Raw genomic sequence first — 57,671 nt, forward strand, 5'->3', positions numbered from 1 at the left:
GAAATCGATGCCGACCAACTGGCATATCAAGCTATAGAGCGAGGAGTAGATGCAATCATTGCTTCCGGGGGGGATGGTACTCTCTCAATAGCGGCGGCGGCGGTAGTGGGAACTGATATCCCCTTTGGGATCGTTTCCAGAGGAACAGCGAACGCTTTTGCCACAGCTTTAGGAATTCCTGACACGATCGCAGGTGCGTGTCAGACAATTTTGCAGGGAGCAACCACCCATGTAGACGTAGCCTATTGCAACGATCGCCCAATGGTACTTTTGGCAGGTATTGGCTTTGAAGCTGAAACTGTAGAATTGGCAGATCGAGACGCCAAAAATCGCTTTGGGATGATGGCCTACGTTTTGGCAGGAATCCAGCAATTAAGAAATTTAAAAAACTTTGATGTTGAAATTGAAACTGAAGATAGGATAATTAAAACTAGTGCCAGTGCAGTAACGGTAGCAAATGCCGCGCCTCCCACTTCAGTTTTGGCTCAAGGCCCAGCAGGTCTGGTTTATGATGATGGGTTACTAGATTTAACAATTGTAGCTCCAACTAACAAAGCAGGAGCGATCGCTGCCACGTTTCATCTATTTCAAACGGCTTCCACAGGTAACGCCGTTGAACGAGATGATATAGGTTTCCTGCGAGCCAAACAATTTAAAATTACTACAGAGCCACCACAAAAAGTTGTTCTAGATGGTGAAATAGTAGGCACAACACCTGTAGAAATTAAGTGTGTACCAGCAGGCTTAAGAATTTTCGTGCCATTAGTAGAAGAAGTTGAGCCGACCGAAAAACTAGAGGGGCTCCCTAATCTGATTATTGAGATGAAAGATACAGCAGAAGAATGAGGGTATGGGGCATGGGGCATTGGGCATGGGGCATGGGGCATGGGGCATGGGGCATTGGGCATTGGGGACTGGGGATTAGGAATAATTTCTGCTCCTCTGCTCCCTTGCTCCCCTGCCCCTCTGCTCCCCTGCTCTCCCTGCTCCCCTTCAATTGAAACTCAGGAGAGGTTGCATTGAAACTTGTATCTGATCCAACGATCGCTAATAAAATTCGGAAAATGAATCAGCGGGTACGATGGCAAGATCCGTTAATTGTGGAACGGGATATTGACCAAACTCGGCTGGTTTTGGAAGATGGTCAAACAGACAATTCTGAGTTCTCATTTTTAGTTGTCGGTGATAGTGGTTCCGGCAGGCACCGGGGACACAATCCCCAACGACAAGTAGCTGAACTTATGCTGCCTCATCACCACGAATCCCGTTTTATGCTGCATACGGGGGATGTGATTTATTTAGTGGGATCGAGTGAATACTACCAGCAAAACTTCATTCAGCCTTACCGAGAGTTTATTTCCGGCATAGAGCATCGCAAACGGATTGCTTACGACCAGATGGTTTTTAAGCTGCCCATTTTACCAGTGCCGGGAAATCACGATTACTATAACTTGCCGATTTTATTGAGCTTGGCATCCCTAACAACATTACCCATTCGCCAGCTGTTGCGATCGCGGTTAGACCTAGATGTAGGTTTACATGGCTCAAGATGCGGTGACGCTTACGCAAAGGCATTTCTTGACTATCTAAAGGCGTTTCAGCTTCCAGGAGAGTTAGCCAGCCACTTAGATCGGTATTACACAGCCAAGACAGATACAGGTCGTTGTCTTTCCTATCAACCTGGGGAATTTACCCGCCTTCCTAATCGCTATTACACATTTCGTTACGGCGGTATTGATTTCTTTGCTTTAGATTCTAATACCTTTAACGATCCACCACCGCTACCGAAAACAAAAAAAGGTAACGCCGATCGCAAACTCTTAGAAAAACGTCGTGAAGATTTAGAGCAAGAAAAGCTGCAAATTATTGAAACCTCAGCCAAACTTCGACCGGAAGACCCCAGTGAAGCCGATCAATTAGATGATTTTCATGCCAAGATGTCACAAATTGAAGAAATTATTGTTGATATCGATAAGCAACTAGCCACTAATAAAACAACCCTGACTGACACTGAACAACTGGATTGGCTCAAGCAAAGATTAATTGAATCTTGGAATAATTCTGAAGTTCGAGGAAGGATAATTTATTTCCATCATCCTCCTTATGTAACTGAGGCGACGAAGTGGGAACAAGCACAAACTCTAATTGTTCGCGATCGCCTGCGTGGGGTACTGGATGCGGTAGCTAAAGAAATCGGTTCCTTAAATCAGGGTCGTCCTTTGGTAGATTTAGTAATAAATGGTCACGCACACTGCCTAGAACACCTAGAAACAATGGATACGGGACACGCTGATTCTCATATCCACTGGATTGTTTGTGGCGGTAGCGGGTTTAGTTTGCGACGCCAGCGAATTGAGGGAGCAGATTTGATGGAGGAGAATAGATTAGTAGCGCGATCGCATCTCTTCATCGGTCGCAACGGTCAAGGTTCTCAGAAGCGACGACCTTATTCAGGTTTACGTATTGATGTTAAAGGCGATAAACAGCCCAAGTTTATTGTCCGTCCTTTGGTTGCCGAATGGTATCAGCAGCAATGGCATAATCGCGAACTTGAGCCGTTGATTATCGAACCACACACAATCTAAAAAAAATTAGAGACGCAATAATTGCGTCTCTAGAAAACACCTATTTAGCCTTCTTACGTGTAATTGCACCCAGCAAAAGAGTTGTTAATTAAATTATTCCTGGGCCTCTACCGCGGCTGTCACCCTTATCTGTCAACTTGCCTTCCTCATCCTGATTAACTTCTCCAAGTTCTTCGATCCGCTGTTGCTTCTCTTCTGCGGCTTGCTGGCGTGCATCACCCGGTTCTTCGTAATACATTTCCGGTTCAATTGCATAGTTATTAGACAAACCTTCATTATCTATGGTATAGCCGTCAGTGGTACGTATACTTTCGGAATCGGTTTGATCGTCAGTAGGTGCTTCTGCTTCCCGTTCTTCCGTGGGAGTTTTTTTGAACTTATCTCCTTCTCTTTCCATTCTAGCGGCGGTTTCAGCAGGGATAATGCCGCGATCGTAATTATTGACTTCCGCTCTATCAGATGAATCTGTATCTCTCTTAACTGCTTCATTAGCCATAATTTATGTCCTCGTTAAAGAATCTATTAAATAACTTCAGAAACTAGATTAGGCTGTTTCTCATCTCCAAGCTACTATCTTGAGAAGTGACTTAAATTTAAAAATAATGTTATATTCTCTATCTTTTGATGTATCTAAAACACTAAGGTTGAGTCCGGTTAAATACTGTGAATTAATATTTCTTGGTAGAACAAGAGTTTTAGTTGAAGCCAACTTAACATAAAAAGGGCAATTAGAAACTTCAACTATACAAGGCTTTACCCAAGCCGGCAGAACCGGACGAGAGTTTGCGTAGCTGCAAATTCTATTTGCCCGTGTAAACTCTTGTTTAATAGACAAAAAATTTACTCGCCCACGAATTGGCTTTTCAGTGATTGAATTTCATCGGCTAATTCTTGGCGAGTTGAAGCCTTCAGTAGATAACGGAAAACAAACCAACTGGTGTAACTAATTCCAACTAACTCAAAAAGTGGTGATAGTAGGGGAATATCATTGATTGCAGCTAGTACCGTCAGTACTACTCTAGCTGTAATAATCGCTGCCAAAATTAAAGCAACGCTTATTAGAGGCTGCTTATAGTCTCGAAAAAAGTCACTTAAGTATTGGGGCAGTTGCTCTAAAAATTGAGAAATTTGTCTGCTAATTTGCTGCCATTGAGATTCAGGTTCGGATGCTGGGGGTAACTTTGGCAAGTTTGCAGTATCAGTACCTTCAAGTGCTAGCGTACCTTGTGATAAGGAAGCATCGATCGATTCACGTTGCTGTTGTTCGGTTTCCATAGTTTTTATGTTTGGTAACTACAAGACTTTGTATAACTGTGAGCATCAATAAATATAGTTATTAAGGTTGTCAGTTATCAATTATTAGTGGTCAGTTAAGCTTATTACTGACCACTCAGGTTTAGCAGGAGCAGTTAAATCGGTTTATCCTTACCTGCTCGCTTGGATTTATTAGTTAGTTGCCTTAGTTAGTTACTTTGGCAACAGTTGCTTTCACAACTACACTATTCACACCTTTAATTTCCTTAGCTAATTTTTCAATTTTAGCCAATTCTTGCTGATTGGTGACAGTTCCAGCCACAGTCACAACACCACCATCTGCGGCATTAACTGTTAGTTGACTCTTGGGGATATTAGCCTCTAATTTGGAGCGAACTTCACTTTCTAAGTCAGCTTTAGCTCTTTTTGTATCGCCACCAGTAGTATTATTGCGCTGTTCGCGAGCGCGAATATCCTCATTGAGTTGTCTTCTACGAACTTCACTTTGTGCATCTTTTTGAGAAGCTTCTGTTGTTTTCGCAGTTGGTGTTTGGGGAGCCTCATTAGGATTGTTGGGTGCAGATTCACTTGTTTTAGAAGCGTTATCACAAGCAGCAACACCAAACACTAAAAGGCAACTAATTACGAAAGGGGTTAGCTTTTTCATTGGTTTAATTCTGAATCCGAAAATGAAATCTATTGATCTTTACGGCAAAGATGAGGAGCAAGTTTTTTTAGTCAGGAGCAAATTTTTCAAATTATTGCTCCTGCAATTTTGTCTAATTAGTGTGAGTGAAAACTACTTTAGGTTAAAGTACTTCATCACGACGATCGACAATAACTACAGCAGGATCGTTTCTATGAGGCTCTGTTGAGTAATTGGGGCGAATCGGATCGACTACTGCTGCGTCATTATGCGTTACTCGGTCGGAACCTGGGCGATATTCACTAATCTCAGTAGCATCATAGATTGCAAATTCTTCAATACCTCGATGTTTGAGAATCGCTTCAGCTTGGTGGATTTCAGCTTCCGTACCATCAAGAATTACTAAGTAGTCGCCTCTTTGGAAGCGATCGCCATAAACTCGCGCCCTGTCTTCAGGAATTCCCAAGCCAACAAGTGCGCCTACAATACTACCGGCTGCTGCACCGATCGCACCACCAGCTAATGTTGTCGCCAAAGCTGTTGCAACTGCGCCACCAGCAATTACAGGCCCGATTCCAGGAATTGCTAGAGTTCCAAGTCCAACTAATAAGCCGGTCAAGCCACCCAGAACACCGCCTGTAGCTGCTCCAGTTTTTGCGCCATCGTCTGCTTTATTACCAGTACCAACGTTTCTGTCTACATCTACACCACCGATCCCATGACCGTCTGTATCTTTGGCAATGATGGAGACTTGATTCAAGGAAAAACCTGCATCTCGTAATTCTGTAATTGCTGCTTCAGCATCTCGACGATGAGAAAATACCCCGATCGCACGTTTGGAAACACCACTATAACCCGCAGTCGCAGCTGGAGTCACATAACCAGTGGCTGGATTTGTCGCATCTGGGTGGTCGTAAATGCCAAACTCTTCCACACCCTGATGATTTAAAATTGATTCTGCTCTAAGTATTTCTGAATCTGTACCATCAATAATGACTAAATAGTGTCCTCGTCTAACACGTTCGTCATAAACTCTAGCTCGTTCTTCAGGAATTCCTAGACCAATTAATGCACCAAGTAAACTACCAGCTACTGCACCAATACCAACGCCAGCGAGAGTTGTAGCTAGGGTAGTTGCTGCGGCTCCAGCCAACATGATTGGCCCGATTCCAGGAATTGCTAAAGTGCCAAGACCAACTAATAAGCCAGTCAATCCGCCCAAAGCACCGCCTGTAGCTGCTCCAACTTTAGCACCTTCGTCAGATTGATCGCCAACGCGATCGCTCACATCCGCACCAGCAATATCGTCTCTGTCACCATCTTGGGTAATAACAGAAACTCTGTTCATGTCAAACCCAACTTTTTTTAATTCATGTAGGGCGTGTTCAACATCTCGACGATGAGAAAATACACCTACAGCACGTTTATGTACACCGACTACCATTATTCTTTCTCCTCAGCAAACAAAAATCAATTATTTACTAATTCATAGCTCGTAGTAACCCTTATTAATGCATGTTTCTATTTAGTTTTCATCAATCGCTTGGAAGAATTTTTATCTCTATCATTAGATATAGGTAGTTTTATCTAAAGTTAGTAACTAAATCTCAACTAAAAAATATATTTTATTTTCTAAAGTTTTTATAACAATTATTCTCGGTTTTCAATATTTCAATAAAATTGATACTAAAATACATTATTTTCTCAGATTTGCTAGTGTAACCCACCCGCTCATAACCTTCTATATCAGTAGATACAGTTTAATGAGATTTATTTTTGCCTAATATTGACTCATAAATTATTAACTAAATTATAAGTTTTTTTGAAACAAAAAATAAACATTTATTTCTTTTAAATACGACTTTTGGCTAACCAACTTATTACTAAAGAAAGTGCCAGCTTAGATAAATGATAATTAAGCTGATAAATAAGCCTATGAATAGGTATTTAATTGAGTAAAAGTGAGAGAATATGATGTTTCCAGGTGTTCTAACTTTTTTTAAATGGAATTGGCTATCTTTTGGATCGGCGCCGATAACTTTAGCTCAGGAAGTACTAACTCCAGAAGAAGCATCAGTTGTTTTTTCTGGGCCTAAATTGTTGGTAGCACTGCTAGCTGGGGTTTTGATGGCATTTGCCTTTCAATTATTATTGACAAACTTTTCAGTCGCTGTCGGAATTTCATCTTGGGAAATAGGCTCAGATTCTGATGATGAGTCTGAAAGTTTGGGTAAGACAATTCGTAAAGGTCAAGCTAAAGTTGGTACTTGGGCATTAATAACCGTTAGCATTGCATTATTTATTGCTTGTTTTTTAGCAGTAAAACTTAGCCTAATCGAAAGCGCATTTTTAGGAGCAATTATTGGTGTAGTCATTTGGTCTACCTATTTTTCACTAGTAATTTGGTTGGGTTCATCAGCAGTAGGTTCTTTAATTGGTTCTATATCTAATACTGTTACTTCTGGTTTTCAAACTCTGATGGGCACGGCAACTGCTGGCATCGGTGCTAATACTGCAAAAAAACAGTTAGTTTCTACTGCTGAAGATATTACAGCCGCAGTCCGGCGGGAATTAACTTCAGGTTTTGATTCTGAAGGTATTAAAAATACCCTTCAAAGTTCTTTAGGTTCTCTGCAATTACCAAAGCTGGATATTAAAGAAATTCGCAGTCAATTTGACCAGCTTCTTAAAGATACAGATTTTCAATCTATTGATAACAGCGACCTTTTACAAAATATCGATCGCCAACAAATTGTTGATTTAATCAGTAGCCGTAGCGATTTATCTCAAGAAGATATCAATAGCATTGCCGATCAATTTGAAGGTGCATGGCAACAAGCTTTAAATCGCAAAAATCCCACCGAACAAGTAATTAATTTACTCAAGTCTGCTACACCTGAAGAACTTAATTCTGATCGATTAGGTGAACGGCTGCAAGAATTGGTTACAATCGGAGGCGGTAATGGCAATGGTATAATCAAGCAAGCTATTACGTATGGCTTAAGTGCAGCTGCGCCAGCAGTTCTGGAACGGGTAAACCTTTCTAATATCGATGTGAACAAAATTACAACTCAGTTGCAAAAACTGAAAGAAAAAGTTCAAGATGTCGATGTCGAGCAAGTCACAGAACAATTTCAAAAGTTTAGAGAGGAAGCAACTGAGCAAGTATCTGCAAAATTACCCATATCACTGGAAAATGCAATTAAGGCAGATATAGAAGACTACATATTGCATTCGTTTCCTTGGCACTTCAATCGAATTACCCTAATAGATGAATTTAAAGAAGTCATCTATGACGTAAATGCAGATCCAACAACTGTGAGACGAGAGTTGGAAGAAATCAATCAAGAATATTTCACCAACTTACTAAAGCAGCGCGGTGATATTAGCGAAGCTAGGGTAAAAGAAATTTCCGAACAAATGGAAAGCGATCGCCTGGAAGTTTTAGAAACTGTCAAACAGGTTCAAACAAGAGAAAAAGGGCAAGATTTCCGCAGCCGCATCGAAGATTATCTGCGTTCTACGGGTAAAGACGAACTTAATCCCGAAGGTATTGAACGAGACTTTGGCAACTTGCTAGACGATCCACAAGCTGGCTTTGAAGATTTAAATAGCCGCTTCGGACAATTTGACCGCGATACTTTTGTACAATTGCTCCAACAGCGTCAAGATATCAACGAAGAGGAAGCTAATAATATTGTTAGTCAACTCGAACGCAACCGCGATAATCTCTTGAATCGTGCTAGAGAATTGCAAGAACAAGCAAAAGCGAAAGCCGATGAACTGCGTCAAAGAGTTGAAGACTATCTGCAAAATACTAATAAAGACGAACTCAATCCCGAAGCTATCAAACGTGAGTTTAGAGTTTTACTAGACGATCCCCAAGCCGGAATTAGCCTTTTAACTTCGCGCCTATCGCAATTTGATCGGGATACATTGGTACAATTGCTCAGTCAGCGTCAAGATTTGAGCGAAGAACAGATAAATCAAACTCTCGATCAGCTAGAAGCAGTCCGAGATAGTATTTTGCAAGTACCGCAACAAGCGAAAGAACAGTACGAAAAAACTACAAAAGCGATCGCTGAATATCTCCGCAATACCAACTTGGAAGAACTTAATCCCGAAGGTATCAGAGCTGATTTGGAAAAATTACTCGACGATCCTCAAGCTGGAGCCTTAGCACTGCGCGATCGCTTGTCTAATGTCGATCGAGAAACCTTAGTAAAACTCGTGAGTCAACGCGGCGACTTGAGCCAAGAGCAAGTTAATCAAATCATCGATCGCGCTCAAGATGCCATTGGTGATATTCTGAGAGCGCCACGACGTTTAGCCAAGCGCACCACTCAACAAGCTTTAGATTTTGAAGCCAATCTCGAAGAATATCTGCGTAATACTAACAAAGATGAACTCAACCCCGAAGGAATCAAACGCGATTTACAATTGCTGCTGTCTTCTCCCCGCGCTGGACTTGGGAGTTTAAGCGATCGCGCCGCGAAATTTGACCGTTCGACAATTGTGGCGCTATTATCCCAACGTGAGGATATCTCAGAAGAGGAAGCTAACCGAATTGTCGATCAAATTGATTCTGTTCGCAGCTCGATTGTCGAACAATTCCAACAGATTCAGCAGAGAGTGCAATCAGTGCTAGACGGAGTTTTTGCCAAAGTTCGCAACTATCTCAACTCCCTGAATCTTCCTGAACTCAACTATGAAGGCATTAAGCAAGACTTTGCAAAAGTCTTCGACGATCCCCAAGCTGGATTTGAAGCATTGCGCGATCGCCTCAGTGAATTCGATCGTGACACCTTAGTTGCTGTATTGAGTTCTCGTGAAGATATTTCCGAAGCGGATGCTAACCGCATTATTAACCAAATAGAAGCGGCGCGGGATGGCGTATTGCATCGAGCCGAACGCATTCAGAAAGAAACTCAAAAACGCCTGAAAGCGATTCAAGAGCAAGCCAAAAAGCAAGCCGAAGAAACCAAGAAAACCGTTGCCAATGCTGCATGGTGGATATTTGGGACAGCGATTACTTCTCTTTGCGCCAGTGCGATCGCAGGTGCGATCGCTGTAACTGGCATAACTCTACCTGGATAAATAAAATATCTGCATAATCAGGAATTTTGAGAAATACAAAGTGGCATTCAGTCTTTATAAATGAATGCCACTTTTTTATTTATAAAAAAAGTATCGCGATCTCAAGTCCCATTAATTATTATTTCTTAAATATAGAAAAAAGTAAGCTTGAGGTAGTATCATACTTTTATTATTCTGAATACAGTAAAAATGTCCTAAAACCTATGCAATTCCGTAGAAGATAATCTGCTTATTTGCTAGCAGATTGCTGCTAGAAACTGTGAATTCATTAGGTACAAGGACATAACATGACTGTTGGCACAATCTATTTTGATGCCAATATCATCAATAGATCCAGTGTTTCTCAAATCTTTAGACTTAACAGCAAAGACCTGATTAAAACAGGTCTAATTTGTTATATCTTCCTACTCGTTATTTCTCCACTGGGGAAGTGGCAAATTAATTTTTTACCCTCTAAATTCAGGATAAATTCACTATGCCAACCATTAACGGTACTAATCAGCCTGACAATCTTGGTAATTCTTTTTCTGTTCTACCTGATATCATCAACGGATTTGACGGTAACGATACAATTAGGGGCGGAAGAGGCAACGATACGATTAATGGTGGTTCTGGCGACGATAGAATTAACGCCGGAAACGGTAATGATAGCCTTCTGGGCGGATCTGGCAGCGATACGATTGACGGGGGAAGAGGCAACGATATAATTGACGGCGGATCTGGCAACAATACGATTGACGGCGGATTTGACGGTGACGATAAGATTCAAGGTGGTAATGGCAACGATAGGATTCAAAGCGGATCTGGCAACGATACAATTAACGGCGTATCTGGCAACGATCGGATTGACGGCGGATCTGGCGACGATACAATTAACGCTGGTTCTGGCAACGATACGATTAACGCTGGTTCTGGCAACGATACGATTAACGCCGGAGTGGGGAACAATATAATTAACGGTGTTTCTGGCAACGATACGATTAACACCGGATCTGGCGACGACACGATTAACGGTGGATTTGGCAACGATACGATTAACGCTGGTGATGGCAATAATACGATTGATGGTGGATATGACAACGATATAATTAACACCGGATCTGGCAACGATAGGATTCAAGGCGGATCTGGCAACGACACGATTAACGGCGGATCTGGGAACAATAGGATTGACGGCGGATCTGGCGACGATAAGATTGACGGTGGATTTGGCAACGATACGATTAACGCTGGTTCTGGCAACGATACGATTAACGCCGGAGCGGGGAACAATATAATTAGCGGTGTATCTGGCAACGATCGCATTAACACCGGATCTGGTGATGATACAATTATTGGCGGATTTGGCAATGATACGATTAACGCCGGTGATGGTAAAAATACGATTGACGGCGGATCTGACGACGATATCATTAATACTGGATCTGGCAACGATAAGATTGACGGCGGATCTGGCAACGATAAGATTAACGGCGGATCTGGCAACGATAAGATTAACGGCGATTCTGGCGATGATAACCTGGTTGGCGGATTGGGCAACGATAGCCTAGTTGGCGGATCTGGCAATGATACGATTAGCGGTGATTTTGGTAACGGTGGTATCCTCACGGGTGTCAGTGGAACTGATGTTCTCACTGGAGGATTGGGTAACGATGTTTTCGATTTCAACTTCGTTTCAGAGACTCAACCTGGTTTGTTACAGGATGCGATCGCTGATTTTGTAGGAAACGGCATCCTTGCAGGGGATCAAATCGATCTATCTACTATCGACGCCAACTCCACTAAAGAGGGCAACCAAGCCTTCACTTTTATCGGGAGTCGTGCATTCTCTGCAATCGGTCAAATCCGTTATTCAGGAGGTATTCTCCAAGGTAGTACTGATGGCGATCTGTTGGCTGAGTTTGAAATTCGGCTTACAAGAGCGCCACAGCTAGTGGAAAGCGATATTATCCTTTAATTTAATATTATCTGCCTTAAAAATAAGGCAGAATGCAGAATTTTGATAATTGAATAGTCACAAAGAGAGATAAGTTTAGCTTGCCTTTCTAATAGTTTATAATTATTAAATTGCGCCACCTCTACATCAGAAAATTAGGTAATATAATCGCAACTGTTGCAATGATGCCACTGAATGAAGAAATGTCAGAGAATTTGAGAAGGCACATTGTAACGCAAGGGATGTAGCGATGTCTACGACGGGCTACGCCTACGCACTGGTTAACAAGGCTTTTAAGTTATTGGCAATTACTTCCTTATATATAACTAGATAAATAACCGAATAAATCTCAAAAAGTAAAACCAACCCTATCTGAACAAAGGTTTCAGATTTTGTTTTAGCGAGAGGAATAAAAAAGGGATAATTACTCTTTCTTATAGATAGAAAAAAGTAGGCTTGAAAGTAATAGTATAGTGTTGTGATTGTGGATAAAATCAAAACGTTCTAAAAGTTATGCGCTTTTGTAGGAGGAAATCAGCTTGTTTCATACCATCCTACTACTGCAATCAGTAAAGATATAAGAACATGACATTACTCTTGGCATAATTTTGATGCCAATATCATCAATACATCTAGTGCTTGTCAAATCTTCAAACTTAACACCAAAGACCTGTTCCAATCAGGTCTGGTTCAGTTATCTCTACCCACTCGTTATTTTTTTGCCTTGTCTTCTCGGCGTTGCTGAATGAAAGTGTGAAATTTAAAAATTCAATATTTGAAACTGTTTCCTTTACACCTTTGAGGGAAACCAAATTCATCCTCTTAATCAGCAACACCGTTTTCTGATGGGAAAGTGACGAGGTTATTTTTTACCCTCTAAGTTCAGGAGAAACTTACTAATGGCAATTATCGAAGGTAGCATTTTTAATGACAACAATACCATCAACGGTTCCCCACTAATCTTTCGTCCTGCCCTCAATGGGGGTGCTGGCAGCGATATCCTGAATGGCAATGCCGGCAACGATATCTTAAATGGGGGTGCTGGCAGCGATATCCTGAATGGCAATGCCGGCGATGATAGTCTAAATGGCGATGCTGGCAGCGATATCCTTAACGGTAATGTTGGCAGCGATACCCTTAACGGTAATGCTGGCAGCGATATCCTTAACGGTAATGCTGGCAGCGATCTTCTCACTGGCGGTGCTGGCAACGATACCCTAAATGGGGGTGCTGGCAGCGATATTCTTACTGGCGGTGCTGGGACTGATTCTCTTACTGGCGGTGCTGGCAACGATATTTTCGATTTCAATTCAGTTTCAGATAGTCCTACTGGTTTGTCACGAGATATTATCGCTGACTTCGTTGGAAACGGTATCTTTGCAGGCGATCAAATCGATCTATCTACCATTGACGCTAACTCCAGTGTAGCGGGCAACCAAGCCTTTAGTTTCATTGGTGCTGCCGCATTCTCAGCAGCCCGTCAGGTTCGTTATTCAGGAGGTACTCTTCAAGCTAACATTGATGGGGATCTCTCACCTGAGTTTGAGATTGGACTGACAGGAGCACCATCACTAGTGGCAAGCGACATCATCCTCTAATCTAATATACCTCTTGCAAAAGCGCTGAACACCCTACTTCTAAGAGCAAGCGTTTAGGAGTAGGGTTCTTATTTATGATTTATGCAAACAGTAATATTGAAGAATAATTTAGGTGCAAAGCCAAACATACTCCAACTGTGAGAAAATGCAGTAGGCTTTAACCTGTCAAAAATGATATCACTATAATCAAGCACAGTTAAATACTAACAAAGTTGCTCATATCAACTGCACCTAACAGAAGCACATCTAAAAAATAGAAAATTACCAATGCTGCGTATGTATGAGAAAATCTGTTAATACAATCAATCGCAAAACTTGTGATGATGCCACAATAGCTAAATTGTAACGTTAGGGAATGCAGCGATGTCTACGACGGGCTATTCGCGTCGCACTGGTCTAACAAGGGAATGGCACTAAGTTAAAATACAACCCTAATTACGATCTTGGGAGGCTCTGCCTCCAATGGCTTTAGCAGAGGCAGCAGCCCTCTCGAAATACATTTCCAGTCTTAAGACTGGGAACGAATTCAAGTTACACAAATCTTTAGGCTTTTCTTCGGGTCATGTGTCTAACAAAGCTTTTAACTTATTGGTAATTATTTGTTATCAAGTTACACAAATCTTAAGGCTTTTCTTTGTGTCATATGTCTAACAAAGCTTTTAACTTATTGGTAATTATTTGTTATATATAACTACAGAAACCACTAAAAAAATATCAATATGCAAAACCAACTCTATCTGGACAAAGGTTTTGTATTTTATTCTGGACAGAGAATAAAAAAGTTAATTATTATTTTTTTCTCAAAAAAAATCTGCTGAGGGTAATACTATAGTATTGTTATTATGAATACAGTATTAATGTCATTAAATCTATATAATCACGTAGAAAAAATCTACTGTTCCTGAGTAGTTTCCAACTGAAACAACTGAAAATAGAAGGTACAAGGGCATCAGATGATTTTTGGTACAAATATGAAATAAATATCATTAAATACATCTAGTACTTCTTAAATATTCTCAAATACTCTCGAATATTCAAACTTAATAGTAAAGGACTATTCCAATCAGGTTTGTTCAACAATATACTCCAATTATTGATATTTTGACCTGGTTTTGTCGGCATTGCTGAATGAAAGTATGGAATTCCCAAATTCCATGTTTTAAATTGCTTGCTTTATGCATTTGAAGGAAATCAAATTCATACTCTTAATCAGCAATGCCGTTTTATAATGGAGAAGTAAAGAGGTAATTTTTTTTTCCTCTAAGTTTAGGAGAAACTCATCAATGGCAACTTCAATATCAATCTCCTCCGGTAGCGGCAGTGTTAGCGCCAGCTCTAGTAGTTATAGCAGTAGCGGTGGCAGTAGCAGTAGCAGTAGCAGTAGCAATAATGGTCAGAGCGATGTCATTAACGCAAGTGGTGGCAACAGTACCCTTGTAGGTGGTAGTGGCAAGAGTATCCTTAACGCTGGTGGTGGCAATGATAGCCTCTTTGGTAACGCTGGCAACGATATTCTTAACGGTGGTGCTGGCAACGATACGCTCAATGGCGGTACTGGGGATGATGTCCTGGCTGGCGGTAGTGGAAAAGATATTCTCACTGGAGGATCGGGTAATGATGTTTTCAAGTACAACTCAATTTCTGATACTCCACTTTCGGGACGCGACATAATCACTGACTTTCGTGGAAATGGAACCTTGTCAGGCGATCGCATCGATCTATTTAATATTGATGCCAACTCCACTATTGGAGGCAACCAAGCTTTCGCTTTCATTGGAAGTGCCCAATTCTCCGCACCCGGCCAAATCCGTTATTCAGGAGGTATTCTCGAAGGTAGCACTGATGGGGATCGCTCGGCTGAGTTTCAAGTTCGGCTTATAGGAGCACCACAAGTAGTGTCAAGTGACTTCATTCTTTAATTTAATATTCCTGCCTTGAAAATAAGGCAGGAGGCAGAAGGTAGAAGGCATTAGAGAATGAAAATATCTCTTTCCCAGTCTTCAATCCCTAGTCACTATTTTCAAGGCAGATATAATTTTGAAGAAGAACTCTAGTGCAAAGTTAGAGTGTCTCCATCTGTGCACCGGAATCAATATCAATATACTAAGCTTATAAATGTGGAAAGTCAGTGCCTCACCTTGGGGCAATGACTTTTTTTCATATTTAAATTCGTGTATTTCCGGCACTCTAGATGCTATACACATAAGAATTATCCCTATTTAACACAAACGCTTAGATGAAGATTTATTCTAATTAGGGCTGACCAAAAGACACGGTGAAACATAGAGAATTACTCATATTCGATCGCACCGCCCAGGCATGAGAAAATCATCAGGTAATACAATCGCAACAGTTGCGATGATGGCACGGAAGGAAAAAAGATGTCGGAGAATTTGAAAAGCCAAGTTGTAACGCAAGGAGTGCAGCGATCGCCTAATCGAGCTATGCTGCGTGCAGTTGGTTTTAAAGATGAAGATTTCAATAAAGCTATTGTGGGCATTGCCAACGGCTACAGTACGATCACTCCCTGTAATATGGGGATAAATCAACTGGCACAAAGGGCAGAAGTTGGGATTAAAACCGCCGGAGCGATGCCGCAAGTATTCGGTACGATTACCATTAGCGATGGGATTTCGATGGGAACTGAAGGGATGAAATATTCCTTAGTATCGCGGGAAGTGATTGCCGATTCCATTGAAACCGCCTGTACTGGACAAAGTATGGATGGTGTGCTGGCTATTGGCGGTTGTGATAAAAATATGCCAGGGGCAATGCTGGCGATCGCTCGGATGAATATCCCTGCAATATTCGTTTACGGTGGTACAATTAAACCCGGTCACTATAATGGACGCGATTTAACTGTTGTCAGTTCTTTTGAAGCTGTTGGTCAATACAGTGCTGGAAAAATTGACGAAAAGGAATTATTAGAGGTTGAAGGTCGAGCTTGTCCTGGTGCTGGTTCCTGTGGAGGAATGTTCACAGCTAACACCATGTCTTCAGCATTTGAAGCGCTGGGGATGAGTTTACCCTATTCTTCAACAATGGCGGCAGAAGATGCCGAAAAAGCCGACAGCACCGAAAAATCAGCATTTGTGTTAGTCGAAGCCATTCGCAAACAAATCTTACCCCGGCAAATTATCACTCGCAAATCTATAGAGAATGCTATCTCTGTGATTATGGCAGTCGGTGGTTCGACCAATGCAGTACTGCACTTTTTGGCGATCGCCCGCGCCGCTAATGTAGAGTTAACTATAGACGACTTTGAAACTATCCGCGCTCGCGTTCCCGTTTTGTGCGATCTAAAACCAAGCGGTAAATATGTCGCTACAGATTTGCACAAAGCTGGTGGTATTCCCCAAGTCATGAAGATGTTACTTGTGCATGATTTATTACACGGTGATAGTCTCACCATTAGCGGTCAAACTATTGCAGAGATATTAGCAGACATCCCAGAAGAACCATCTGCCAATCAAGATGTGATTCGGACTTGGGATAACCCGATGTATCCTCAAGGACATTTAGCCATCCTCAGAGGTAATTTGGCAACGGAAGGAGCTGTCGCCAAAATTACTGGGGTGAAAAAACCAATAATTACCGGGCCTGCACGAGTATTTGAATCAGAAGAAGCTTCTTTAGATGCAATTTTAGCGGGTAAAATTCAAGCTGGTGATATTCTAGTCATCCGCTACGAAGGGCCTAAAGGCGGCCCTGGAATGCGTGAAATGTTGGCTCCCACTTCGGCAATTATCGGGGCTGGTTTGGGTGATGCTGTAGGATTAATTACCGACGGACGCTTTTCTGGCGGTACTTACGGCATGGTGGTTGGTCATGTTGCACCAGAAGCAGCAGTTGGTGGTGCGATCGCGCTTGTAGAAGAAGGCGATAGTATTACTATTGATGCACCCGCTCGTTTATTGCAGTTGAACGTATCTGAAGAAGAATTGGCTCGTCGTCGTGCTAATTGGCAACCTCCGGCTCCGCGTTACACTAAAGGCGTATTGGCGAAATATGCCAAATTGGTATCTTCTAGCAGTATTGGTGCTGTGACAGATTTGGACTTGTTTTAGTTAACCTGACAACTGTGGCGCAAGTTTGCCTACCTTTAACAAGGGGCTAAAGCCCCTTGTCTGCTTATTTGAGATAGTCACTGAATTTTCGCTGTTCTGTAATAGTTTGATCTAGCGATCGCTTCTAAAGAAGTTGCAAAGACAAACTCACTAACTTACTTTGCGATCGCAAGCGTGGTAAAACAAATTGCTGTATCGAAAGAAATACTGTTGATTGCCTCTAAGTTTTGAAGCTATTGAAAAGGCATGTTCTGTATTTATACCAGATTTATACCTGAATTTTATGAGTTTTTGGAAAAATCTTGAAAAAGTTTCAGGAAATTTACATAGAAGAAGTGATGTCAATCGATATACTACAGAAATACTATTGACCATCAACTGCTGAAAAACCTAAAAGGGTACAAAATGAGTTCTGAATCTAATGTCAAACTGACGCTCACTCTTGCTAATCCAGACTTAAATGCAGAGGAGCAAGACCGGGAAGCACGAAATCTGCTGCGAGAAATCAAAGACTTAGATGTAGAAAGTGCTGAATTAGTAGCAGTTACAGAAATACCTGAAGGAGCCAAATCTGTTGGCGGTTTTTTGGTGGGGGTGTTGCAAGCAGAGGTGAGCCTTGCCAATTTTAAGAAATTGTTGGGATATTTAGGCGATCGCTTGGGCAACAAAACCATTGAATTGGAAGTTGAAGCTAACGGCAAAAAACTGAAGGTGAAAGCTAGTAGTCAGGAAGAGTTAAACGCCGCCATTGAACAAGCTCAAAAGTTTATCGCAGATAGCTAAGAAATTCCAGCAGTAAAGAAGAATAACAAGATGGTGAAAGTAGCACTGCTAATAGGAGTTGGTGAGTATGAGCCTGGCCTTACTTCATTGCCAGCAGCGACAAAAGATGTCGAGGAAATGCAACGAGTTTTGCTGCACCCAGAAATTGGCAGTTTTGATGATGTGAAAGTGCTGGTAAATCCTCAACAACATGAGATGGCGGTTGCGATCGAGGCTTTGTTTGCCGATCGTCAAAAAGATGACCTTGTGCTGCTATTTTTCTCTGGTCATGGAATCAAAGATGAGAATGGCAAGCTTTACTTTGCATCTCGCAACACTAAAAAAAGTGACAAAGGAGAACTAGTTAAGGCCACAACAGTACCAGCTAACTCTGTACATGACGTCATGAGTTACAGCCGCTCCAAACGCGAGGTAGTAATTCTTGATTGTTGTTTTAGTGGCGCGTTTGCTGAAGGGATGTCAGCAAAAGATGACGGTTTTGTGGATGTCAAGAACCAATTGGGTAGTGAAGGACGAGCGGTTCTCACGTCTTCGACCTCTACTCAATATTCTTTTGCACAGCCAGGAGCAGATATTTCAACTTACACCCGCTATATAGTTGAGGGGCTTGAGACTGGAGCAGCAGACCGGGATCAAGATAGCTTCATCTCTGTTGATGAATTACATGAGTATGCTAAAAGGAAAGTACAAGAAGCTGCTCCAGCAATGAAACCGGAAATATATGCCATCAAAGAAGGCTATAAAATCAAGCTTGCCAAAGCACCTATTGATGAGCCAAAGCTCCAATATGGTAGAGAAGTTGAATATTGGGTAAGGGACGGTGAGATTTCTGATATTGGTCATACTGCTTTAACTAAGCTACAAAAAAAGTTAGGACTTACACCTGATGAAGCCGCCGCTAAGGAGGCTGAGGTTTTAAAACCTTATCAAGACTACAAAGAAAATTTACAGGAATATCAAAAAGTATTCTTTCAAGTAACTAAGGGTAAATTTCCTGTTAATGAAAATACTCGTGCCGATTTGAAACGTCTTCAGCAAAATTTAGGACTTAGGGATGAAGATACAGCCCTAATTGAAGCTTCTCAAAAAAGAAGGTTCAATGTAACTCCTAAATCTTTAGTAGTGTTGACTATGGGAGTTATTATTGGCGCTGGAATAGTAAAATTTATTATACCGGATATAAAACCTGAAGATCCAGTTATCTCACCTACGCCAATAGAAGTTACCAATCAGTTTGCAGAAGTTCGTAATGTACCTGAAGGAACATTTAAATACGGCGGTAGTACTTCTTGGGCTTTTATCCATCCAAAGCTGGAATCAGAAATTAAAAATACTTATCCTAAATTTGACATAAAAATAAGAAAGGACTTGGTACAAGGTTCTGGAATAGGTATTGAGAAGTTAATAGATGGTGGACAAGATGGACTGGATTTTGCTCTATCATCCCGTGATGTTTCCTCTGAAGAGGAATACAAAGCTAAAAGAAAGCAGTTTACTCTTAAAGCAATTCCAGTTCTTAAAAGCGGTTTAGCAGTAGCCGTTAACCGCAACTTAGCGATCAAAGCTCTGACCAAAGAACAATTAAGTAAAATCTACAGTGGTAAGATTGACAACTGGAGAGAGGCTGGCGCTCTCGTTGATATCCCAATTAAGTTTTATACACGTAGTGGTAATTCACAAAGCATTAACGAGTTTAGAACAAGTTTAGAAATTATAAATTTTGGTAGCAATATTAACTATGTTAATACGACTAGTGAAGGAATCCAAAAAATCGCTACAGAACCCGGAGGAATCTTTGTAGGCCCAATCTCAGATGTCGTACCACAGTATGGAGTTAAGACTTTACCTATTGTTAATACGGATGGTAAAACTTTCTATCCATATCAACAACAAAACTTTGTCTCACCTGCTCAATGTCGCCCTGGCAAGCGTAATCGAGTTAATATCGAAGCGATTTACAGTGGTGAATATCCATTACCTGCTATTTTCTACGTAGTAGTTAAGCAAAATGGTCAAAGAGAACAGCAAGCTGGTCAAGCCTACGCTAATTTACTTTTGACAAAACAAGGCCAAGAGATGATAAAAAGCCTTCAAGAAACTGGAAGTCTTGACGAAAATAAGTAGGTGCTAATACTTCGCTTTGCTGAATCTTTGTATAAAAGGTCTATTGCACAGTTCCAATTTTTCAGTTGGTGGCGTAGCGGAAAAAATTCAGTTTTTATCTGGCGATTGTAAAGCCAGTTTTATATTAATCAAAGTTCAGCAAAATACTGCAATAATAAATATAAATTTACACCGATTCAACCTTAGTTGTGAAGCTTTACTTAATAGCGATCGCACTTACTCATTCTGATATTTCAAAATAGCGATCGCACTTATTTGTTGTGAGATTTGGAAATAGCGATCGCATCTAGTTTTTAATTTATACTTCAAAAAAATATACCATTCCTAAATTATTTGTGAAAATTTAGATCCCCGACTTCTCAAAGAAGTCGGGCTAGGTATTGCCAAATAGCTTCTTTGCTAAAATCTCTCACAAAATATCTGGATTTTCACCCAACTCTCTCAATCTAGCTGCTAAACGAGCCGCTTTTGCAGCTGCGGCTTCTTCTCGTACACCAGCAGCTTGTGCTTGTGCAACAGCAATTTCCGCCTGCGTGACTGCGGCTTGTGCTTGTGCAGCAGCAGCTTCGTCTGGTAATAAAACCAAATTGCCAGCTACATCGTAAAACCGCAACCATACCGCCGTTTCTCTGTCTATTGTTCCTTCATAGGTTCCCAACCATAAATCTAACTTTTGACACCACAACCAACCACGCTCATCTGGTGTCAAAGATTGATATTGCTGATTATGATCTAAATGCCACCCTTGCAAAGAAGTGGGGTCAAAGGGGTCATAGACAAAATAATCTGAAGTATGAAAAGTTTGTTCGTAAAGGTCTTTCTTAACAGTCTGATCTATTTTGGCTGTAGATGGTGACATTAATTCTACAATTACATCAGGATAACGACCGTTTTCTTCCCACACTACCCAACCTTGACGAGAATTAGTCCCATCCACATTCAGGACAGCAAAGAAATCGGGGCCACGGAAATCCTGATTACGTACTTGGGCGCTGCTGTAATAAATAAACATATTGCCCCCAGTGAAGAAATCATTGCGATCAGCCCAAGCTTGCTGCAATGACCGAATCAACACATTCATGGCAATACGGTGGCGATTTGATTCCAAGGGTTCTCCGTCATCAAAAATTAAATCTGTCGGCGGTGTAGGGTGTTCCCAGTCTAGAATGGCTCTTGGGTTGTTTTCGGTAGTCATGAGCGATCGCCTTTCTCAGAAAGCCTTAGATTTTTATCATAAATTATTCTTTGCCCAATCTCTAAAATTACGCATAGCTTGACTTCTGCCAATTGTTAAACACTGCTGAACATATTCATTGACTAATTCAACAATTGGGATACCAGGAAAATTAGGGCTAGATTCAGATTTTATATATTTCCCTTCTTTTAGCAATAAAATTTCTAAACCTTGTTGTGTATGTCGCCAAAGTTCAGGAACTCCCAAAATTTCATAATTTTGAAATCGAGTGCGAGAAGTAATATCAATTTCGATTGCTAAATCTGGTGGTGGATCTATATTTAAATCTATACGTTTTTTGCCAATTACAGCAGCTTGATTTTGAATATAAAAACTGGTATCTGGTTCTACTGCTTGGCGCATTCGCTCATTTTTTAGTGTTGTGGAGCCGAAAGGTTCAAAATCAATTTGTAGTATTTCTAACAAGATTTTGACTAAATCACCAATAAGTTCTTTATCTTTTTCGTGTTCTGGTAAGGGAACCATAATTTCTAACCAACCATGACTATAAGAAATACGTGCAGCACGTCTTTCTCCCATTTCTTCTAAAATATCTTCTAACTGCTGCCAACTAATATCTTGAAGTAACATTTGTTGACCAGGTTTAACAATAATTTGTTGCAGTTTTAAAAGCATATTACCTCAGAGAGTTGATGTAGTAATAATTGTATGTGGCAGATGGAATTTACAAATCAACTTTCTTAAAGTATATCGCCTCTGACTATGAGTGTAGAAATTAGCCAAAAAAACTTATTGATATAATCTTTGACTGTTTCAATTTTGTCAGCAATTTTTAATTTTTACTTGTTAATGGAATACGGATGGTAAACTCTGTTCCATATCCTGGAGTTGAATCAACTTCAATAGTCCCTCGATGTTTATCTACAACAATTTGATAAGCGATCGCCATTCCTAATCCGATTCCTTTACCCACAGGTTTAGTAGTAAACATGTGGTCAAATACCCGTTGCTTGACATTCTCTGACATCCCAATACCGTTATCGTAAATCTGAACGATCGCGCAATGACTTGATTTGTCAATTTGGGTTTGGAGCTTAATTTGATTGGGGTTAGTTTTAAGCTCCTCAAAACTTCGTTTTTGGCTGGCTTCTTCTAGTGCATCGATCGCATTCACGAGAACATTCATAAACACTTGATTGAGTTGCCCTGCGTAGCATTCTACTAGCGGTAGATCGCTGTATTGCTTAACGATCTGAATTTCTGGTAGATTGGGCGTGGCTGTAAGGCGACGATTCAAAATCATCAGAGTGTTATCTAATCCTTCGTGAATATCTACAAATTTCATATCTGCTTCATCGAGGCGCGAGAAATTACGCAGCGACAGCACAATTTCACGAATGCGTTTGGTTCCCACTTGCATTGATGCCATTAATTTAGGTAAATCTTCTGCAAGAAACTCAATATCAAGGTCTTGAACGCGATCGCTAATTTCGGGGGTAGGATTTGGGTAGGTTTGTTGATAAAGCTTGAGTAAATCGAGGATGTCTTGGCTGTAAACGCTGGCATGGTTGAGATTGGCATGGATAAAATTGGCGGGATTATTGATTTCATGTGCCACTCCAGCCACTAATTGTCCCAGACTAGACATTTTTTCGGTGTGGATGAGTTGAGCTTGAGTATTTTGCAATTCTTTCAGGGTTTTGCTGAGTTGTTGCGTCTGCTGGCTAGAAATCAAGGCGCGATCGCGAATCTGTTCATATAGTTGCACCTGTCGCCACGCACTAATCAACCCAACCGCCAGCAATCCTCCCAAAACGGTAGCCAACAAATTCAACGCCTGTAATGGCGATTCAATATTTTCTTTTAGCACAATTAACGCTACTGACCAATTTGCCTCTCTGAGGGGAGTGTAAGCAACATAGCTCCATTTACCATCCAGTTGAGCTAATTCAATACTTGTGCGTTTAGCTACCATTTTTTGGGTAATTTCCGCTAACCTGGGATTGGGCGAATTAAGGAAACTCTGAGCGGCTTTTTCGGCTGTACCAATTAGTTCCGTGTTGGGATGGGCGATAGGAACTCCTTGAGAATTCAGCGCAAAGGCATAGCTGCCTTTACCTTGATGTAAATTGCCGATCGCCTCAACGACTCGGTTAATTGGAATTCCTCCCATTAAAACACCTGCTGGCTTTATGCCTGTTTCGGCAGGAATCGGCGAACTAATCTGAATCTGTAACTGTTTAGTTGTGCGTCCAATAATTGGATCGGTTGCTACTGTTTCACCCGCTATACTCCGCTGAAAAAATTCTCGGTCTTTAACATTGAGATGATCTCCGTGAGTATTGATTAATAGAGCATCCGGTGTGACCAACCCCATGAGCAAAAACGTTTGTAGCCGCTTCAATTCAGATTGCAAGTAAGGTTCCATTACAGACCAATCGAGCGATCGCACCACACCAGAATTTGCCAAAGTCTTAATTTCTGTTTTACGAATGGCTAACCAATTATCAATATCATCCTGGCCTTTGCGTGTTTTTAATAGTACTTGTTCTTTCAGACTATCGAGCAGCAATCCCTTAACAATTTTGTAACTAGTGATAGCTGTGGCGCTAATACTAATAGACAAAAATACCACAATTGATAATAATATAAAGTTACGCGATCGCCATTTAAATGAGTAGTATTTTTTGTTGATTTGGGCATTCCATTGGGGATTAATTTTCAACCATACTTTCCGCAATTGAAGCATCATTGTAGCTTGACTCCAAACTAAAAATTTAAAAAGCAAAAATGAAAAGTGCTGAGTAAAGTGGAAATTACTCAGCACGGGCTAAACACTCCGCTATCGCTAACAGTACTCAACACTCATTATTGTTGTTGAGTAGAGATTTGAATGACAAACTCTGTACCTTTTCCAAGTTCGGAAGTACAAGAGATCGAACCGCCATGTGCTTCTACCACAATTTGACGAGCGATCGCTAATCCTAATCCAGTGCCTTTTCCTACAGCCTTGGTAGTGAACAAATGGTCAAACACTTTTTGTTTAACCTCCGGTGGCATCCCCACCCCGTTATCAGCAATCTTAATCAAAACATTTTGACCTGAATCTACTACACGAGTTTGAATAGTGATGCAATTGGGGTTGGCAAGAATCGCTTCCAAACTGCGTTCTGTATTGTATTGTTCAAGCGCATCAATGGCATTTGCTAACAAGTTCATAAACACTTGATTAAGTTGTCCCGCAAAGCATTCCACTAGGGGTAGCTTGCCATAATTCTTCACTACCTCAATTGCTGGACGGTTTTCATTAGCTTTTAAACGGTGTCTGAGAATCAGAATAGTGCTATCAATCCCTTCGTGAATATCAAAAGGAACTTTATAATCCTTATCTGCTCTGGAGAAGGTTCGCAAACTGGTACTGATACTACGAATCCGGTTAACACCCAATTTCATCGAGTCTAATAATTTAGGCAAATCTTCGCGTAAATAATTCAAGTCTATGGCATCAATTTCATCTTGAATATCTAAACTGGGATTGGGAAACTTTTGTTGATAAAGATTAATTAGTCCAAACAAATCTTTAACATAATCTTTGGCAGGTTCAATATTACCAGCAATGAAGCCTACAGGATTGTTGATTTCATGGGCAACACCTGCTACCAGATTGCCAAGAGCAGACATTTTTTCATTTTGCACCACTTGCAATTGCATCGTTTTGAGTTCTTGCAACGCTTGTTCCAACTGTTGTTTTTGCTGCTGTAACAATTGTTGTGCTTGTTGGCGTTCAGTGATATCTTCAGATGTGCTTAGGATGCCAAAAACGTTTCCTTCTCTATCTTTTAGAGGAATTTTATTTGTATTAGACCACTTTTGTGTTCCATCTACTTGTTGCACGGTTTCGATAATGTTGAGTTCCGCTTCTCCAGACTCAATGATGCGGCGATCGCGCGCTACAAAAAAATCTGATTGCTCATTAGTCCAGGGAAGATTGTAGTCTGTTTTCCCAATAACATCTTCTGGCATTCCTAGACCCCAAGTTTGCGTAAATTTATGATTACAGCCTAAATAAACACTATTGCAGTCTTTCCAGAAAACAGATTGTGGGATATTGTCAATAATTAACCGCAAAAATTGTTCCGTCTGTCCCAAGTTTTCTAGAGCATCTTGTGCTTGCTGATAAAGCCTAGCGTTTTCTAGGGAAATTGCAGCTTGAGTGCATAATAGATTAAGAATTTCGACGCGATCGCTACTAAACGCCCCAGTCATCAGATTGTTTTCTAAATATAAAATCCCTAACAATTTTCCTTGATAGAGAATCGGCGTACACAGCAAGCTTTTGGGTTGCTGACGAATAATATAGGGATCGGTTATTAGCGCCGGATGCAATGTTGTATCAAAGATAACGGTAGATTGCAAGTTACGTTTAACGGCGTAAATTAGACTATGAGGAACGTCTGCACTATCTTCCACAAAAATGGACTGTAACACTGTTGATTGTTGCCCAACTTGAGCCATCGCCTCAACTAGCAATCTATCTTCTTTAAGCAGTAGTAACGCACACTTATCTGCACCAGCATTTTCAATCACTACTTGTAGCAGCTTCGTAAGTAATTTATCTAATTCAATTTCGCTGGAGAGAGTCTGAGAGGCTTTTAAAACTGTTGCCAAATCTAGCATTACTGATGTATTGCTGCTAGATGTTACTGATTTATGAATGCTTGGGTGGAAGGTAGTAATGCTGTCAATATTTGCGATTGTGTCATTGGGTGTGAGTGGCGATCGCCTCTGTTGTAAAATTGGGGCTAACAGTTGTGGATAACGCTGTTCTAGGTCATCGACTTTAGCTTTAGCATCCCAACGGGTGTAGCAATAGTAAGCATTAATTAAATACTCTTGAGCAATGCGTTCTTTGCCCCATTCTAAATAAAACTTGGCTGCAAGCTCGTTGGCGAGAGCTTCTTCGTTGACATATTCGTTTTCTTTGGCTTTAGCAATGGCGCGATCGTATGACTCGATTGCATCCATATATTTACCAGAAATTCTTGCTATTTCCGCAGATAACAAGAGATATCGATGTAGAAAGTTGTCTGGGCAACTATTCGCCCAATTTTTCTGAATCTGTTGATGCTCGCGAATAATGTCCCAATACTGCTTTTTCTTCTCTAATGTCACATTGGGATAGAGAGCTATCAAGCTGAGTGGATAATAGAAATGATACTGAATAATTGGGAAAAAACCAGAGTTACAACCAAGCGTTTTCTCAGCTTCTTCTGCTGCTTCCACAGCATCGGCGTAACGACCATAAAGGTACGACAATTGGATTTTAAGAAAGCAGTACCAATTAATTCCATGATCGAAGTTATTTTTCTGTCTCCATACTTCTATATAGGGAATATCTTCGTCGTTGCGATCGCCTAATAAATCGGTATTTTTAGATATATCTTGCAGATTTAATAAAAACTGCTGCTGTAAAGTAAATGCATACAGCATATTGGCATCATTAACCTGTTGGACATAACTCAGATATTTTTCAGTTTCCGCGTAAACATCTGAGAGGCGATCGCCTTTAATTAACATTGCCCAAATCAAAAACGAAACCGCCCAAACACCAAACACAAAATTTCCAGTTTCTTGACAGACTTGGAATGATTCCTGAGAAAGTGGCAAATTCGTTTTCAAATGCTGATTATAGGGATTAATCGTGTGTGCAAAGATATTATTGGTCTTAAAAATAAATTGAGTACTATTAAAGTGACGATCGAGTTTTAGTGCTAATGTACCGAACTCATAAGCAGTTTGATAATTTCCTTGATTTGCCAGACTCATCCCATATATACAGTAAGCAAAACCAGAACTTTCTGCATTGCCATATTTAAACGATAAATTGATCGCTAATAGAGGAACCAAGCAAGTAAAATATTGATCTCCTCCCATATAAGCTGCTGCCCAAAGGTCAGCTAAAATACCCATACAAACCTTCTTTTCTGGATCTGTCATCTCAGGCAGATCGAATAAATCTGATATATGAACCGTTTGCAGTTTAGCTTTTAATTCTTGAAGTTCAGTTTCGATAACAGCTTGCTGTTCTTCAGGAGTGACTAGCAGATGCATCCCCATAATGCTCAAACCTTTTACTCCAGCTTCAATACTAGCTGCTATATTTTCACCTTGAGTCATTCTCAGATACATCTGAATCCTATAAATCTCTACTTGCTCAAACCTATCTTGGCTTTGAGCTAACGCTATCTGAAATAATGTTTCGGCCTGGTTAAAATTACCATTTAAATATTCACATTCTGCGGATTCTCGATATAATTCAAATGTAATTTTATAATTAAATAACCAACTTTCTGCTATCAGCAAGCTTCTACCCAATGTAAAATATTTCAGGGCTGCTTTATAAGCAGTAGAAGCTTTTGCTTTCTTACCAGCGATTAGATTCAGTTGAGCTAGTTCATATCTTTGAGATTGTCCATCAATTATGTCAATTCCCTCATTTAGCTGATTAACAATGTCAAAAATGCTAGCTTCAAGCGCTTCAGGGGATGTATTGTTTAACAGTAATTGCCCAATCTTGAAATGAGTAGCTTTTCGTTGAGATTCAGGGATAAGAGAATAGGCTGCTTGCTGAACGCGGTCATGAAGAAATCTGTAAGAGCAAGAATCAGGAAAATTGTGTTGCTGAAATTCGGAGTTTTGAATTCTCAATTCAGACTCGTCATGATAGAACTTGTAAACTTCATTCGTAGGAATAATCAACCCATCTTGCAAAGCTTTCCAAAAGTCTGCGGCTGTTTCGACTTGGGATTTTTCATGGACGATCGCTAACGTCGCTAAATCAAATTGATTTCCTACACAAGCCGCTAACTTCAAAACTTCTTGAGTTTTTGCTGACAATTTCTGAAGCTGAATTGCCATAAACTCTACTACATCATCAGTAAGAGCGAGCGATCGCACCTGAGCAATATCACATTCCCAATAACCACCATTAAAATTAAATGTAATTAGTTTATCTTGATGTAGCGCTTTGAGAAACTGGGTGCTGAAGAAAGAATTTCCTTTAGTTTTGCTCAATACTAATTCTGTTAGAGGTGTGGCTAAAGCTAAAGAGCAACTCAATGTATCTGCAACCAAATGATTGATAGAAACTCGATCGAGAGGTAATAAAGTAATCGTATTGACTGTAGCATCTAACTTTTGAATCTCTTCTAAAGTCAGCATCAGGGGATGTACTGGGTTGACTTCGTTATCTCGATAAGCACCAATTAACAATAAATAGCCAATGTCAGCTTCGCTCATTAACAAGTGCATTAAGTTTAAAGAAGCAGCATCTGCCCATTGCAGATCGTCAATAAAGATTGCCAATGGATGCTCTGATGCAGTGAAGACTTGAGTGAATTTCAAAAACAGCGAATTGAAGCGATTTTGGGCTGCACCACCAGAGAGTTCTGGCGCAGGAGGCTGTTTACCAATCATACTTTCCAGTTCTGGAATCACCTCAATCATCACTTGTCCGTGTTCACCCAAAGCAGAAAGAATTTTGCGCTTCCATTGCTGGAATTGGGCGTCAGTTTCACTTAGCAGTTGCCCGATTAAGTCTCGAAAGGCTTGCACAAAGGCAGAGAAAGGGATGTTGCGCTGGAACTGGTCAAATTTACCTTTAATGAAATAACCCCGTTGTCGCACAATTGGCTTGTGGACTTCGTTCACCACAGCAGTTTTGCCAATGCCAGAAAAGCCCGCTACCAACATAATTTCAGTGCTTCCCTGGCTGACTCTCTCAAAGGCATCCAGTAAATTTTGAACTTCGGATTGGCGACCGTAAAGCTTTTCTGGGATGATAAAGCGATCGCAAATATCCCGCTCACCCAATTGAAAGGATTTAACCCTGCCAATTTCTTGCAATTGAGACAAACATTTTTCTAAATCAAATTTCAGCCCTAATGCACTCTGATAGCGGTCTTCAGCATTTTTCGCCATCAATTTCATCACAATCCCACAAAGAACTTCGGGAATTTCTTCTTCCCCCCTGCTCCCTGCCCCCTGCCCCCTGCCCCCTGCCCCCTGCCCTCTGCACCCTAATTGCTCTGGAAGCTTTGCAATATGACAGTGAACCAACTCCATCGGATCGTTAGACTGAAAGGGTAAATGTCCAGCCAGCAATTCATAGAAGGTAACGCCGAGGGAATAGTAATCACTGCGATAGTCAATTCCACGATTCATCCGCCCGGTTTGTTCTGGGGAAAGGTAAGCGAGAGTACCTTCTAAGACATTGGGACTGTGAATTTCGCGGGTTTCTCTAGGTAAAAGAGAGGCAATACTAAAGTCAATTAACTTGACTTGCTTAGTTTCCGGGTTGATGAGGATGTTGGCAGGCTTAATATCTTTGTGGATAACCTGATGGCGGTATAGTCCGTCAAGAATATTACTTAGAGCGATCGCAATATCCAAGAAATCGGTCAAAGTATATTGGTTGCTTCCTATTTTTTGGTTGAGCCAATCTTTGAGGGAAATGCCGCCAAAATCCTCCATCACCAAAGCATAGCTGTTGCGGTAAGGTTCCAGACTGTAGGGACGAACAATACCGGATAGGTCAAGATTTTTAGCAATAGTGTACTGATTACGGAACAGCAGTAGTTCATTGAAAGTAGGATACTCTTGCTGGAGCAGTTTGATCGCAACCGGAAGTCGATCCGCCTCTCGAATAGCACGGTAAACTACGGTTCTAGAGCCTGCATAAAGTTGTTCGCTAATTTGATAGTTCAAAAGCTTGTCCATCGGCTCAACTGCTGTATTCATACTTCATCAACTCTTGTGAAATCAGCTACTTATTTAAAGTAGTTTGCCCAAGAATAAGCTTTTGCTAACTCAGTTTTCTTTTAAACAATCGCATTGTACGCGTGTAATCTATCTGTAGCTCCTTCAGCAAAACTACCGCTATTTCCAGTAAAATCAAGTTCTAAGGACTGTGGATTTGGGAGAAACTTGGGGTGCCTACACTTGGCGTTAACATTGACCACATCGCCACTATCCGGCAAGCGCGGCGGACGGTGGAACCAGACCCGGTAGCGGCGGCGGTACTGGCAGAATTAGCGGGTGCAGATGGAATTACGGTGCATCTGCGTGAAGATCGGCGACATATCCAAGATCGGGATGTGCGGATATTGCGGCAAACAGTGCGATCGCATCTTAATTTAGAAATGGCCGCTACAGATGAAATGCTGGCGATCGCTCTTGATATCAAACCAGATTACGTGACTTTAGTCCCCGAAAAGCGCGAAGAAGTCACAACAGAAGGCGGACTAGATATTATTGGGCAAATTGCTAGAATAGGTGAGATAGTCGATAAATTGCAAAGCGCTAGCATTCCAGTTAGTTTATTTATCGATGCCGAACCAGCACAAATTGAAGCATCTGTCAAGACACAGGCGCAGTTTATTGAATTGCACACCGGACAATATGCTGAGGCTAAAGATGAAACAAATCGCCAGCGAGAATTAGCCATATTAGCAAAAGGGTGTGAACAAGCGATTCGAGCCGGATTGCGAGTTAACGCTGGTCACGGACTCACCTACTGGAACGTCTATCCGGTGGCTGCGCTTCCAGGCATGGAAGAACTGAACATTGGTCATACCATCATCAGTCGGGCAGCATTAGTAGGTATAGAAAGGGCAGTCCGCGAGATGAAGCAAGCTATAAGAGGGAATGGGGAATAGGGCATGGGGCATTGGGCATTGGGCATTGGGCTTTAGGAGTGCTGAGTGCTGAGTTAGGAGTTAGGAGTTTTGTTTATCTCCTTGTCCCCTAACTCCCTCACTCCCTCATCTCCCTGCTCCCCTGCTCCCCTGCCCCCTGCCCCCTGCTCCCTGCTCCCTATATAAAAAGAGGGGTTGTCACTGCGAAATCTAGAAATTGGGATCAAATCTTCAGCAAAAACTTCTATGAGCGCAACACAATCTAACAACCTGCCACTTTGGGTACAGGATCGGGATAGGGTGATAGCAGAAAGTACTGATGTCGAGTGGCGCTATCAGACACCGCCTGATTATTCCCGTTCAAAAGAGAATCTTGCTAAAGAAAGTATCTATAATCATCTTGAAGGAACACTGGAAGCGATCGTGCAAAACTTGGTGAGAACCTTCGAGATGGAGGTATCCTTCAAAGCTAACCCGCAAGAGTGGTTATCTATTGTGAATGACAACTTTCGCGTCAGTACCAATGGCGGAGTAGAGTATACCGCAGCAGATTTATCAGCCCAAGGTACTTACAATCTATTTATGCCTGATTCAGAGCATTACAAAGCTTCAGAAGAAAGCTTTGAATCATCCGCAAAAGTCTTCCACACAACATTTCCTCAAGGATTTCCTTGGGAAGTGCTGGAAGTTTTCTCAGGGCCACCGAATGTAACATTTAAATGGCGGCATTGGGGACATTTTAACGGAGAATATAAAGACCATGCACCTACTGGAGAAACAATAGAAATTATCGGTATGAGCATTGCAAAAGTTACCGATGACTTGAAGGTTATTTCCTTAGAACATTACTTCGACAATAATCTGTTCTTGGAAAAGCTAACATCTGGTGGCAAACAGACAAAATCTGAAAACCAGAAAAGTGCTTGTCCGTTCAGTTCTTGGTTCAAGAAATCCCAGAAAAGTTAGTTAGTTTTGTCAGGGTACAGAGTCACTGTGCCCTGAAATTATTCACATAGCAAGCAAAGGATGAAAATGCAAACATACCATTACGTTTTGGCAAGTCACCGCTTTCTTCTCGAAGAAGAACCGATACACGAAGTTCTCAAAGAACGCACCCGTAACTACCACGAACAAGAAAAAGAAATAGATTTTTGGTTAGTTGAGCAACCAGCTTTCTTGGAAACACCGCAGTTTAAAGAGCTAAAAGCAAAATGTCCCCAACCAGCAGTAGCAATTATTTCTACAAATCCTCAATTTATTACTTGGTTAAAACTGCGTTTAGAGTACGTTATTACTGGCGAATTCCAGGCTCCTTCTGAGGCAATACCAGATGCTTTGGCATCGCTTACTACCGTATCTTAGGCATAGCGCATTGGACATTGGGCATGGAGAAAAGATAAGGAAGATGGGGAAACAAGGGAGATTGTTCAATAATTCTCCCTTGTCCCCTTGTCTGCTCTGCTCCCCTGCCCCTCTGCCCCTCTGCCCCTCTGCCTCTTCCCCCACTCCCTGATTTTATTTTTGAGTAACAAAATATATTTTTTGACACATATTTCATCACCATACTGAAGTAGCTAGGTTTTCAGCTTTTTTCTTATAAAATCTTCTAGGACACCTTAATTTACATAATCTAACTTTTGTGCATAGATTTCAGAATTTCCCAAGTGTTTTAGGATTAGCGATTGTAGGGTTGATTGGTGGCATGAGTTCTGTACTTGCTCAAAAAACCATTCCCTCTTGTCAACCACCAAATGCGGGTGAGTATCTTTTATTAGTAGTCAGTCCCACAGCAAATAATCAAAAGCAGTTACGTAGCGCTTTACCACCTGAACTTAAAACTATCACCTGCAAATATCTCAACGAAACCGTGACGCGAGTCGGAGGCTTTAACAAAATTGATGATGCCAATCGTTGGGCAAGATATGTCAGCAATATTGTTGGCTTATCTGCCATAATTACCACTCGACCAACGACAACGGCAGATGTGCAGCCACAGTCACAGCCACAGTCACAGCCCAAACCACCTCAGCAGACAGTCAGCTATAATCCTCAAGCATTAGGAGAAGGTTATGCAGTACTGGTAGATTATTACAACCGTCCAGAATTAGTAAATAGTGTGCAGCAAGTGGTCGGAGGTAACGTCGGTTTTGTTTCTTATGGACAACGCCCTTACTTGCTAGCAGTTTATACCACTAACCAAACTGAAGCGTATAATACATTGCAAAAGCTAAACAATGGCGGTTTCGTTGCCAGCCTAGTAGATAGTCGTAAAGTGATTCTGCTGCGCTCGACTGTGCGGTTTTAGCGATCTTAAGTTCAGTGGTATCTTGATGCGGTCTACCAGAGTGGTAATTTGTCAATTGAATTAATTTGTGATTTTAAATTCCAAATTTCAAAGGGTTTTCAGCGAATATATTTATACTCGCTTTGCGTGAAATAAGTTCTTTGGAACAAATCCTTTCATTCTTAATTCCCTAAATTTATTCACGGGGTAAATTTAAAATCCAAAATCCAAAATTGATTGACAAATTACCAGTTATTAATTATCAATAGCCCCTCAAACAAAGATTTATTACTCTAGTTTAATAAGCAGACCTAGCTAACCAATAGATGGTTATACCCAAAGCCGATCCGGCGATTACCTGAACTGGTGTATGTCCGAGTAATTCTTTCAGACGGTCTTGGCTAAAGTCTGGTTTTTCATGGAATAATTCATCAATCATTTGATTGAGAATACGAGCTTGCTTGCCAGCTGCTTGGCGAACTCCGGCTGCATCATACATGACAATGATGGCAAAAACGATCGCAACGGCAAAATCAGGAGATGCCCAACCCAGTGTTTGCCCTACACCAGCGGCTAAAGCCGTAACCAGAGCCGAATGGGCACTGGGCATACCTCCGGTTGTCACCAAAACACGCACATTCAGTTTGCGATGTTTGACGATCTCAACTACGAGCTTTAATGCTTGAGCAATTAAACAAGCTACCAGAGCAACCAGCAGTACCCGGTTGTCTAAAATGTTGCCTATGTCCTGCATGTTATTTTGGTTAGGTTAGTAAATATTAGCAGCAGTTGTTGGTTGAGGAAACATTTAGATTCAACCCAAAATTCCTAAATTAATCTATCACGTTAGAAAAAGACCAGCGATTCAAAATAACCTAAAAGCTTATCAAGTAAGCTTTTGTAATTTTGAATCAGTGAATTTTTAATTTCGTTGGGCAGTAGTAGTACAGTATGGTGTAAATAAATCACCCATTCCCAATCAATGAAACGCTTGCGGTATAGGAATTACGAATTACGAATTACGAATTACGAATTACGAATTACCTAAAGCGTTACTAGTTATTACGGCTGATAATAAAATGAGCGATCGCTTGGAGTGGTTTAGCTCTGTCTCCAAATGGTTCTAATTCCACACAAGCTTCTTTAACTAGCTCTTGGGCAATTGATCGCGATTCCTCAAGTCCCCACAGGCTGGGATAGGTAACTTTCTGAGCTTTTTGGTCTTTGCCAGCTGTTTTACCTAATTGTTCTTGGGTAGAAGTGATATCCAAAATATCATCGATGATTTGGAATGCTAGCCCAATATTTTGAGCATAACGGGTGAGCCGCTGCACATCTTCAGGTGATGCATTAGCAATCAGCCCGCCACAAACTACGCAAGCTTCCAAAAGGGCGGCTGTTTTGTGTTTATGAATAAAATTTAGGGTTTCTAAGGAAATATCAGATTTACCTTCCGACTCTAAATCGACAACTTGACCGCCGACCAAACCACTTGCCCCCAAGGCTCGGCCAAGACGGGCAATAACCTGTAAGACCACCTCTCTCTTAACACTTTGGGGGGTTTGAATGGCAACAGACTCAAAAGCAAGAGCCAACAAGCCATCCCCAGCCAAAATCGCTACATCTTCCCCATAGACTTTATGATTCGTCAGCTTTCCACGACGGTAATCGTCATTATCCATCGCTGGTAGGTCGTCATGTATCAACGACATTGTGTGGAGCATCTCCACAGCACAAGCTGTTGGCATGGCCATGTCAATGGTTCCACCCATCATTTCACAGGTGGCAAGACAAAGAATGGGACGTACACGCTTACCTCCAGCTAATAACGAGTAGCGCATCGCCTCATAAATCTTCTCTGGATAAATGACCGAGATAGACCGATCCAAAGCATTATCACAAAGCTTTTGTCGTTCTTTTAAATAAGCTGCTAAGTTAAATGTGGCTTCTTCTGGTGGTGTCTTTTGGACGTTATCAGTTGCTACCATTCTTTAATTCCTGACATTTTGCGATTTTTGCCTTATACGTCACAATTTTAAGGTGCAGGGGGACTGAAAAAAATGAAGAGTTAGGAGCAAAGACGCGATTAACCCTTGTCTGTGCGGGATTTAGAAGTTAAGAGTTATTAAGAATAACTTTTAACTCTTCACTACTCTTTCTTCTTTTGCCGCTCTAGAATAGCTAGCAAATGTATTTTCCAACAATATGGCAACAGTCATCGGGCCAACACCACCAGGAACTGGGGTGATAAATCCTGCGACATCAGCGGTGGATTCAAAATGGACATCGCCAATGAGACGACTTTTGCCATTAGCATCGGTGACGCGATTCATCCCCACATCTACCACAACAGCGCCCGGTTTCACCATATCAGCAGAGATCAATCCGGGACGACCTACTGCTGCAATTAGAATATCAGCATTTTGGGTGATGGTTTTGAGGTCATGCGATCGCGAGTGAGCGATCGTGACTGTGGCATCAGCTTCTAATAGCATCAGCGCCATCGGTTTACCCACCAAAATACTGCGCCCTACCACTACTGCCTGTTTTCCCTGCAAAGGAATCTCATATTCTTGTAAAAGCCGCATCACACCAGCCGGGGTGCAGCTACGTAACCCAGTTTCTCCCCGTACTAGTCGCCCCAAGTTAACTGGATGCAGTCCATCAGCATCTTTATCGGGATCGATTTGATGTAGCAGAGTTACAGCATCCAGGTGGTTAGGTAAGGGCAATTGCACAAGAATGCCATCCACTCTTTTATCGTGGTTGAGTGCAGCAATTACCTCTTCTAACTCTTGGAGAGTAGTTTCGGCAGGAAAATGCTTACCAAAAGAAGCGATCCCAACTTTAGCGCAGGCTTTTTCTTTATTGCGTACATAAGCGGCTGACGCTGGATTATCACCAACCATCAACACTGCTAAACCAGGTGGTCGTCCAATTTTTGGTTGTAATTGTGTAATGGCAACAGAAAGTTCTTGCTGAATTTTTGCAGCTAATGCTTTCCCATCAAGGATTTTGGCAGTTTTGGTTTCCATGAAAATTCCCAGCTATGTTCGCTTTTTGTCCAAAGTCCAAAATGAAAATATTGATTCTTAACTCTTGACTTTCGACTATTATTGTGTTGCTGTTTGATGTCGTAGCGTTTCTCTCACAGTAAATTCATAATGTTTATTTTCTCAGATCAACGGCATCATCTGAAGAATAAAGAATTAGGAAGTGGGGAAGAGCAGGAGAAGAATGCCCAATGCCCAATGCCCGATACCCAAAATAAATCGGTGGCTTTTATGCAAAAAATAAAAAATTTATCTCTTTCGTTCTTGTACGGGCACAGTATTGTTCCTTACCGTTTGGGGTTAACTTTTTTCCTGATAACAGGACTTTGTAGTTGTGGTAACTTGACATCGCCTGGTTTGCGTGGTGCTGGCTTAAAAATTGGTACAAATGTCACTCCAATTGGAGAGATTAAACCAAAACAAGACAATCAGGCTATAGTTTACATCCAAGGTCAGGTAGAAAAGCAAGCTCCCCTGATCGAACAGTGGGCTTATAAAATTAAGGACTCAACGGGCAAAATTTGGGTTGTCACCAATCAAAAAAATCTGGGTGAAGGTTCGGAAGTTGTAATTAAGGGTAAAGTTCGCTACCGAAGTATTCCCTTAGCTGGCAAAGAATTGGGGGAAGTTTATTTAGAAGAAGAATAATTAAAAATTAAAATATGAACAATCAACAGGTGCACGTAGCGATCGCAATTCTCTACCATAAAAACAAGTTTCTCATGCAGTTGCGTGACAACATCCCCGGTATTCTCTACCCTGGTTACTGGGCGCTGTTTGGCGGTCACATCGAACCTGGTGAAACGCCAGATGTAGCGGTAAAACGAGAAATTTTAGAAGAAATAGGCTATAATCTACCACCCTTTGTTGAATTTGGCTGTTATCCCAACGAAAGAGTTGTCCGTCATGTCTTTCATGCACCACTCTTGGTGGAATTAAATCAACTGGTTCTGAATGAGGGCTGGGATATGGCGTTATTTACGCCAGAAGATATTCGCCAAGGTAACTATTATTCACAAAATGCTGGCGAAGTGCGACCTTTAGGGGCAATGCATCAAAAAATTATGTTGGATTTTATTGAGAAAAATCCAACATAATTTGGGGATTAGTCATTTGTCATTTGTCATTGGACATTAAGTCAAGAGTTAGAAATTCTTCCTCTGCCCCCCTGCTCCCCTGCCCCCCTGCTCCCCTGCTCCTCATCTCCCCACATCCCTAGAAGCCAAAATAAAGTTAAAACTCTTATGAGGTGATCGCTAATGCAATCAGCAAACAAACTGCCGCGATGGTTAACTATAGGAATGGCATTTCCCATTGCCATTCTCAACGGCTGGCTATTGCTCCAACTTATACAGTATTTTCAACCCTTAGTTAGCATTATTGCCGCCGCCATCCTACTAGCTTTTGTCTTGAACTATCCAATCCAGTTTCTCCAGGAACAAGGAGTGAAACCCAACTTAGCGATCGGGGGAGTGTTACTTTTGACTCTGGTGGTTTTAGTAGCTTTAGGCATCACCTTAGTTCCCCTGATTATTCAACAGCTCGTTGAACTGGCTAATATTTTGCCCAGTTGGATTGATTCTGGTACTCAGCAGCTGCAAGCTTTTCAAGATTGGGCGTTAAGTCAACAGCAACTTCCGATTAATTTAAGTGGTTTATTCACCCAAGTTCTGGAACGATTATCTAACCAACTTCAGTCCTTCACTGGTAGAATTCTTGGTTTTGCTGTCGATACCATTGGTATTGTCCTCAATGTGCTGCTGGCGGTAGTGCTGACTATCTACCTAATATTGAATGGTGAACGTCTTTGGGACGGAATTTTTCAGTGGTTTCCCCCTAATATTGGGCCAAGAGTACGGGAATTACTGCGAGAGGATTTCCACAATTACTTCATCGGTCAAGCAACATTGGGAGCTGTGTTAGGGGTGACAATTACTCTAGTGTTTTTGGCGCTGCAAGTTCCCCTAGCTTTACTTTTTGGTATTGGTATTGGCTTATTTTCACTTTTCCCCTTTGGTACGGGGGTAGGTATCGCCATAGTAAGTTTGTTGGTAGCGCTGCAAAATTTTTGGTTAGGGGTGGAAGTCTTAGGTGTAGCTGTTGCGATCGATCAAATTAATTCTAATATTATTGCACCTCGAATTCTCAGCAATTTGACTGGCTTAAATCCTGTGTGGGTGGTGATTTCTTTATTGCTGGGCGCAAAGTTAGGAGGAGTACTGGGTTTGTTAATTGCGATCCCTATTGCCAGCTTTATCAAAGATACAACAGATAGCTGGCAAGCTGGAGAGTTTAATAAGATAGAGGATATAGAGTCAGAACCTGTGACGGTAAAAAGTGAGAGAGCAGGAACTTATACTTAAAACTCTTAACTAAAAAATTGATGATATTGTCCAGCAATCAACTGCAAAATCCTAATTTAGGATGCCAACATCATCGCCAGAAATTAACGTAATTTAAACGAATACAAAGCTAAAAAGTGTAAATTGAGAATTAGGTCAAGATAGCGGAAGAACTGTCAGGAATGAAAAAAGAGATAAAAAAGCTGAGTATTAACATTAGATATGCTTTATTAAAGGATTAAAAGCTGCTGTTGTTATTGCTAGAACTTCGCTTGGCACGTTTTTGCTGGTACATCAACTCATCTGCCTGGAATATGAGTTTTTCCAATGAAACATCTTCATTGATAACGCACTCTTGAACTCCAATACTCATTGATAGATGATAACTTCTACTTGAATTTTGATTAAATAAATCAATGTTAGTTTGTAGGCGAACACTAATTGCATTCGTACGATCTGAACATTTCGGAATGAATACAACAAACTCATCACCCCCCCATCGGGCAACGATATCAGAATCTCTATAGGTTTGACTTAGTAATTCTGCGGCGTCTACTATTACCCGATCTCCAACTTCATGTCCAAAGGTATCATTGATTTGCTTCAATCCATCTATATCTATAAATAAGAGACAACAGGGCTTTTGTAGCCGATGGGCTAGTTTTAATTGCTGATCTGCAAATAGAAAAAAGCCTCGTCGATTATACACTCCAGTTAATTCATCTGTTAGAGATAAGCGCCTAACTTCTGCCTCAATTTTTTGATGCCCCTCTATTTCTTTTTCTAATGCAGCAGTTCGATTGTGGACTCTTTGTTCTAATTCATTATAAATCTGCACGTTTTCCATTGCGACAGCTGTTGTGTCTGCCAATGCCTGTAATAGCTTTACTTTTTCTTCTGTTGGCTGATGTAACGTTGCCCAATATGTTCCAATTGCACCAATGGGGTTACACGTTCGGATCGGCACCATTGCCAAGCTTTTGACAAAAGTTGGTTGGTAAGCTGCAAATGGAATCCGTTCATCTCCATAAATATCGCTAATCACAACGGGCTGACAGTTTCGCATTGTATGCCCACCAATGCAAATACTCATCGGGAAACGTTGTCCTTTCCATAAAGGAGCGATCGCATCTTCATCTGCGTAATAACATTGATCTCCATCTCGTAGTACAAAACTAGCCCCATCTGCCCCAGTCAACTCACGCGCAGACTTTCGTACAATCTCCATGATTTGTTCTAGCGTCCGTGCTAGTGACAATGCTTGAACAACCTCAATTAAATGCTCTATCCCCTGAACATAAGACATTTCAGCTTTGACATCATTAGAATCAGAAATGATGACCGGTGAAGCAGAGCTTTGAAAATTCATGCGCTTCCACCAATAAAAAACGATCGAAAATTAGTTGAGACTGCGATCGAAATTGCAATGTCCTTATTCTCAAAAACAGGACAAACGCATCTTATTTGTATAATGCCTTACTCAGCCAAGGTTTAAAACATTATTTTTGGAAATAAAATTTGAAATCCTTGTTGGCTATGGATTACAGAATTTAAATGCGTTTACCCTGATTTTAAAAAATTTATTATTTTATTCTATGAGAGATATTACGGATCTCTTTAACTATCTATCTAAAGAAAGATTGCAAAATTATATTGATATGTTATTTTGAGATGATTTTTGCGAATAAAATAGAAAGCTTCTCAGGTACAGACAGACACTACGGTATATTGACTTGACTTGACACAGATATTCTGTGACATAGATGATTTCTGTGTTATCTGAAAACTAATGTGTCAGAAAACGCCCCAAATGCCGTTTTTGAGTTCATCGAACTCGCATTAAATTAATCCTCTAAAATCTTGATTTCATCAAGTTGATTAATCACCACATCTGCACCTCGGACATTATCTGACTTACCTATCCAAGTGATACCAATACAACCTGCGGCTTTAGCATTACGCGCCATTTGCATATCACCAACTGCATCACCCACCATCAAGGTAGCATTCGGTTCAACTCCCAAAGCTTGGCAAGCTTGCAAAAATAGCACTGGATCTGGTTTACTAGGCCCTTCATCTACGCCCATTTGCAACTGGATATAATTACTTAATTGGTGATTGGCTACAAAATTGCGTACTTCTTCAGTTGTCGCAGCCGAGAGAATGCCAAGTTTTAGACCACCCTCCCGCAGGTATTTCAAAATTTCTAGGCTACCTACAAACAGTGGTGAAGGAGTTTCTCCAATGTATTTTTCCGCTTCATCCAAAGCTTGACGGGCTATTTTTAAGCACTCAAACCATCCTCTTCCTGTTTCGGCAATATATGCCGCAGCCGCAACTTCTGTTTCACGGCGGCTTGCTACTGATATTAAACCTGCGGGATCTAGAAAATTGCCATTGATGCCAAATGCCATTAATAGGGGTTCCCCAGTTCCAGGAATTTGAGCATCTATTAATCTTGCTGCCTTTTGTGCTAGCGATCGCAAATACGTTTCTGAATCTTCTAGAGTACCGTTTTTATCAAACAAAATTGCCTGGATATTACTAAAAGTGATATTTTTACATTTAATGGTTGCCATAATATTTAACTTCTACTACTTCCAATTCTTAACTTTCACCGATTCTCCACATAAAAAAAGAGGGTTTTTCCCTCTTTATAAAAATGATTTAATACTCTTACTTCAAAACAAGTAAAACTATAAAAAATCTATTACTCTTCAATAGCTGCTGGAATTTCCTCTTCAATTTCCGTTGCTGCTGGAATCTCTGTTTCAATTCCCGCAACGGCTGGAATATCTTCCTCAAGTTCTGTTGCTGGTGGAATATCTTCGTCAAGCTCTGTTGCTGGTGGAATATCTTCGTCTGCAAGAACTTCCGCAGGTGCAGCCGCAGCAGTAGCACCTTGCTGCTTGGCTAATAGCTGTTCGCGATACTTAGCAGCCATTTCTTCCGCCTTATCGTAGACCAAATCCCGGTTTTTAATCATGTCGCCGGGTTCTGGTTCTAGCTGCTTGGTAGATAGGGAAATGCGACCCCTTTCTGCATCCAAGTCAATGATCATAACTTTCACTTCATCATTGACATTGAACACGCTATGAGGTGTATCAATATGTTCGTGAGAAATCTCAGAAATATGCAGTAGACCACTGACGCCGCCAATGTCGATGAAAGCACCGTAGGGTTTGATACCACGAACAGTACCAATTACTACTTCGCCGACTTCTAGGCGGTTCATCTTGCGCTCAACCAGCGCCCGACGATGAGATAGAACAAGACGATTTCGTTCTTCGTCTACCTCTAGGAATTTCAATGGCAGATCCTCACCTACCAATTCTTCTTTAGGTTTGCGAGTACTAATGTGGGAACCTGGGATAAAGCCACGTAATCCCTCAATTCGTACCAATGCTCCACCGCGATTGGTTGCAAATACGCCAGAACGGACAGTAGCATCTTCTGCTTGCAACTGCCGCACGCGTTCCCAGGCCCGCATATATTCAATACGGCGAATGGAAAGGGTTAATTGACCATCTTCGTTTTCATCGGTAAGGATGAAAAATTCGCGCGTTTCGTTTGACTGTAATACTTCTTCCGGGCTATCCACCCGGTTAATAGACATTTCTTGTATAGGTATATATGCTGCGGTTTTAGCACCAATGTCAATCAGAGCGCCGCGCGGCTCTATACTGAAAACTGTTCCTGGCACAACATCGCCAGGGCTAAAATGATAATCGTATTTGTCAAGTAGAGCAGCGAAATCTTCGTGAGTGAATCCAATTTCTGTAGCGGTTAAATTCTGATTGACCATGCTGATTTGTTCCTGGTTCTAGTCTCCGTAAAGGTGGTGTGACAAGCGCGATGCTTTATGTAGGCAGTACTATGGCAGCTTACACAAAACATCCTTTTTTATCCTAGCGCACAAAAGCTAGCATTAACACATATCTACTCCCAAGATTGGAAATTATATCACAACATTTGGTCATTGGTCATTGGTCATTGGTCATTAGTCATTGGTCAATAGTGAGAAACAACATAAAGGACAAACACAATAATATCCGTTGCCACCATACTTAGTAGCAACGGATATTAAGATTAAATCCGCTTAAAAATCTGTGAATAGGATCTACTTATCTTTTGGTTTCTCAAAGCGAGGGGGTTCGCGAAATGCGATCGCAAAGAAGAGAGTACCTATACACAGAGTAAAAATCAAGATGTACGCAACGCTTTCCATATTACGATTTCCTCTTTATCCAGCCAGTAATTAAAGTTCTGAGTGCTGAGTGCTGTTAGCGGAAGCGGGGCGTTTAGCCCGTGCTGAGTCAGAGCCTTAACTCGGAACTCAGCACTTCTTTACTCAACACTGAAATTAAAGGGCTTCTTTCCGGCGGGTTGACTTATCGCCCACTTTCTGGAATAGACCCCACTCAACTTGCTCTTCAAGATCCGCGTCAACACCAGCAAATACGTCTCGGTAGATTGTCCGAGCGCCATGCCAGAGATGACCAAAGAAGAACAAGAGAGCAAATACGGCGTGTCCAAAGGTAAACCAACCTCTAGGACTGGTGCGGAATACACCATCAGAGTTCAAGGTTTCCCGGTCAAATTCAAAGATTTCACCGCCTTGAGCCTTACGGGCGTACTTCTTCACATCAGCTGGCTCTGTAAAGGTCTGACCATTCAGATCGCCACCGTAGAAACTAACGGTAACACCAGATTGCTCGAAGCTATACTTAGATTCTGCCCGACGGAAGGGAATGTCAGCGCGGACAATTCCATCTGCATCAGTCAAAATCACTGGGAAGGTTTCAAAGAAGTTGGGGAGACGACGCACGGTCAATTCCCGTCCTTCAGAATCTTTGAATACGGCATGACCTTGCCAAGACTGAGCAATGCCATCACCCTTCACCATTGGCCCTGTACGGAATAAACCGCCTTTAGCGGGGCTATTACCGACGTAATCGTAGAAAGCCAATTTTTCAGGAATCTGCGACCAAGCTTGATCGAGGGTTGCACCTTCACCAACGCTAGTTTGGACGCGGCGCTGAATTTCTTGACGGAAGTAGCCTTGATCCCATTGATAGCGGGTGGGGCCAAACAATTCGATGGGAGTGGCGGCGTTACCGTACCACATAGTACCAGCAACAACGAAAGCAGCAAAGAAAACTGCTGCAATACTGCTAGAAAGTACTGTTTCGATGTTCCCCATCCGTAGGGCTTTGTAGAGCCGTTCGGGGGGTCTAACTGTCAGGTGGAATAAGCCTGCAATAATACCAACAACACCAGCAGCAATGTGGTGAGCCGCAATGCCACCAGGGTTATAGGGGTTAAAACCATCTGGCCCCCACTCTGGTGCTACTGCCTGGGCGGCGCCAGTTATACCATAAGCATCAGAAACCCATATCCCCGGCCCAAATAGTCCGGTGACGTGAAAAGCACCAAATCCAAAACAAAGTAGACCAGATAAGAACAGGTGAATGCCAAACATCTTTGGCAAGTCGAGAGCCGGTTCACCAGTGCGGGGATCTCTAAAAAGTTCCAAATCCCAGTAAACCCAGTGCCATACGGCAGCTAGGAACAGCAGACCGGAAAGAACAATGTGAGCGGCAGCAACGCCTTCAAATGACCAGAAGCCAGGATCGGTTGATGGTCCACCAGTAACGTTCCAACCACCCCAAGATTGAGTGACTCCCAAACGTGACATAAAGGGTAGGACGAACATCCCTTGACGCCACATTGGGTTGAGAACTGGATCGCTAGGATCAAAAACAGCTAGTTCGTAGAGTGCCATCGAACCAGCCCAGCCTGCTACTAAGGCTGTGTGCATTAGGTGTACAGAAATCAGTCGCCCTGGATCATTCAGAACGACTGTATGTACTCGGTACCAGGGTAGTCCCATCGACTACGCTCCTCCTCGATGAGTTAGTTTACAAAGCAATTTTCTTACTGAGGTTATGAGAGACGAAAATCGCCACTCATAAAACTCTCTCTTGTTTTTTGTTATTGCCAGAGCCAGAGTATCACCACAGCGTAGTCTTAAGAAGTCAGACAGCGTGGGTGCTTTGGCAATGCTTACTCGCTTCGGGAGGTTTACCTATGATAGGGTAGCCATCGCCAAGCAAAAATGAGAATGTTTTAAAAAGTGTAACTATTGATGGAATTGTTTGCAAGCGTGTAAATTGATGCGATCGCGTAGCATCTCTAAGTTTTTTCGCTACCAATACCCGTCTAGGATGAAATTTGCTTATCTTTTCTTTACGATGAGAGGGGCATTGGGCATTGGGCATTGGGCATTGGGCATTGGGAATTGGGAATTGGGCATTGGGCATTGACCAGAAAAAGCTTTAGCAAGAGCGAACAGGGAAAAAATTTCTCTTCCATGCCCCATGCCCCATGCCCCATATTTACTGAACCACCAAGTGGATATTTTGCAGTTGACACTTTGCCTCAGCTGTACCCAGGCGTTCGATTACCTGTTCGGCGCTCATCAGACGCTTGAGTACTACTTGGCCGATGGTCTGACTACCAATTACTGGTGTTGTTGGCTTCACTTCTACGGTTAAAACGGCTTCTTCAACTCGATAAAGCCAGAGCAATTCATTTTCTTCGACTAAACAAATATTCATTCGCTGAATATCTGGTTGGCGTCGCCATGCAGTTATTTGCCAGAGTCCATCAGATGCCCAAACTCTTGCAACTGCCCATCCCTCAGATAGAAAGAAATACTTCACGGTCTTAGTCTCACTATTAGACTTTCAATCTGCTGTTAACAATATCGCGATCGCTTTAGTCGCTGATGTTCAAACACACTTCTTTTTGAGAATACAGCCGATCTTGACGAGAAAACGCTTTGTCGGTGTCTGTTCCCAAGCAGCAACAGGTGAAATCTCAACTTACACTACTTGGGCTAAGTGTCAAAGCTTAACAAGACCTATTTTTCTAGTAACTATGAATTTACGACAAATTTAACCAATGTTAAAAATTTTAATTACATAAAAACTTTTCAATACTTAACAAATCTTAAATTTAAAATTATGTATTTCATCAATGATTTTTTGTAACCAAATAGTGCATAGGCGTAGCCTGTTGTAGGCATCACAGCAATAAACTTGATTATGAAGTTGAGTATCCGCCACAAATTTTTGATTTAGATAGCTCCGGAGCGTTCCATTGCAACAAGAACCACTATAAATTGTGAAGATTCAGCATAATAGTCACAAATGTAGTAAGATTGCTGACCGCTGATATCAAATATATTAACGCCATGACCTGGTTTTCCTTGTCCGTGAAACGGTGGGGTCGGATTACACAATTCCTATCTTTGTTCTGTCTATGTTTATTTTTAGTTGTTAGTTGCGCTCCTCGTCCGCAATCAACTACGCCGCCATCTGGTGCTGTAAATACCCCTACAGGTGATGGTCGTATTACTATCGGTACAACAGCCAAGCCAAGAACCCTCGATCCTGCTGATGCTTATGAGTTAGCAGCTTTAGGTTTGGTGTTTAATATGAGCGATCGTCTCTACACATACGAACCAGGAAGCATCGAAATTAAACCTCAACTAGCTACAGCATTACCCAAAGTCAGTCAAGACGGCTTAATTTATACCATCCCCTTACGTCAGGGAGTAGTTTTTCACGATGGGACTCCCTTCAACGCTCAAGCAATGGCCTTTACCATTCAGCGCTTTATTGAAAATAAAGGAAAACCCTCATTTTTACTAGCTGATATAGTAGATTCGGTAAAACCTACAAGCGAGTATGAGTTAACCATCAAGCTGAAAAAGCCCTTTGCAGCTTTTCCTTCACTGTTGGCGTTTCCTGGAGTTTGTGCAGTTTCGCCAAAAGCTTACGAAGTCGGCGCTGGTAAATTCAAGCCGAATATTTTTGTGGGAACTGGCCCTTACAAATTAGGACAGTATGGTACTGATTCCATCCGATTTGATGCGTTTGATAAATATTGGGGAGAAAAACCAGTTAACAAGGGTGTTAATCTCCAAATTCAAACTAGCCCGGTTAATTTGTTTAATGCTTTCCGTACAGGTGCAGTCGATGTAGCTTATCTGTCGCTGCAACCAGATCAAAATCGGAGCTTAGAAGAAGGTGGTAAAAAAGGGGATTGGCAAGCGATCGCAGCTGAAGGTAGTGTAGTAAGTTATCTGGTATTAAACCGGAATCAAAAGCCTTTAGATAAATTAGAGGTAAGACAAGCGATCGCATCCATAATTGACCGTCCACTTTTAAATGAACGAGTGTTACTTGGTCAAGCAGATCCGCTGTATAGCATGATTCCCACAACATTTAAAGATTCTGTGCCATTATTCAAAGATAAATATGGCGATGCTAACTTCGATCGAGCTAAAAAATTATTAACTACTGCTGGTTTCTCCAAAGAAAGTCCTGCAAAAGTCCAAGTTTGGTATCCTTCTAGTTCACCTACTCGGAGTTTGGCAGCACAGACACTCAAATCTCTTGTGGATGTCAAAATGGATGGAATACTGCAATTTGAAGTTACCCAAGCGGAAGGGCCTGCCTTTTTTAAAGATATTGCCAAGGGTTTGTATCCAGCAGCTTTACTTGATTGGTATCCAGACTTTTTAGATCCAGATAATTACGTCCAGCCATTTTTATCTTGTGACAAAGGTTCAACTGCTAAAGGATGCGAAGATGGAGGCAGTCAAACTCAGGGTTCGTTCTACTATAACGAAGCTATAAATAAACTGATTGATGGGCAACGCAAAGAACAAAACCCCGAAGCGCGTCAGAAAATTTTTAACGAAATTCAAACGCAAGTAACTACTGATGTACCTTACGTTCCCTTATGGCAAAACAAAGACTATGTATTTGCCCGAAATGGTGTTAATGGCGTAAAACTTAACCCTACCCAAATTTTGGTTTACCAGACACTTAAAAAATAATTCGTAGTTGATAATTCGTAATTCGTAATTTAATTTTTTGAGGTTTAAATTCCAACAGCTAAAAGCCACAGATTTGACAATTTAATGTGATGAAAAGCCAAAATGTTACGAATTACGAATCAAAAATTACGAATTACGAATTACGAATTACGAATTACGAATTACGAATTACGAATTAAAAATTACTTATGTCTCGTTCTAAAGCTTTACAATATTACATTGTTTCTCGGTTGCTTCTTGCGCCACTTCAGCTATTAACGATCATCACCATTGTATTTCTCTTATTAAGAGCAACACCAGGAGATCCAGCAGATGCAATTCTTGGTGGACGTGCGCCAGAAGCAGCTAAAGAAGAATTGCGAAAACAACTCGGTTTAAATCTTCCCCTATGGTTACAGTACCTCAATTATTTGGGAAATTTGTTGCGCTTTGATTTGGGAAGTTCTTTGTTGAGTCGGGGAGAGAATGTTTGGGACATTATTGGGCAATATTTCCCAGCGACGGTGGAGTTAGCAGTATGTAGTATGGCGGTTGCACTCATCGTCGGAATTGCGGTTGGGACTCTTTCGGCTTCTCGTCCTGGGACATATTTTGATGTCGGCGGGCGCTTATTTGGGATCATCACCTACGCACTCCCCATGTTTTGGGCGGGAATGCTTTTGCAGTTGATTTTCTCAGTCCAACTCGGTTGGTTTCCCAATTCAAACCGCTTTCCACCCAATCTTCCGGCTCCCACTACTGTGACTGGATTGTATACAATTGATAGCTTACTCGGTGGAAACTTTACCCAGTTTTTCGCATCTTTGCACCATCTGGCTCTACCAAGTCTCACTTTGGGAATTTTGCTTAGTGGAATTTTTGAGCGAATTGTGCGAGTGAATTTAAAGCAAACTTTGCAAGCCGATTATGTAGAAGCTGCTAGAGCCAGAGGTATTGGTGAAAATAAGATTTTAGCCTCCCACGCTTTAAAGAATGCCCTAATTCCAGTAATTACAGTCTTGGGATTAACTTTTGCATCTCTATTGGGTGGGGCGATTTTGACAGAGGTAACATTTTCTTGGCCTGGTTTGGCTAATCGACTGTATCAAGCGATCGCCGATCGCGATTATCCCACAGTCCAGGGAGTACTCGTGTTTTTTGGTGCGATCGTTGTTAGTGCCAGCATTTTAATTGATATTTTAAATGCTTATGTAGACCCGCGAATTCGATATTAGCAAAAGTTTATTAACTATTTGTAATCTTCGTGTGGGGTGGGCATCTTGCCCGCCTTTTTTAGTCAGTAATACCGCATAAGAGATGCAGTTTCACTATATTAGTTTTCTGCTACTTCCAGAAAATTTTGGCTTTCAAACAGGCAACTCAAATTACTGTCCAACATCCAAGATAAGGCTATTAAGCTGTTCCACATTTAACTTGCATATCTTGGGAGGGCGAGACGCCCACCCCACAAGAAATGTACAATTTCAGATTATGCAAACTAGATGTGGTTTAGCTTAACATTTATTCTCGATTAATGATTTTAAATCTAGGCAAAGTTTTGATAATTTTTTTAATAAGTTTAAAATAGAGCTATAGTAGTTATAAAAAATAAAAATGATTAAGATTTTATTCTTAACCATCGTCACTTAAGCAATCATTAGATGAGTTACAGCATTACAAATTAATTCTAAAACTTCGTATTATTAGCATAGATAAAATAATGGTCTGTCACTTTTACATCGGCTTTAAAACCAACTTGGATCAGATGCTTTTGCAATTCATCTTGCTGATAAAAAACTTTCACTATTTGAAATTCTTGCCCATTATTTAACTTCCGGCTTTTGTAGATACTGCCATCATCATTCAGAATATGCTTATTAGCTGTAGATGTCGGTTCAAAGCGCGAGTCAACAATAAATACTTGTCCACCGACACGCACAGATTTATAAACTTTTAGCAAAAACGATTTCAGCAATTCTGGCGGCACATGAGATAACCAGAAAGAGAAAAATACTAAATCATATTCAGCGTGTGGTTCCCAGGCAAATAAATCAATTTGGTGATATTCTACTTTTTGTGAATTTAACTTGCTGCGATTAATTTCAATTACTTCTTCGGAGGCATCAATTGCAGTAATTTTCTGTCCAATTTTTAAAAGCTCTTGTGTCCAAATTCCGGTTCCACAGGCTAATTCTAAGATTTCCTCAGCTTGGACAATTTGTTGTAAACCTTGTTTGACAATATCAACTTCTTTAAACCAACGCTGGTTTAGTTCCTCACCACGATCGTAACGACCAAGACGATAAAACCACTGATCGTATTCGTTGGCTCTAGCACGATAGTAGGCAATTTGTTGTTGCAGAATTTGATTGGTCATTGCCAGCTTATCATCTACTCTCATCAACTCTAGATAAATTTTACAGCTAAAAGTTCTGCTGGCTGGCTACGTCTACGCATTTACTATTATTGAAGTCTTATCTTCTTAAACTGCGCGGGTCGAGTGCATCTCTCAGCCCATCACCGAGTAAGTTGAATGCCAACACTGTGAGGATAATCAGCACAGCCGGCGGCCAAATTAACCAAGGTTGCAACACCAAAATTGAAGCATTGCTAGCTAGAGAAAGCATATTTCCCCAAGAAGGGTCTGGTTGTTGAATACCCAAGCCGATGAGACTCAATATCGCCTCTGAGCCAATAAAGCCGGGAATTGCAAGAGTTGCAGAGATAACTACATAACTAGCCGTTTGCGGTAAAACATGACGGATAATTATATAAATTGGGTTCCCGCCCATTGCACGCGAGGCTTGGACAAATTCTCGCTCTTTAATTGATAGTACCTGTCCCCGAATCACCCGTGCTAAACTAGCCCAGCTAATAACCGAAGTAATCACCACAATCAGCAAAAAGCGCTGGGTACTACTTAAACCAGCTGGTAAGACTGCGCCCAATGTCACCAAAAGATAAATACTAGGGAAAGTCATTAGCACTTCTGCCAAGCGCATAATGATGCTATCAGTCACACCGCCGAAATAGCCAGAAATTCCCCCGATGAGCAAACCAAGGGGATAGGTAATGATAATGCCAAAAATCCCAATAAACATGCTGATGCGACCGCCATGTAGCAAGCGACTAAATTGGTCGCGGCCTTGGTCATCAGTGCCGAAGATGTTTAACTTTGCGCCAGTTGTTGTGCCAAATAAATGCCAATTTAAGGGAATACCACCAAAGATTGTGACTTCATCCCACTTCGGCGGTAGTGGCAAACTCATCTGCAACAATCGGTATTCTGACCCGGAGACAAATAGACGCAATGGTGAAGGCTTTGTTGAGTCTACAATGAGTTGGCGATCGCCTGTATCTAAATTCGTATCTCCCTGAGTTGTCGGATAAACATAAGGCCAGGTAAACTGCCCTGACTGAGAAACCCAGTGTATCTTCGTTGGTGGCAGCAGTGAACCATTAGGCTGTGAAGCATAGGGGTCATAAGGAGCTACGAAATCAGCTGCAATTACTCCTATATAGAAAATTAACAGTAAAATTGCCCCAAATCGTGCTAAAGGATTTTTCTTAAGTCGTCGCCACCAATCCATAGTAGTTAGGAGTTATAAGTTAGGAGTTATGAGTTATTAAATTTTTATCTTAATTCATAACTCATGATTAATAATTTTCAACTCCCAACTTTTGTACAGACAAGGGTTAATCGCGTCTCTACTCCTAACTCCTAACTCTTAACTGCTAACTTCTCCAAATACCGCTGCTGTTCTTCTTGTTGTTTTTCATGTTCCACAACAAACACGTTTGAGTAAAGATTTGCAAGAATTTGTTTTCCCTGTTGTGTCAATGATAAATAATGCAGTCCTTCTTGAATATAGGGATATACGCCATTCCAGTAAAACTTAGCGTAGTTGTTACGCAAATCGGCAGGGGTTTTATAGCCCAAAACTTTATTTACACCAGTTTCTTCAAACTCGTAAAATAAAGAAGTAATTTTCTTCAGGTAACGCGGGTCACTTAGTTGACCAATTAAATCAGCAGCCCGGACTAATCCTGCAAAACACCTTGTATCTTGATGATCTTCTGCCGCAGGTACGGGAAATCGAGTCAATTCAATATTGCTCTTAATTGCCTCAGCATCGATTAATTTGTGACCTCCAAAACGCTCATCGATGAAAAGCTTGGCTCTATCAACATGATAAGGTGTCAGACTGGCATCAGAAGCACCAGCAGCTACAGAAATCATTCTGCCATTTTTACCTGTGGCATATAAGTTTGCTGTTTCTCGGTCTTGCCGACAAACCCCTTTAACGTAGCCAATATCGTGACACACTAAAGAAATAATACAATGCAACCAGTCTTCACTGGAAACACCGCCTTCCCTGATATGTTTGCCACGTAAAATTTCTTGCCCCACTAAGGCAACTAGGACTGTGTGTTCAACATTATGGTAAAGGGCATCGCTATTAGCAATGTTTTCCAAAGCCATGTTACCCGCCCAAGCGATAATATCCTGATAATCATTTTTAAAGCAGCCATAAGTGCGGCGATAGCCGTCTCGAATTTCATTTACAAAGGCATCAATTAAAATTTCAGTGGCATTGAACATATCTGCTTACTCTGGTAAATACCAATTTTTTATTGATTTGATTGATTTCAAAATTCCATAATCAAGGCCACCCTTGCTGGAATTTCAGGCAATGGAGTTTGTTCCTTTGTAACTCACGTGTAGCTGTAGACGCTAGCTTTATCTGTGCCTGAATACACGGCTTCCTGGCAACACAAAGGCTTTAGAGAAATAATTGATTACGTATAAAAAATAATTTCCTGGTCTACCAAGGTACATAAATACTTTCGACTCTAATTAGATAAATCTAGATCGGCTATATTAGTTTTTCATATTTAGGCATTGGTTGACAGTGATCTCAATACAGATGGTGTGTGACATAGAGTAGCTTTATGAGATGAGAGAATTTTTTGTATCATAATCTACATAAAATTTATTACCATGCCTTAATAGTAATTTTGCTTACTTAAAAAGTTATATTATATACTGTTGTAGATAAAAGACATTCACTATGAAATGCGTCATAGTTGATATCGAAGTAAATAAACTTCAAGTTTTCTTAAGAAAATACCAAGGTTTGGTATGTATAAACAGCAAGTAGAGGTGAAATGTGAGCGATGAAAGTCTTTCAGAAGTTGAGGTGGAAGAAGCTATAACCTCTGAAGATAGGAATTTTTTAAGCAAATCAGATCAAAAGCAGACCAGGGCATGGTTGAAGCCATTATTCTTGGGTACTGGTTTAGGAATTGCGATCGCCTTACTTGCAATGAGTGTATTAAATCGTTTTCCATCCCGTCAACAAAGCGCGGTAGCGGATAAAAAAGTTAACCCAGCGATGACAGTTACTATCGCCACAGTAGAAACCGCCCGTGTTGTCCGTACACTCAAAACTACTGGGACTGTAGCCGCGAGTGATTTAATTCCCGTACTACCGCAAACAAACGGTTTACAAATTAAAAGCATCCCCGCAAATGTCAAAGAAGGAGTTTTTGTCAAACAAGGTCAAGTGTTGGCAGTGTTAGATGGTTCCATACTGCAAAACCAAATTAGCCAAGCAAAAGCAGATGTGGAATCGAAACAAGCAGATGTAGCATCCAAACAAGCAGATGTAGCATCCAAGCAGGCAGATTTGCTATCAAATAAAGCAATAGTCCAGCAAAAACAAGCCGATTTAGCTCAAGCTAAGGCGAGGTTGGAGGAAGCAGCCAAAAATTATCAGCGCTATCAACAACTCGCTGACTCTGGGACGATTAGCAAACAAGAACTTGATACTCGTTCTTACGCTGTGAAAACTGCCATAGAAGTTGTGAACCTGTCCCAAGAAAATATACGTAGTGCCCAAGCTAATATCGGCAGTGCCCAAGCTAATATTAATAACGCCCAAGCGATCGTCAACAAAGCCAAAGCCGATGTCAAAAGCAGTGCTGCTAAAGTGCAACAACTGCAAACTCAATTGGGACAAACTGTAGTACGTGCGCCGGTTTCAGGAGTAATTGCCGAGAAACTAGCTAGAGTCGGTGATGTCACTGGCGTACCGCCGCAAACCCAGGTGGGGACGGTGATTGGTGGCACACAAAAGCTATTTTCGATTATCCGAGATGAAAAGTTAGAACTTCAGGCGAAGGTGCCCGAAACTCAACTAACTCAGGTGAAAATTGGCGCATCGGTGCAAATTACTTCTGATGTCGATCGCCGGGTGCGATCGCAAGGACGAGTCAGAGACATACAACCACAGCTGAACGATCAAAGACGGGAGGCGACAGTGAAAATTGACTTGCCGCCAACGACTTTACTCAAACCAGGAATGTTTGCTAGTGCTGCAATTACTACTGACTCAGGAATGAAAATGGTAGTGCCACAAAAAGCAGTGCAGTCCCAAGCTGACGCAAGTGTAATTGTATTCATCTTATCGAGTGAAAATACAGTCAGCAGCCAGAAAGTCGAATTAGGAGATCCTGGAAATAACGACACCGTAGAAATCAAGAGTGGGTTACAGTTAGGCGATCGCGTTGTCGTTGATGGTGCAGGCTATCTCAAAGATGGCGATCGGGTTCGAGTTGCAAATTGAAGAAAATAGGGAAAAATAACCAATGACTAATGACAAATGACCAATGACAAATCCCAAATCCCAAATCTAAAATTTTCCAATGTCTTTTAATATCTCAGCCTGGTCGATAAAAAAACCTGTTCCGACGATAGTTTTATTTTTAATTTTGACGGTTGTCGGTTGGTTCTCATTCATATCCTTGGGGATTGATACTAACCCAAATATTGATGTACCAACAGTTTCGATCAAAGTCACCCAACCAGGTGCAGGCCCAGCAGAACTAGAATCTCAAGTGACGAAAAAAATTGAAGATGCTGTGGCGGGGTTGGGCAATATCGATTACATGATTTCTACCGTTAGCAATGGGAATTCTCAGACGACAATCAATTTTGTTTTGGGTACAGATAGCGATCGCGCCACCAATGATGTTAGAAATGCGATCGCTCAAATTCGCCAAGATTTACCCCAAGACATTAACGATCCAATTGTGGAACGCTTAGAATTTTCCGGCGGCCCGGTGATTACCTACGCAGTTAAATCAGATCGGCGTTCTGTAGAAGAGTTAAGCAATCTCGTAGACCAAACTATTAGCCGTGCCTTATTGGGAGTTCGGGGTGTAGCACAAATTCAGCGTGTGGGTGGCGTTGACCGAGAAATTCGGATTAATCTTAATCCAGATCGCTTACAATCTCTAGCGATCACCGCCACTCAGGTAAACGATCAAATCCGCGCTTTGAATATTAACTTACCTGGCGGACGTGCTGAAGTTGGTGGTAGCGAACAAAGTATCCGTACTTTAGGAAGTGCCGTCAGTGTGGATATTTTGAAAACCTACGAAATCGTTTTACCACAAGGTGGTTCTGTACCTTTATCTAGCCTGGGAACTGTAGAAGATAAATTTGGTGATGTACGTCAAGCCGCCCGTTTGAATAATCAACCTGTGGTAGCTTTTCAAGTCTTGCGTAGTACTGGCAGCGTTCTGGTGACAGTAGAAGAAGGAGTGAAAGCAGCAGTCAAACAACTAGAAAAAACCCTTCCCCCAGATGTCAAACTGGATTTAATTTTTACTAGAGCCGATATTGTCCGTCAATCTTACCAAAGCACCATTGATGAATTGATACAAGCTTCGGTGCTGGCGGTCATCGTTATTTTAGTGTTTTTGCGGAACTGGCGAGCAACATTAATTACGGCTGTTGCCTTACCCTTGTCAATAATTCCCACCTTCGCAGTGCAGCAAGCCCTTGGTTACACCCTCAACAACATGACTTTGTTGGCATTAGCCCTGGCGGTGGGCAACTTGGTAGATGATGCCGTTGTGGAAATTGAAAACATGGAACGCCACATGGCTATGGGCAAGTCAGCTTGGGAAGCTGCTTTTGACTCTTCCGACGAAGTAGGATTAGCGGTAATCGCCAGTTCAGCCACGATTATTGCAGTGTTTCTGCCCGTTGCCTTTATGGGTGGGATTCCGGGGCAATTTTTTCAACCATTTGGCGTTACCGTTGCCGTTTCCACAATTTTCTCAACTCTTGTCGCGCGGATGGTTACGCCGATGATGGGGGCGTATCTTTTAAAGGAGGCAGAGGGGCAAGGGGGCAGGGGGGCAGAGGGGCAGGGGGGAATAATAAAAATTTTTAATTTTAAATTTACACTTCCAGGTGGTGGGAACGGAAGTAGAAAACTTGGAGATGAAAAGCGTCAAGGTTTTCAACCTTATAGATCGCTTTTACAGTGGGCGTTACGCCATAGATTGACAACAATAGCGATCGCTTTCGCTTTTTTTATTGCTAGTCTGATGCTGGTTCCCCTGATTCCCAAAGGTTTCGTTGATGATGGCGATTTCGGAATTTCTAATGTATCTATAGAACTTCCTCCTGGTTCCACATTAGAAGACGTTAACAAAGTAGTCACACAAGCGACTGATATTATCCGCCAAAACCCAGTAGTTGAACGCGTACTAGCAACAGAAGAGATCAATTCTGCTAGTCTTGCGATTAATCTTAAACCCAGAGAGAAACGAAATATTTCCCAAAAACAGTTTGAGGAACAAGTGCGTCCTAACTTTGAGCAAATACCAGGAGCTAGAATTAGTTTTCAAAGTCAGTCACCAGGTGACAGTCGCAAAGGTTTATCAATTGTCCTCAGAAGTGAAAATCCCAAAGCTTTGAATCAAGCTGCTGATGCCTTAGAAAAGCAGATGCGATCGCTAGCTGGATTGGTAGAAGTGGCTTCTACTGCCAGTTTAGTCAAACCAGAGATTTTGGTAATTCCCAACCCGCAACGGGCAGCAGATTTGGGGGTGACAGTGCAAGCGATCGCTCGGACTGCTTCCCTTGCCACCATCGGCGATAATGAGGCGAACTTGGCAAAATTTAATTTAAGCGATCGCCAAATCCCCATTCGCGTCCAAATCGATCCGCAAGCGCGGGTTGATATCAACACAATTACAAATCTGCAAGTCCCCAGTCAAAATGGTAGATTAGTTCCCCTGATAGCAGTGGCAGACATCCGCTTTGGTAGCGGCCCTGCTACCATCAACCGTTACGATCGCGCCCGTCAAGTAGCTGTAGAAGCGAATTTGCAAGGGCTTTCTTTAGGAGAGGCAGTCCAGACAATCAATAAACTACCTGCAATACAAAACTTACCACCAGGAGTAGTACAGCAACCATCAGGTAGTGCCAAAATTATGCAAGACATTTTTGGTCGCTTTGGCGGTGCATTGGGGCTGGCATTAATGTGTATCTATGCAATTCTGGTGCTGCTGTATAACAACTTTCTCCATCCATTATCGATTATGGCAGCCTTACCCTTTTGTTTAGGCGGGGCATTGGTAGCGTTGATGGTTGCTCAAAAACCCTTGGGAATATATGCTCTGATTGGTATCGTGTTGCTGTTGGGGATTGTCACTAAAAACTCGATTCTGTTAGTTGACTATACCATCATCAACATGCAAGAAGGCAAAACCCAACGTCAGGCGCTCGTTGAATCAGGCGTATCACGTCTGCGTCCAATTTTAATGACTTCTTTCGCAACGATCGCCGGAATTCTGCCCTTAGCATTGGGAATCGGCGTGGGTTCTGAAGTTCGCCAACCAATGGGAATTGCCATTATGGGAGGTTTTACAACTTCCACTCTATTGACACTGGTAGTAGTACCAGTGATATTTAGCTACATTGACAACTTCCAAACTCGGATTATGGATACAATGCGCTATGGCTTTGGTAAGAAACCATCGCGTCAATAATGCCCAATCAATTTTGGATTTGTAATTTTAGATTTTATAGTGTTTCTCGGCTGAGTCCAATACAGACCTAACAAGAACAGCCCCAACCCATTTAGGTTTAAGCGTAAGTTTTACCCCTGTCTAACCCTCCCCGTATGTATTGGGGAGGGAACTAAATTTCATGTTTCCCCCTTTTTAAGGCTACGGTGTATACACAAGTCTGAAATAGCTGAAAAACCCAAGGTTTTACCCCACCCTAACCCTCCCCTTTCTAAGGGGAGGGAACTAGAT

41 protein-coding genes (1 of these 41 cut by a window edge) are annotated in these 57,671 nt (G+C 41.5%); 20 read left to right on the plus strand and 21 right to left on the minus strand.

Features of this window, described 5'->3' with window-relative positions; translation table 11 throughout:
- On the plus strand, nucleotides 1–846 hold the 3' portion of the coding sequence (locus RM049_RS10430) for a YegS/Rv2252/BmrU family lipid kinase (protein WP_322684931.1). 126 nt of this gene lie to the left of the window's left edge; the window shows 846 of its 972 coding nt (coding positions 127–972); the start codon falls outside the window, past its left edge; the stop codon is at nucleotides 844–846.
- A 173-nt stretch (nucleotides 847–1,019) separates the two neighbouring features.
- A complete protein-coding gene (locus tag RM049_RS10435; protein WP_322704102.1) occupies nucleotides 1,020–2,585 on the plus strand; it encodes a metallophosphoesterase in 1,566 nt (521 codons plus the stop codon).
- A gap of 88 nt (nucleotides 2,586–2,673) precedes the next feature.
- Here RM049_RS10435 and RM049_RS10440 read toward each other — a convergent pair whose 3' ends face one another.
- The 4 genes from RM049_RS10440 to RM049_RS10455 form a co-directional block, all read right to left on the minus strand.
- A complete protein-coding gene (locus tag RM049_RS10440; protein WP_322672032.1) occupies nucleotides 2,674–3,081 on the minus strand; it encodes a hypothetical protein in 408 nt (135 codons plus the stop codon).
- 344 nt (nucleotides 3,082–3,425) lie between these two features.
- On the minus strand, nucleotides 3,426–3,860 hold the full coding sequence (locus RM049_RS10445; protein WP_322704103.1) for a CAAD domain-containing protein: 435 nt from the start codon (nucleotides 3,858–3,860) through the stop codon (nucleotides 3,426–3,428).
- A 184-nt stretch (nucleotides 3,861–4,044) separates the two neighbouring features.
- Entirely contained in the window at nucleotides 4,045–4,506 is a 462-nt protein-coding gene (locus tag RM049_RS10450; RefSeq protein ID WP_292741746.1) for a BON domain-containing protein, read from the minus strand.
- Between the two features lie 142 nt (nucleotides 4,507–4,648).
- Nucleotides 4,649–5,929, minus strand: coding sequence for a general stress protein (locus tag RM049_RS10455; protein ID WP_322704104.1), 1,281 nt, complete (start codon nucleotides 5,927–5,929; stop codon nucleotides 4,649–4,651).
- A gap of 530 nt (nucleotides 5,930–6,459) precedes the next feature.
- On the opposite strand from RM049_RS10455, the gene RM049_RS10460 reads away from it, so the two are divergent.
- From RM049_RS10460 to RM049_RS10490, 7 genes are all read left to right on the plus strand, one after another.
- Nucleotides 6,460–9,582, plus strand: coding sequence for an MFS transporter (locus tag RM049_RS10460; protein WP_416212630.1), 3,123 nt, complete (start codon nucleotides 6,460–6,462; stop codon nucleotides 9,580–9,582).
- A gap of 475 nt (nucleotides 9,583–10,057) precedes the next feature.
- Nucleotides 10,058–11,539 carry a calcium-binding protein gene (locus RM049_RS10465; protein ID WP_322704106.1) on the plus strand — a complete coding sequence of 494 codons (1,482 nt, stop codon included), beginning with the start codon at nucleotides 10,058–10,060 and terminating at the stop codon, nucleotides 11,537–11,539.
- 878 nt (nucleotides 11,540–12,417) lie between these two features.
- Complete coding sequence (locus tag RM049_RS10470; protein WP_322704107.1) at nucleotides 12,418–13,116, plus strand: calcium-binding protein; 699 nt, start codon at nucleotides 12,418–12,420, stop codon at nucleotides 13,114–13,116.
- Between the two features lie 1,283 nt (nucleotides 13,117–14,399).
- Nucleotides 14,400–15,035: a M10 family metallopeptidase C-terminal domain-containing protein gene (locus RM049_RS10475; RefSeq protein WP_322699804.1), complete on the plus strand. Its 636-nt coding sequence runs from the start codon at nucleotides 14,400–14,402 to the stop codon at nucleotides 15,033–15,035.
- Nucleotides 15,036–15,497: 462 nt separating this feature from the next.
- Nucleotides 15,498–17,183: a dihydroxy-acid dehydratase gene (gene ilvD, locus RM049_RS10480; RefSeq protein WP_322704108.1), complete on the plus strand. Its 1,686-nt coding sequence runs from the start codon at nucleotides 15,498–15,500 to the stop codon at nucleotides 17,181–17,183.
- 405 nt (nucleotides 17,184–17,588) lie between these two features.
- Nucleotides 17,589–17,966: a hypothetical protein gene (locus RM049_RS10485; protein ID WP_322704109.1), complete on the plus strand. Its 378-nt coding sequence runs from the start codon at nucleotides 17,589–17,591 to the stop codon at nucleotides 17,964–17,966.
- 30 nt (nucleotides 17,967–17,996) lie between these two features.
- Nucleotides 17,997–20,090, plus strand: coding sequence for a caspase, EACC1-associated type (locus RM049_RS10490; protein ID WP_322704110.1), 2,094 nt, complete (start codon nucleotides 17,997–17,999; stop codon nucleotides 20,088–20,090).
- Between the two features lie 409 nt (nucleotides 20,091–20,499).
- Here RM049_RS10490 and RM049_RS10495 read toward each other — a convergent pair whose 3' ends face one another.
- The 4 genes from RM049_RS10495 to RM049_RS10510 form a co-directional block, all read right to left on the minus strand.
- A complete protein-coding gene (locus tag RM049_RS10495) occupies nucleotides 20,500–21,285 on the minus strand; it encodes a Uma2 family endonuclease (RefSeq protein ID WP_322704111.1) in 786 nt (261 codons plus the stop codon).
- Nucleotides 21,286–21,321: 36 nt separating this feature from the next.
- Nucleotides 21,322–21,960, minus strand: coding sequence for a Uma2 family endonuclease (locus RM049_RS10500; protein WP_322704112.1), 639 nt, complete (start codon nucleotides 21,958–21,960; stop codon nucleotides 21,322–21,324).
- A 157-nt stretch (nucleotides 21,961–22,117) separates the two neighbouring features.
- Nucleotides 22,118–24,037 (minus strand): sensor histidine kinase, encoded by a 1,920-nt coding sequence (locus RM049_RS10505; protein ID WP_322704113.1) that lies wholly within the window; start codon nucleotides 24,035–24,037, stop codon nucleotides 22,118–22,120.
- Between the two features lie 116 nt (nucleotides 24,038–24,153).
- Complete coding sequence (locus tag RM049_RS10510) at nucleotides 24,154–30,084, minus strand: AAA family ATPase (protein ID WP_322704114.1); 5,931 nt, start codon at nucleotides 30,082–30,084, stop codon at nucleotides 24,154–24,156.
- 191 nt (nucleotides 30,085–30,275) lie between these two features.
- On the opposite strand from RM049_RS10510, the gene RM049_RS10515 reads away from it, so the two are divergent.
- The 4 genes from RM049_RS10515 (at nucleotide 30,276) to RM049_RS10530 (ending at nucleotide 33,285) form a co-directional block, all read left to right on the plus strand.
- Nucleotides 30,276–31,001, plus strand: coding sequence for a pyridoxine 5'-phosphate synthase (locus RM049_RS10515; protein WP_322704115.1), 726 nt, complete (start codon nucleotides 30,276–30,278; stop codon nucleotides 30,999–31,001).
- A gap of 225 nt (nucleotides 31,002–31,226) precedes the next feature.
- The gene (locus tag RM049_RS10520; RefSeq protein WP_322704116.1) at nucleotides 31,227–31,946 is read left to right on the plus strand and encodes a SnoaL-like polyketide cyclase; all 720 of its coding nucleotides are present in this window, start codon (nucleotides 31,227–31,229) and stop codon (nucleotides 31,944–31,946) included.
- A gap of 66 nt (nucleotides 31,947–32,012) precedes the next feature.
- Nucleotides 32,013–32,342, plus strand: coding sequence for an MgPME-cyclase complex family protein (locus tag RM049_RS10525; RefSeq protein ID WP_322672049.1), 330 nt, complete (start codon nucleotides 32,013–32,015; stop codon nucleotides 32,340–32,342).
- A 277-nt stretch (nucleotides 32,343–32,619) separates the two neighbouring features.
- Entirely contained in the window at nucleotides 32,620–33,285 is a 666-nt protein-coding gene (locus RM049_RS10530) for a hypothetical protein (protein WP_322690896.1), read from the plus strand.
- Between the two features lie 277 nt (nucleotides 33,286–33,562).
- On the opposite strand, the gene RM049_RS10535 is transcribed toward RM049_RS10530, so the two are convergent.
- From RM049_RS10535 to folD, 3 genes are all read right to left on the minus strand, one after another.
- Entirely contained in the window at nucleotides 33,563–34,018 is a 456-nt protein-coding gene (locus RM049_RS10535; protein ID WP_094350479.1) for a divergent PAP2 family protein, read from the minus strand.
- Between the two features lie 301 nt (nucleotides 34,019–34,319).
- Nucleotides 34,320–35,252, minus strand: coding sequence for a geranylgeranyl diphosphate synthase CrtE (gene crtE / locus RM049_RS10540; RefSeq protein ID WP_322672051.1), 933 nt, complete (start codon nucleotides 35,250–35,252; stop codon nucleotides 34,320–34,322).
- A 150-nt stretch (nucleotides 35,253–35,402) separates the two neighbouring features.
- Nucleotides 35,403–36,299, minus strand: a complete 897-nt coding sequence (gene folD, locus RM049_RS10545) for a bifunctional methylenetetrahydrofolate dehydrogenase/methenyltetrahydrofolate cyclohydrolase FolD (RefSeq protein ID WP_322704117.1) — start codon at nucleotides 36,297–36,299, stop codon at nucleotides 35,403–35,405.
- A 129-nt stretch (nucleotides 36,300–36,428) separates the two neighbouring features.
- Here folD and RM049_RS10550 point away from each other — a divergent pair, with 129 nt between their 5' ends.
- From RM049_RS10550 to RM049_RS10560, 3 genes are all read left to right on the plus strand, one after another.
- The gene (locus RM049_RS10550) at nucleotides 36,429–36,965 is read left to right on the plus strand and encodes a hypothetical protein (protein WP_322704118.1); all 537 of its coding nucleotides are present in this window, start codon (nucleotides 36,429–36,431) and stop codon (nucleotides 36,963–36,965) included.
- A 14-nt stretch (nucleotides 36,966–36,979) separates the two neighbouring features.
- The gene (locus RM049_RS10555) at nucleotides 36,980–37,414 is read left to right on the plus strand and encodes an NUDIX hydrolase (RefSeq protein ID WP_322672054.1); all 435 of its coding nucleotides are present in this window, start codon (nucleotides 36,980–36,982) and stop codon (nucleotides 37,412–37,414) included.
- 162 nt (nucleotides 37,415–37,576) lie between these two features.
- Complete coding sequence (locus RM049_RS10560) at nucleotides 37,577–38,680, plus strand: AI-2E family transporter (RefSeq protein ID WP_322684948.1); 1,104 nt, start codon at nucleotides 37,577–37,579, stop codon at nucleotides 38,678–38,680.
- Between the two features lie 217 nt (nucleotides 38,681–38,897).
- On the opposite strand, the gene RM049_RS10565 is transcribed toward RM049_RS10560, so the two are convergent.
- The 7 genes from RM049_RS10565 to RM049_RS10595 form a co-directional block, all read right to left on the minus strand.
- On the minus strand, nucleotides 38,898–40,028 hold the full coding sequence (locus RM049_RS10565; protein ID WP_322704119.1) for a sensor domain-containing diguanylate cyclase: 1,131 nt from the start codon (nucleotides 40,026–40,028) through the stop codon (nucleotides 38,898–38,900).
- A 475-nt stretch (nucleotides 40,029–40,503) separates the two neighbouring features.
- A complete protein-coding gene (locus tag RM049_RS10570) occupies nucleotides 40,504–41,238 on the minus strand; it encodes an HAD family hydrolase (protein ID WP_322672057.1) in 735 nt (244 codons plus the stop codon).
- A 131-nt stretch (nucleotides 41,239–41,369) separates the two neighbouring features.
- Complete coding sequence (locus RM049_RS10575; RefSeq protein WP_322704120.1) at nucleotides 41,370–42,464, minus strand: 30S ribosomal protein S1; 1,095 nt, start codon at nucleotides 42,462–42,464, stop codon at nucleotides 41,370–41,372.
- 315 nt (nucleotides 42,465–42,779) lie between these two features.
- Nucleotides 42,780–42,887, minus strand: coding sequence for a photosystem II reaction center protein T (locus RM049_RS10580; protein WP_084227385.1), 108 nt, complete (start codon nucleotides 42,885–42,887; stop codon nucleotides 42,780–42,782).
- Between the two features lie 135 nt (nucleotides 42,888–43,022).
- Nucleotides 43,023–44,552: a photosystem II chlorophyll-binding protein CP47 gene (gene psbB / locus RM049_RS10585; RefSeq protein WP_322704121.1), complete on the minus strand. Its 1,530-nt coding sequence runs from the start codon at nucleotides 44,550–44,552 to the stop codon at nucleotides 43,023–43,025.
- 145 nt (nucleotides 44,553–44,697) lie between these two features.
- Nucleotides 44,698–44,982: a hypothetical protein gene (locus RM049_RS10590; protein ID WP_322704122.1), complete on the minus strand. Its 285-nt coding sequence runs from the start codon at nucleotides 44,980–44,982 to the stop codon at nucleotides 44,698–44,700.
- Nucleotides 44,983–45,057: 75 nt separating this feature from the next.
- Nucleotides 45,058–45,384, minus strand: coding sequence for a hypothetical protein (locus RM049_RS10595; RefSeq protein ID WP_289795423.1), 327 nt, complete (start codon nucleotides 45,382–45,384; stop codon nucleotides 45,058–45,060).
- A gap of 533 nt (nucleotides 45,385–45,917) precedes the next feature.
- Here RM049_RS10595 and RM049_RS10600 point away from each other — a divergent pair.
- Nucleotides 45,918–47,570 carry an ABC transporter substrate-binding protein gene (locus RM049_RS10600; protein WP_322704123.1) on the plus strand — a complete coding sequence of 551 codons (1,653 nt, stop codon included), beginning with the start codon at nucleotides 45,918–45,920 and terminating at the stop codon, nucleotides 47,568–47,570.
- Nucleotides 47,571–47,758: 188 nt separating this feature from the next.
- Complete coding sequence (locus tag RM049_RS10605) at nucleotides 47,759–48,784, plus strand: ABC transporter permease (RefSeq protein ID WP_322704124.1); 1,026 nt, start codon at nucleotides 47,759–47,761, stop codon at nucleotides 48,782–48,784.
- Between the two features lie 452 nt (nucleotides 48,785–49,236).
- On the opposite strand, the gene RM049_RS10610 is transcribed toward RM049_RS10605, so the two are convergent.
- The 3 genes from RM049_RS10610 to RM049_RS10620 all read right to left on the minus strand — a co-directional run bounded on the left by RM049_RS10610 (nucleotide 49,237) and on the right by RM049_RS10620 (nucleotide 52,152).
- The gene (locus RM049_RS10610) at nucleotides 49,237–49,926 is read right to left on the minus strand and encodes a class I SAM-dependent methyltransferase (protein WP_322704125.1); all 690 of its coding nucleotides are present in this window, start codon (nucleotides 49,924–49,926) and stop codon (nucleotides 49,237–49,239) included.
- 97 nt (nucleotides 49,927–50,023) lie between these two features.
- Nucleotides 50,024–51,139: an ABC transporter permease gene (locus RM049_RS10615; protein ID WP_322704126.1), complete on the minus strand. Its 1,116-nt coding sequence runs from the start codon at nucleotides 51,137–51,139 to the stop codon at nucleotides 50,024–50,026.
- Between the two features lie 131 nt (nucleotides 51,140–51,270).
- Nucleotides 51,271–52,152, minus strand: a complete 882-nt coding sequence (locus RM049_RS10620; protein ID WP_322637286.1) for an Npun_R2479 family HD domain-containing metalloprotein — start codon at nucleotides 52,150–52,152, stop codon at nucleotides 51,271–51,273.
- Between the two features lie 568 nt (nucleotides 52,153–52,720).
- Between RM049_RS10620 and RM049_RS10625 the strand changes: the two genes are divergently transcribed.
- Nucleotides 52,721–54,178, plus strand: coding sequence for an efflux RND transporter periplasmic adaptor subunit (locus RM049_RS10625; RefSeq protein WP_322704127.1), 1,458 nt, complete (start codon nucleotides 52,721–52,723; stop codon nucleotides 54,176–54,178).
- A 79-nt stretch (nucleotides 54,179–54,257) separates the two neighbouring features.
- Nucleotides 54,258–57,401, plus strand: a complete 3,144-nt coding sequence (locus RM049_RS10630) for an efflux RND transporter permease subunit (RefSeq protein ID WP_322704128.1) — start codon at nucleotides 54,258–54,260, stop codon at nucleotides 57,399–57,401.
- Nucleotides 57,402–57,671 lie beyond the last annotated feature (270 nt).

Source organism: Nostoc sp. DedQUE04, from assembly GCF_034530995.1.
Classification (GTDB): Bacteria; Cyanobacteriota; Cyanobacteriia; order Cyanobacteriales; family Nostocaceae; genus Nostoc.

What these genes read in the sequence shown, in the direction of transcription:
- RM049_RS10440 (WP_322672032.1), bottom strand. Translation starts at nt 3,081, where the DNA reads ATGGCTAATGAAGCAGTTAAGAGAGATACAGATTCATCTGATAGAGCG.
- RM049_RS10445 (WP_322704103.1), bottom strand. Translation starts at nt 3,860, where the DNA reads ATGGAAACCGAACAACAGCAACGTGAATCGATCGATGCTTCCTTATCA.
- RM049_RS10450 (WP_292741746.1), bottom strand. Translation starts at nt 4,506, where the DNA reads ATGAAAAAGCTAACCCCTTTCGTAATTAGTTGCCTTTTAGTGTTTGGT.
- RM049_RS10455 (WP_322704104.1), bottom strand. Translation starts at nt 5,929, where the DNA reads ATGGTAGTCGGTGTACATAAACGTGCTGTAGGTGTATTTTCTCATCGT.
- RM049_RS10460 (WP_416212630.1), top strand. Translation starts at nt 6,460, where the DNA reads ATGTTTCCAGGTGTTCTAACTTTTTTTAAATGGAATTGGCTATCTTTT.
- RM049_RS10465 (WP_322704106.1), top strand. Translation starts at nt 10,058, where the DNA reads ATGCCAACCATTAACGGTACTAATCAGCCTGACAATCTTGGTAATTCT.
- RM049_RS10470 (WP_322704107.1), top strand. Translation starts at nt 12,418, where the DNA reads ATGGCAATTATCGAAGGTAGCATTTTTAATGACAACAATACCATCAAC.
- RM049_RS10475 (WP_322699804.1), top strand. Translation starts at nt 14,400, where the DNA reads ATGGCAACTTCAATATCAATCTCCTCCGGTAGCGGCAGTGTTAGCGCC.
- ilvD (WP_322704108.1), top strand. Translation starts at nt 15,498, where the DNA reads ATGTCGGAGAATTTGAAAAGCCAAGTTGTAACGCAAGGAGTGCAGCGA.
- RM049_RS10485 (WP_322704109.1), top strand. Translation starts at nt 17,589, where the DNA reads ATGAGTTCTGAATCTAATGTCAAACTGACGCTCACTCTTGCTAATCCA.
- RM049_RS10490 (WP_322704110.1), top strand. Translation starts at nt 17,997, where the DNA reads ATGGTGAAAGTAGCACTGCTAATAGGAGTTGGTGAGTATGAGCCTGGC.
- RM049_RS10495 (WP_322704111.1), bottom strand. Translation starts at nt 21,285, where the DNA reads ATGACTACCGAAAACAACCCAAGAGCCATTCTAGACTGGGAACACCCT.
- RM049_RS10500 (WP_322704112.1), bottom strand. Translation starts at nt 21,960, where the DNA reads ATGCTTTTAAAACTGCAACAAATTATTGTTAAACCTGGTCAACAAATG.
- RM049_RS10505 (WP_322704113.1), bottom strand. Translation starts at nt 24,037, where the DNA reads ATGATGCTTCAATTGCGGAAAGTATGGTTGAAAATTAATCCCCAATGG.
- RM049_RS10510 (WP_322704114.1), bottom strand. Translation starts at nt 30,084, where the DNA reads ATGAATACAGCAGTTGAGCCGATGGACAAGCTTTTGAACTATCAAATT.
- RM049_RS10520 (WP_322704116.1), top strand. Translation starts at nt 31,227, where the DNA reads ATGAGCGCAACACAATCTAACAACCTGCCACTTTGGGTACAGGATCGG.
- RM049_RS10525 (WP_322672049.1), top strand. Translation starts at nt 32,013, where the DNA reads ATGCAAACATACCATTACGTTTTGGCAAGTCACCGCTTTCTTCTCGAA.
- RM049_RS10535 (WP_094350479.1), bottom strand. Translation starts at nt 34,018, where the DNA reads ATGCAGGACATAGGCAACATTTTAGACAACCGGGTACTGCTGGTTGCT.
- crtE (WP_322672051.1), bottom strand. Translation starts at nt 35,252, where the DNA reads ATGGTAGCAACTGATAACGTCCAAAAGACACCACCAGAAGAAGCCACA.
- folD (WP_322704117.1), bottom strand. Translation starts at nt 36,299, where the DNA reads ATGGAAACCAAAACTGCCAAAATCCTTGATGGGAAAGCATTAGCTGCA.
- RM049_RS10550 (WP_322704118.1), top strand. Translation starts at nt 36,429, where the DNA reads ATGTTTATTTTCTCAGATCAACGGCATCATCTGAAGAATAAAGAATTA.
- RM049_RS10555 (WP_322672054.1), top strand. Translation starts at nt 36,980, where the DNA reads ATGAACAATCAACAGGTGCACGTAGCGATCGCAATTCTCTACCATAAA.
- RM049_RS10560 (WP_322684948.1), top strand. Translation starts at nt 37,577, where the DNA reads ATGCAATCAGCAAACAAACTGCCGCGATGGTTAACTATAGGAATGGCA.
- RM049_RS10565 (WP_322704119.1), bottom strand. Translation starts at nt 40,028, where the DNA reads ATGAATTTTCAAAGCTCTGCTTCACCGGTCATCATTTCTGATTCTAAT.
- RM049_RS10570 (WP_322672057.1), bottom strand. Translation starts at nt 41,238, where the DNA reads ATGGCAACCATTAAATGTAAAAATATCACTTTTAGTAATATCCAGGCA.
- RM049_RS10575 (WP_322704120.1), bottom strand. Translation starts at nt 42,464, where the DNA reads ATGGTCAATCAGAATTTAACCGCTACAGAAATTGGATTCACTCACGAA.
- RM049_RS10580 (WP_084227385.1), bottom strand. Translation starts at nt 42,887, where the DNA reads ATGGAAAGCGTTGCGTACATCTTGATTTTTACTCTGTGTATAGGTACT.
- psbB (WP_322704121.1), bottom strand. Translation starts at nt 44,552, where the DNA reads ATGGGACTACCCTGGTACCGAGTACATACAGTCGTTCTGAATGATCCA.
- RM049_RS10590 (WP_322704122.1), bottom strand. Translation starts at nt 44,982, where the DNA reads ATGCCCAATGCCCAATTCCCAATTCCCAATGCCCAATGCCCAATGCCC.
- RM049_RS10600 (WP_322704123.1), top strand. Translation starts at nt 45,918, where the DNA reads ATGACCTGGTTTTCCTTGTCCGTGAAACGGTGGGGTCGGATTACACAA.
- RM049_RS10605 (WP_322704124.1), top strand. Translation starts at nt 47,759, where the DNA reads ATGTCTCGTTCTAAAGCTTTACAATATTACATTGTTTCTCGGTTGCTT.
- RM049_RS10610 (WP_322704125.1), bottom strand. Translation starts at nt 49,926, where the DNA reads ATGACCAATCAAATTCTGCAACAACAAATTGCCTACTATCGTGCTAGA.
- RM049_RS10615 (WP_322704126.1), bottom strand. Translation starts at nt 51,139, where the DNA reads ATGGATTGGTGGCGACGACTTAAGAAAAATCCTTTAGCACGATTTGGG.
- RM049_RS10620 (WP_322637286.1), bottom strand. Translation starts at nt 52,152, where the DNA reads ATGTTCAATGCCACTGAAATTTTAATTGATGCCTTTGTAAATGAAATT.
- RM049_RS10630 (WP_322704128.1), top strand. Translation starts at nt 54,258, where the DNA reads ATGTCTTTTAATATCTCAGCCTGGTCGATAAAAAAACCTGTTCCGACG.